This is a genomic window from Cupriavidus sp. USMAHM13, from assembly GCF_001854285.1.
Taxonomy (GTDB): Bacteria; Pseudomonadota; Gammaproteobacteria; order Burkholderiales; family Burkholderiaceae; genus Cupriavidus; species Cupriavidus malaysiensis.
Genome location: NZ_CP017751.1, coordinates 1,467,681 through 1,525,351 on the forward strand (window position 1 = coordinate 1,467,681; position 57,671 = coordinate 1,525,351).

Below are 57,671 nucleotides of genomic sequence, written 5' to 3' on the forward strand. Positions count from 1 at the left end.
CCTGGCCGCGGTGGCCGCGCTGGGCGCCTCGCGCCTGATCATGATGCCGGTCAACCTGCTGTCCGCCGGGGTGCAGCGCCAGCTCACGCCGCTGGCTTCTTCCTGGCTGTACGAACACGGCGCGCGCCGGACCCTGCGCCGCCTGCTGGCGTTCTCCGCCGGCATCGGGGCGCTGACGGTTGTCTATGCCGGCCTGGCCTGGCTGATGCGCGACTGGATCTTCCTGAGCCTGATGCACAAGGACTTCCCCCAGCGCGACATGCTGCTGCTGCTGTGGAGCGTGCTGTTCCTGCTGATGGTGATGCGCGAGCCGCCCACGCTGGTGGTGGTGCTGCGCCAGCGCTTCCGGCTGCTGACCATGACCACGCTGGTCTGCGCGGTCCTGTCCCTGGCGTGCAGCTATCTCGGCATGCTGCGGCTGGGCCCGATGGGCGCGGTGATCGGCATCCTGGTGGGTGAGGTCGGTTGCTGCGTGGCGGTCGGCGTGCTGGCCTGGCGCGAGGTACGTGCCGATGCGCGCGCCAACGCAGGTGCCGACGTGCGCGAAGGAGGCGGACGATGAGTGCGGCAGCCGGTACGGCGGCGGGCGTGGCGGCCAAGGAGGCCGCGCGCGCGGACAAGGCGATGGGGTCGATCCAGTACCTGCGCGCGATCGCCGCGCTGATGGTGGTGCTGCTGCACCTGGGCGTGCAATGGCAGCGCCTGGGTTACCAGGGCGCCTGGCCGGGATGGCTTGCCGGCGGCGTGGACGTGTTCTTCGTGATCAGCGGCTTCATCATGTGGACCACGACGGCGGCCCGGCCGACCACTCCCACCGATTTCTACGTGCGCCGCATCGTCAGGATCGTGCCGCTCTACTGGCTGCTGACAATCTTGACCGTGACCATCATGCTGGTTGCCCCGCAGGCGGTCCAGAGTTCGCGCTACGACGGCTGGCATACGGTGGCCTCGTTCCTGTTCCTGCCTTCGGTGAATGCCGGCACCGGCCAGATCGAACCCGTGGTGATTCCGGGCTGGACCTTGAACTACGAGATGTTCTTCTACCTGCTGTTCGGCCTGACCCTGCGCTGGCGCGAGGGCTGGCGCCTGGCGGCCAGCGCGCTGGCACTGGGCGCGCCGGTGCTGTGGCAGGCCTGGACCGGGAAGGCCGGCGGCATCTGGCTGTTCTACACCTCGGATATCGTGCTGGAGTTCGTGCTCGGCATGGCGCTCGGCTGTGCCTACGCGCACGGCCGCCTGAATCCCGGACGTGCCGCCGGCTGGTGCCTGCTCGCGGGCGGCAGTGTGGCGCTGGCGGTGTGCGGTGGTCTCGGCATGTCGCGCCTGCTCACCATGGGGCTGCCGGCCGCCGCCATCCTGGCCGGCGCGCTGGCGCTGGAGCGCGCGCGCGCCGTGCCGCAGTGGCCGTGGCTGCAGCGGCTCGGCGATGCGTCCTACTCGCTCTACCTGCTGCATCCCATGGTGCTGTCGGCCACGGTGCAGCTCTGGCGCCGCGGCGGCTGGGTGAACGGGCTCGGCGCGCAGCTGGCCTATTCGGCCCTGGCGCTGGCGGCGGTGATCGTGGCCGCGCTGATCTGCTACCGGGGGCTCGAGCAGCCGCTCACGCGGATCTTGAGCCGGCGCCTGCGGCCCGTCACGCGAACCCGCCCAGCCGGTCCTTGAGCAGGCGCAGCAGGCGCTTGTGGCGGCGTGTGCGCAGGCGTTCGGAAGACCAGTCGACCAGGCTGTCGTGCACGTCGTAGTGGCCACGCTGCTCGGCGGGCACGTGGCCGCTCTCGACCGCCTCGACCAGGCGGGGCAGTCCGCCATAGAAGTTGGGGCCGCGATACGGCGGGTGCAGTGACCAGAGTCCCGGTGCCGCTCCCAGCATGTCGACGCGGTACAGGCCGCGCTCGCGCAGGATCCTGCCGAGCAGGCGTTCCGCCTCGATGACGTCCGGCGGGTTGCCCAGCAGGATGGACTTGAGGCGGCTCCGCGCGTTCGGCCGGTACAGCGGCAGCGTGCCCACGCGCTCGCGCAGGCGCGCCATGTCCATCATGAAGATCCGGGTGCTGACGAACTGGAAGCGATAGGCCGCGTTGCCCGCGACCTGTTCGCGCCGGGGCGGGGTGTCGCCATGGCCGAAGATGGCGAAGTCGGGGCGGGGCGGGCCGGGAAACGGGCCGGTGAGCAGCACGTCGGGATCCGCTTCCATGCAGCGGATCGCATCGTCCATCCAGGTCCGGCTGCCGCCGCCGAACAGCATGTCGCCGTCGAAGTGGGCGACATAGCGCGCCTCGGCATGGTGCAGGCCGTAGAAGTAGGCATAGAACGGGCCGCCGTCCCAGGCCTTGGCGGGCATGTCGTCCTGGCCGAAGAAGGCGCGCGCCACCTCGCGCCGCGCCTCGGGGCTGTAGTCGACCTCGATCACGTCCACCTGCCGGCCCGCCCCGCGCAGGCTCAGCGCGAGTTCGCGCAGGGCGCGCAGGTTCTCGTCATAGCGATTGCCGCGGTAGCGGCCCGAGCGGCTGCGGTAGGTGTCGATCGTGACCACGACACGCTCGACCATCGGCGCCCAGACGCGGATCTGGTGCGCGAGCAGGTGCGCGGCATGCGGATAGTCCAGCGGGTAGGTGCTGATCTGGGCGGCGGTCCGGTAGCGGTAGGTCATGCTGGGTTCCCCGGGGTCTCTTTGGCGTTCGGGTGCGTGGGCGCTGCGGCGGCGTGGTTCAGGTGCTGGCTTCCCTGTCCAGGGCGGCCTGCAGCGGTGTCCAGCGCAGCGCGAAGGTGCGCTGCGCGCGCGTGGAGTCGAGCCGGGGGCTGTCCTGCCACAGGCGCGCCAGCGATGGCGGCACCGGGGGCGGCGTGCGCAGGCCGATCCTGCGGCCGGCGATTTCCGCGATCTTCAGCGCCGGCGCGAGCAGGCGCGTTTCCAGTGCCAGCCGGCGCGCGCCGATGCGCTGCACCGGCGTGGCGCGCAGCGCCCGCGCATAGGCGATGAAGTACTCGTTCCAGCTCGGCGCCTGCGCCATCGCCAGGTTGTAGGCCTGCCCGGCCGCCGCCGGCAGGCGCAGCGCGGCCAGCGTGGCCTGGACCACGTCATCGACGTGCACCAGGTTGCTGCAGCCGTCGCCGGCGGCGCCGAGGTCGCCGATGCGATGGGCGCGCAGCAGTTGCGCGATGCGTGTCGACCATTGCGGGCTGCCGCCGCCGTAGATACAGCCGGGGCGCAGCGTGACGCAGCCGGCGTAGTCGCCGAGCCGTTGCTCGGCGGCCACCTTGGCCTGGCCATACGGGCTGGTATCGCTGCCGAACGGGCAGGATTCGTCGATGGTGCCCGCGGCGGAACCGTAGACGGCCATCGAGCTGAAATGGACCAGCGGCAGGGCGGGCTGGCCGCGCCGGTCCAGCGCGCTGCGCAAGGCTTGCGCGCTGGCGGCGATGGTGGCCGGCTGCCCGGCGACGGCATTGATGACCGCGTCGACCTGTTGCAGGGCCGTGCCCAGGGCGGCGGCGTCGGTCGCATCGAGTGCCAGCGCGCCCAGCAGGCCGGCCCGGCCTGCGCCGCGCGAGGCGGCAAGCGGTTGCGCCCAGTCGCTCGCGGCCAGCGCGCCGACCAGCCGCCGGCCGAGGAAACCCGTTGCGCCGAGTACCAGTACACGGATCGTCATGCCACGTCTTCCTCTTGTGCTCGCCGGGTGGTGATGCCGCTGGCCGCCTCTGGCGTCTGCGCGTAGGTCTTGCGCAGGTGATCGGCCAGGCGCAGCGCCAGTGCGACGATGGTCAGGGTGGGATTGGCCTGCCCGGAGGTGGGGAACACCGCGGCGCCGGCAATGTAGAGGTTGTCGGTTTCATGCACGCGGCAGTCGGGGTCGACCACGCTGGTGCGGGCATCGACGCCCATGCGGGCGGTGCCGATGTGATGGCCGCCGTAGGCGCCATAGCGGGTCATCTCCGCCTCGACCTGCTGCGGGTCGTAGTCGAAGGTGCCGGCGCCGCTGGCGCGCAGTTCCTGCGCGAGCGCCGCGAGCGAGCGGCTGACGGTGTCGGTGTCCTGCTGGCTGTAGCGCCAGTCGATATGCAGGCGCGGCATGCCGAGGGCATCGGTGTCCGTGCCGAGCCTCACCCGGCTGTCCGGGTTGGGCTCCTGCTCGGCATGGAAATCCAGGCTGAAGCGCAGGTTGTCCGGGCGGATGATGATCGATGGGAACTTGCGCGCCGCCAGGTTGCGGCGCCGGATCCAGTGCGCGAGAAAGCGCGCGGTGGCGGGCGCGCCGACGATGACGTTGCGCAGGTGGCCGAGTGCCGCGCCGGCCGAAATCGGCTCGTCGGCGTCCAGCCGCTTGGCGTATTCGCGCGGGATGAACGGCCGGGCGAGGTAGAGCAGGGACAGCGCGCCATTGCCGTGGCCGGGGTCCGGGATGCGCGGGTGATGCAGGCGCGCGATGAAATTGCCGGCGTGCAGCGCGCGCTGCGCCTGCGGCAGCAGGGCCAGCCGGCGGCGGCAGTAGATGCCCTCGTCGGAGACCTCGTAGCCATGCCAGACCGAGCGCGCGGCCGACAGGTCGACCGTGCCGATGGTGCCGGCCAGGTGGGACATGTAGTAGCGGCCGACCACGTCGTGCGCATTGCCCAGTCCGCGGCCGCTGCGCCCGGGATTGGCCAGCAGCAGGCGCGGCACTTCCAGCCCGCCGGTGGCGAGCACGAAGGCGCGCGCATCGACGGTGAAATGATTGCCTGCCAGGGTGCGCACCTGGGCCGGGCCGACCCGTTGCCCGCTGCCGTCGAGGGGCAGCGCGCGCAGGTTCGCGTGCTGGATCACGCGCAGCGCGGCGGTGGCGAGGCGGTGCCGGTAGCGCTGGCCGAAATCGGTCGGGCAGCTGAAGCGTTCCAGCGCGTCGGTGGAGAACAGTCCGCTGTCGAACCCTTCGATCATCGGGCGCATGCCGGGCACGGCCGCGGCGCTGTAGGCGAAATCGCCGGCCTCGCACAGCTGGTTGGCGCGCGGGTAATAGGGCAGCAGATCGCTCAGGGCGATGGGCCAGCCGCTGTGCGCGATGTAGTCGCGCGCTTCGAAGTCGATGGCGTCGAGCGGCATGCAGCGTCCGCCCCACAGCGTGGTCGAGCCGCCGAAGCGGCGCACGCGGTAGTGGTCGGCCGGCGGATGCAGGCGCGCATCGGCCACGCTGCCGGCGTAGAGCTGCTGGGTGGCGGCATCGTCGCTGTCGCCGCCGCTTTCGAGCAGCACGATATCGAGGCCGCTGTCGCGCAGGGCCAGCGCGAGGGTGATGCCGGCGGCACCGGCCCCGACGATGCAGACGTCTGCCTTGAGCAGCGAGCCGGCGGGAATGTGGTTGGCGTCTTCGATCATGTGGCGGGCTGTGCGCGCGTGGCTCGGCGGTTCACGGCTTGCTGCGTCGGAATCAGAAGATCCGTTCGCCGACGCGCACGACGTCGCCGGGACGCACGGGATCGGTGAGGTTGGCTTGCTCGCTGCCAAGCTTGCCGGTGGCTTCGTCCATGTGTTCCAGCTGGATGCGGCGGTCGGAGCTGCGCGGCGTGAGGCCGCCGGCGATGGCGATGGCCCGCATCACGTTCAGGCGGTCTTCGACCGGATAGGCTCCCGGCTTGCCGACTTCGCCGTAGACGTAGAACTTCTGCACCTTCGGCACGAACACGATGTCGTTCGCCTTCAGGTCGGTGTCCTGGATGTCCCGGCTGGGGTGCTGGCTGTTGTCGAGGTAGAGCGGGATGCGCTCCTGCTTGTCGTCGACGCGGCGGATCAGCACGGCGGTGTTGCCCGCATCGGCGGTCGAGCCGCCCGCCAGTGCCAGCAGTTCGAGCAGGCTCAGGTGATTGGTGAGCGCGTAGCGGCCCGGGCGCGCGACGCTGCCGAGGATGGACACCACGCGGCTGCGTACCGCGAGCACTTCGACGGCGACCTGCGCGTGTTCCAGGTAGCCGCGGGTGCGCAAGGCGTCGGCGATCTGTTGCCCGATCGCCGCAGGTGTCTTGCCGGCCGCCTGCATGGTGCCGACGAAGGGCACGACGATCTTGCCGTCGGCATCGACCGTCACATTGGCGTTGGCGCCGCCCGGGCCCATGATGGAAATGGCCAGCGTGTCGCCCGGCCCGACGCTGGCGATGCTGCCGGACGAGTCAGGCAGCGGTCCCGGGGTGGTGATCGCCTGGTTGATATCGGTCGCCGGGAGGCCTTGCGCGCCTGCAGTGCCGGCGATCAGTGCCGCCACCGACGCCGCCGCAACAAGCAGCGAAATTTTGAGTTGCCATCCAAATGCCGACACGGTATGTTCCATCCTTTGTGAGTTGCCGCGTATGCGTAAGCCAACGTAAGTGAGTTAACGAAGCTGAGCAAGCAAAGTTAACGAAAAAACGATAGTCGGCGAAAGTACGAGAATCGGCAAAGGTACTAAAGTACAAAGGTACTTTACGACAGCCAGGTCGACGAGGGCCAAGTCCGAGAGCTAAGTCGACGAGGTGTTTCAGTCATGCGGTTTCTCGGCCATGCGGGCGCCATCTTATCAGGGCGCCGCCGCCGGCCGGGGATCCGCGGATGGAAGCGTCGCCGGACTCCAATCTTTTGCCACGGAGGCTATGTGATGGGTTCTCAGTCGCCCGGGAATCGTACCGTGTCGCAGGTAGATTCACTGCTCGAGCAGGTCAAGGTCCGCCTGTTCGGCCTCGCGGTCGATGCGGCATCGTTCGACCAGGCGGTGGAGCAGCTCGTGACGGCTGCCATGCAGCGCGGCGGCGCCGCGCGCGTGGTGGTGACGCCCAATGTCGATCACCTGGTCCGGCTGGACGGCGCGCCCGAATTCCGCGAGCGCTACAGCCAGGCCGATTTCATCTTCGCCGACGGCATGCCGGTGGTGTGGGCGAGCCGCCTGCTGGGACGCCCGCTGCCCGAGCGCGTGACGGGCGCCGATCTGTTCGACGCCTTGTGCCGCGAGGCGCAGCAGCGCCACCTGAAGATCCTGCTGCTCGGCGGCCAGCCGGGGTCCGAGCCCCAGCTGCTGGAGAGTTTTTCCCATACCTATGCGGGGCTCGACATCGAGATCGTCAGCCCCTCGATGCAGTTCGATCCCACCGGTCCGGAGGGCGAGTCCTTTGCCCGGCTCGCGCGCGAACGGGCGCCCGACATCGTGTTCCTGTGCGTGGGCATGCCGAAGCAGGAGCAGTGGGCCCTGCACTACGCCAGCCAGCTGCCGGGCGGCATCGTGCTTTGCGTCGGCGCGGCGATGGAGTTCGCCATCGGCATGCAGCGGCGCGCACCGCAGTGGATGCAGTCCGCCGGGCTGGAGTGGCTGTGGCGGCTGGTCAACAATCCGCGGCGGCTGTGGCGCCGCTATCTGGTCGACGATCCCAAGTTCCTGCGCCTGTGCTGGCGAGAGTGGCGTGCGCGGATGCGCCATGGGGAGGCATGAGGGGCACTGGATCGCGACGCTGGGTGCAGGCTGCACTGGTGGCGCTGATGTCTTCCCCCTTGTCGGGCTGGGGCGTACCGCCGGAGTACGCGATCCAGCTCGGCAGTTCGGTCCAGTATCAGGGCAACCCGGGTGGCCTGCCCGAGTCGATGGCCGGCGATATCCATGGCGCCGCGGTGGTGGCCAATACGCTGGGACTGGGCCTGAGCTGGCCGCTCGCCTCGCCGGAAACGCGCCTGGACCTGGCCGCCAGTGCTTCCGACGTGCGCTACAGCAGCAGCCGGCAGCTCGACCACCAGCCTGCCTTCGTCAACTCCACCTTCTACTGGCGGGCGGGCCGGCTGCTGGCCGGCAACCTTCACTACGGCTACTTCAGCCAGCTCAACGGCGCGCTGAACCAGGTCTGGCCCGCGCGCGACATGCAGGTGAACCAGGACGCCAGCGCGGAGCTCGGGCTGCGCGTGACCGACGAGTTGACCTTGCCGGCCCTGCGGGTGTTCCACGCCACCGCGCGCTACGACGTGCCCTACAGCCGCCAGTTGTACAACAGCAACCAGAACGGCTGGCAGGTCTCCACGCGCTATGCGGCGGATCCGGACCGTGCCGACAGCTCGGCGGTGGAACTCGGGTATCGCCGCACCAATGCGGCCTATCCCTGGCGCTCCGATGAGCAGGTCGCGATCATCGACAATGCCTACAGCGATACCGAATGGTTCTCCGGGGCGCAGTGGTACGTGAGTCCCAAGACCTGGATCGGCGCCCGCGCCAGCCTGTTGCAGCGGACCTACGCGAACCTGTCGGCGCGCGATACCCGGCTCGTGACCTTCAATGTGCGCGCCTTATACGATTTCTCGCCCAAGCTGCAATTCGATATCCGCCTCTGGCGCCGGCCGTATGCGAACAATACGCAGCCGCAGGTGATTTACTCGACGCAGACGGGGGGCTTGATCGGGCTGGCCTGGAAGGCGACCAGCAAGACGACGCTGTCCCTGTTCTATCAGCACGCCTTGCAGAAGGACTACACCAGTTCGGCGGCGATTTCCGGATCCGACCAGCTTCGCCTGCCGGCCTACGGCGCGCGGCTTCAGTGGTCGCCCACGGACAATATGCGCTGGATGCTCGATTTCGTCAGCACGCTGCAGCGGGGCAGCTATGCCTACGACGATTACAACCGGCGCTATGTGCGGCTCGGTTTCGAATACACCTTCGGCAGCCGTGGCAACCAGGCGGTGCGCAGCCTGCTGAAGCCCAGCCTCTGCGGTGAAGCCTATCCTGCGCTGACGCTCTGCTGACGGGGCTGACGGGCGGCATGACCGGCGGTGCCATGCCGAAGGGCTTCGGCATGGCCGCCCGATCGCTTGCGCGGCCGGCCGCTCAATACGTCGCCCGCACCTGCGCGAGCACGGCCGGGACCGTGCGCAGCAGGATCTTCAGGTCGAGCAGCAGCGACCAGTTCATGATGTAGTAGCGGTCGAACTCGATGCGGCGCTCCATCTTGTCGAGCGTATCGGTTTCGCCGCGCAGCCCGTGGATCTGCGCCCAGCCGGTCATGCCCGGCTTGACGCTGTGGCGCAGCATGTAGCCGGGAATCCGGGCGCGGTACAGCTCATTGTGCTGGGCCGCGTGCGGGCGCGGGCCCACCACGCTCATGGAGCCGCTCAGCACGTTGAAGAGCTGCGGCAATTCATCGAGCGACGAGCGGCGCAGGATGCGGCCGACCCGCGTCACGCGGTCGTCGTGCATCGTTGCCTGGCGCAGCACGCCGTCGGTGGCTGCGCTGCCCTCGACCTTCATCGAGCGGAACTTGAGGATGGTGATGGGGGTGCCGCGTTCGCCGTAGCGGGTCTGGCGGAACAGGATCGGGCCCGGCGAGTCCAGCCGGATGATGCACGCGATGGCCAGCAGCAGCGGCCACAGCACGAGCAGCGCCGCGGCGGCGACCACCACGTCCATGGCGCGCTTGAGCAGCCGCGACAGGCCCAGGATCTTGCTCGAGTGGACCGTCAGCAGCGGGATGCCGGCGATTTCCGTCAGCCTGGGCATGACCGGCCCGAGGAACTGCGGCATCGGCATCAGGTAGATGGAGGCGGTGGAGTCGTAGAGGTGGTCGACGATGCGCGCGATGCCGGTGCGGTCGTCATGGATGTGCTGGGTCAGGATGGCCGCCTCGAAGCGGCCCGCCATCAGATGCTGGACGGCATCGTCGTAGTTGCCCAGGTAGGGCAGGGAATCGATCGACTCCCCACTCGAGGGGGGTGTTCCGGCATAGAAGCCCGTCACGTGCATGCCGAGGATCGGCGAACGCTGCAGCCGCAGGTTCAGTTCGCGGGCGTCGGGGGCGATGTTGCCCAGGAAGACGGCCCGGCGCCGGCTGCCCGGCAGGTTGTTGACGTAGCCGGCAACCTTGCGCAGGAGCATCAGGCTGGCGATCTGCAGCGCCAGGGCGACGAAGCCCCAGGTGAGCAGCAGGCTGTGCGAATGGGCGAGCCAGTTGCCGACGCCGTGGGCCATCAGGACCAGGCCGAAGGACAGCGTCAGCGGCACGCGGAACCAGCGCAGGATGCCGTGGCCCAGCATCCAAGATGCACTGCGCGCACTGATCAGCAGCGGGAAACTGGCATAGGACGCGAAGGCGCTGAGGGCGATCAGCGCGATCATGATCAGGGCGTACGGTTCGAGATTGGCGTCGACGCCTTGAGAGAGGAGCAGTACCGCGAAGGAGGCGGCATTGACCAGGGCGCTGACCATGCCGGCCAGGACCAGGAACGATCGGAGATGGTGACTGGGCAGCCACGGTTGCAAAAACATGGCGATTTCTTGGTCTGATCAGCCGATGCTCGGATCCCCTGGGGGCTGCTGCGGGGGAGTCATAAACTTTCTATAGCACATGGCGCCGATATGGCAAATACGGAATGCCATGGCACATATGACACAGTTGTTGCGGTTGGTGCAGTTGGTGCAGTTGGTGTACTTGGTGCTATATGCAGTTGGCGCAGTTGGTGTGCCAGGCAGCCCGTATGATGGTGGATAGCAAAATGGACTGTCAACGACTATCGTGGCGTATTCCGGTGCGCATTCACCAAGCGTCTGTTCCGCGCATATTGCGGGGGTTTACCGCCCGCTATTCCGCCGCGGGCGGACGGTGCTCCTGGGTTAAAATCTGCCCCCGTCGGCTGGGCGATATCAGAGAGGGTGTTGCGTGGTGAATTCAAGACCGTCTGATGCGGGTCTTTTGTCGGTCAATGCGAACCAGTTGGGTGCGATTCTTTTCGCACGCCGTCGCGTCATCGTCGGCGTGGCCCTGGCCACCCTGCTGGCGACCGCATTGCTGCTGGCCGTGCGGCCGCGCCTGTGGACCGCCTCGTCGGATGTCTACGTCGATTTCAAGGCGAACAACCCGCTCGACGGCACCATGTACTCGTCGCTGTCGGCGACGTCGGATGACAACTACATCCAGACGCAGATCGACATGATCCAGAGCCCTGCCGTGATCGAGCGCATGCTCAAGACACAAGGGCTGCTGGTGTCCGATGGCGCCAATGGCACCAACGATGCCAAGGCGCGCGACCTGCTGGTGCAGAGCGTGGCCAGGAACCTGACCGTGACGGGGGGCCATGGCAGCCGGATCCTGCAGGTGTCGTTTGCCGGCGACTCGCCGACCCGGGCCCGCGACGGCGCCAATGCGATCGTCAATGCCTACCTTGCGCTCAGCCAGGAGGTTTCGCAGTCGTCGGCACGCTCGGTCAGCCAGCAATACAACGCCCAGCTCGAGCAGTTGCGGCGTGAAGTCAACACGATCCAGTCCGACCTGACCAAGTACCGGGAGCAGACCGGCAACATCGACCAGCAGCCCGACAATATGGAGTCGACGCGGCGCCTGCACGACATGCTGAGCGAGCAGCAGACGCTGCAGGCGCAGATCCGCGATGCGCGCGCGCGCAACGAGGCCACCGGCAAGCTGCTGGCGGCCGGGACCCGTCCGGAGGACTTGCCGCAACTGGCCACGCTGGCCTCGCTCAACGAACTACGCGAGGGCCTGACCCAGGTCAACCGGCAGATCGGCACGGTCGATGGCGCGCTGGGGCGGAACCATCCGACCGTGCGCGGGCTGCTGGCGGAGCGGCAGCGCCTGCAGTCGCGTGTGGCGGTTGCGGCGCAGGCCGCGCTGTCGGCGCAGCGCGACGATCTCGCCCGTCTCCAGGCCCAGGCGGCCGCACTCGACAGCGATATCGAGGCGCAGCGCAAGCACGTGCTGCAGCAGTTGGGCGAGCGCGACCGCATTGCCGCCTACCAGCGGCAGCTCGATGGCGCCGAGCGGGTGTACAACGACGTCCTGCAGAAGTACGGCAGTGTGCTGATGGCCAGCAGCGTGACGCTGCCGCGCATGGTCGTGCTGCACGTGGCGGGCACGCCGGTCAAGCCGTCGAGCCCGAAGGTGACCCGCAGCCTGTTGGCCGGGATGCTGGTCGGCGTGCTCGGCGGGATCGGCCTGGCCCTGCTGCTGGAGCTGGGCAAGCGCCGGGTGCGCTGCGCGCAAGACCTGTCGCGCAACCCGGCCCTGAACATGATCGGCCATTTCGGTCGCCCCGTGGCCACGAAGACATGAACGATACTTCCGCGAAGCTGGCTCCCGAGGAGCAGGAGCGCGACGAGCAGGTGCGCGGCGAGCAAGACATGGCCGCCGCCGCGCCCATGGCGATGGAGCGCATGGGGGATCGCTTCGTGCGGGCCGGCCTGTTGACGCAGGCCCAGGTCCAGCGCGTGGTCGAGTTCCAGGCGGCGCGGAACCTGCGCTTCGGCCAGGCCGCCGTGCAGCTCGGCTTCGTCTCCGACCAGATGGTGTCGGCCGTCCTCGCCGAGCAATACCAGTATGAAGTCTCCACGCTGACCCGCCCGATCGAGCTGCCCCTGGCGATCGCCGCCGATCCGTTCGGCCAGGAGGCCGAGGCCATCCGGCAGCTGCGCGCGCGGATCTCGATGGGGATGGAGGGGCAGCGGCATTTCTCGCTTGCGCTGGTCAGCCCCAGCGCAGAGGCGGGCTGTGCCTACTTGGCATCGAGCCTGGTGGTGGCGTTCGCGCAGATCGGCCGCAATGCCCTGCTCGTGAATGCCGACCTGCATGCCAGCGGGCAGCGCGAGATGATGGGGCCGGCGCAGCCGACGGGGCTGTCGAGCATGCTGGCCGGGCGCCAGCCGCCCGGTGCCTATCGCACCATTCCCGGCATTGCCGCGCTCGGCATCCTGGACGCCGGGCCGCAGCCGCCGAATCCCGCCGAGCTGCTGCGCGACGCCGCGTTGCGGCGCATCCTGGACAGCTACGTCGATGCCTTCGAGATCTTCATCGTGAAGACGCCGGCGGCGAACACCTCGGGCGATGCGCTGTCGATCGCCCGGCAGGTCGATGCCTGCCTGCTGGTGGCGCGCAAGGATGTCACGCTGATGTCGGAGCTGGAGGAGACGGCGCGCCTGCTGGAGAGCGCCAACGTCAAGGTGCTGGGCACGGTCTACAACGAGTACGCGCCGCCCGAGCCGCGCGCCGACGGGCTGGCCGGGCGGCTGCGTGGCTTGCTGCGCAGCTGGCTGCCCTGGCCGCCGGCGGGCCGCGGACGCTGAGCGGCATGGCGAGCGAGCCGACGCGATTCGCCTCGCCGGCCCGGCCGGATGGCGCGGCGGGTACGGCGGGTGCTGCCGGTGACGGCGCTGCCCAGTCGCAAGAGGCGGCGCGCTGGGAGGTGCGCCAGCGCTGGCTGATGCGGCTGCTGATCGGCTTCAGCTTCGTGTGCGCGCTGGTCCCGGATACGCTGTCGATGAGCGAGATCGGGCCGGCGGCGGATCACACCATCACCGGCGGCTCGGCGCTCCGGCAGGTCGAGTTCGGCTCCATCTATGCGGTCTGTGCCTGGCTGGCCTGGCGCCGTCCGCAGGACACGCTGGCGCGGCTGCGCGGCATCAATCCGTTCCTGGTGGCGTTGCTGCTGTACTGCGCGGCGACCGCGCTCTGGTCGCCGTTCCCCGTCCTCACGCTCAAGCGCGCGGTGATGTTCGCCGGCATGATGCTGACCGGTTTCGCCTTGTCGCCGCCGTTCAGCGAACCGCGCCAGCTGTTCCGCGTGGCGCTGGGCACGCTGACCATCCTGCTGGCGGTTTCGGCCTTGGTCGCGGTGCTGTGGCCGGCGGTCGGCGTCGACTACCTGCTCGGCGGCGCCTGGCGCGGCATCATGTGGCAGAAGAACATGCTCGGCAGCGTTGCCGCGGTGGCCGCGCTGCTGTGGCTGCGCGAGCGCCTGGCGCCGGACGCGAACGTGCGCGCGACGACCGCCGGCCTGCTGTTCAGCCTGTTCATGCTGGCCATGGCCAAGAGCGCGACCGCGCAGCTGATCACCGGCATTTCCTTCCTGATCTACCTGACGACGCGCCGCAAGCTGACGGACGGCCGCACCGGCTCGATGCTGCTGCTCGGCGGCGGGCTGTTCGTCATGTACGCCTTGCTGCTCTTCTTCGTCGTGGCCGGACGCATGCCCGGGGTCGAGGATGTGCGCGGCCTGGTGACGGGGCTGTTCAACAAGAGCAGCGACCTGACCGGGCGCGACCAGATCTGGGCCATGGTCTGGCTGTCGATCAGCAAGCACCAGTTGCTGGGCGGCGGCTACGGTGCGTTCTGGACGGGGGAGGGCGGGCCGGCCCAGTACGTCGAGCAGGCACTCGGCTGGATGCCGCCGCATGCGCACAATGGCTACCTGGACGTCCTCAACGAGCTGGGCCTGGTCGGCCTGGGCCTGTTCCTGGGCGCCTTGCTCTGGCATGCCGTCAGCCTGGTCCGCCTGTATTTCATCGACAGCGAGGACGCCGCCATGCATATGGCGCTGTTCGTATCGATCCTGATCAGCAATTTCTCCGAGACGCAGTTGCTCGCCAATACCGCGTTCCAGAACATCATCTTCCTCTACTCCGCGATGGTGGTCAGTGCCAGGCTCGCGACGAGCCGGAAGGCCTTGCCGCAAGCGCGGCGCCGCCCCGGGCTCGCGGCGGGATGACGCGCCCCCGGCGCGGCCTGCTGCCGCGGCTCCTGCTGCCGCTCGCCCTGGCGGCCTCGCTGATGCTGCCGGCTTCCGGCCAGATCGCCGAACGCGCCTGGCGCGGCATGGTGCCGCGCGAGGCCAGCTACTTCCGCTTCGAGATCGACGAGGATGCGCTGCGCGGCGCGCCGGATCAATCCGCGCTGAACACGCCGCTCGATGCCGCTTCCCGCCTGTTCGTGCGCGACGGGCACTTCTACCAGGTGGGCGCCGACCTGGCGCCTGGCACGGCCGACGACCGGCGTGTCCGGCTGTTCGGCGTCAACCTGACCTTCGGCGGCAATTTCCCCGATGCGGCGGGCGCGGTGGCGCTGGCCAGGCGCTTGCGCAAGCTCGGCGTCAATGCGGTGCGCCTGCATCATCTCGATTCGCTGCCGTCCGACGAGCGCGAGGCGCCGCTCAGCATCCTGTCGAGCGGCCCCTATCCGAGTTTCAATCCGGTGGCCGTCGCGCGCCTGCGCCACCTGATCGATGCGCTGGCGAGCGAAGGCATCTATATCGACCTGAACCTGCACGTCGGCTACCGCTTCCGGCCGGCCGTCGACGACCTGCCGGCACTGGACGACGGCATGACCATGCCGCCGCTGGACGCGCCGATCCACGTCTACGACGAGCGCCTGATCGCGCGGCAGATCGGCTACGCGCGCGGACTGATCGACGGCCTCGGCCTGCGGCGCAACCCGGCGCTCGCGCTGGTCGAGATCGACAATGAATCGTCGCTGCTCAACGCCTGGCACAACGGCCACTGGAGCGAGGCCATCCCGTCGGCCTACGCGCCCGAGCTCAGGCGGCGCTGGCGCGGCTGGCTCCAGCAGCGCTATGCGACGCTGGCGGCGGCATGCGACGCCTGGGGCGGCTGCGACGACGGTCCCGACAGCGCGGCCCGCCTGCCCGAGCCGGGCCGGGCCCGCGGCCAGGGCGCGCAGCGGCGCCTGAGCGATTTCCTGGAGTTCCTGGCCGCCACCGACAAGGCCTACTTCGACCGCCTGCGCGCCGCCGTGCATGAGGCCGGCGATCCGCTGGTGCCCGTCACGGGTACGCAGATGACCTTTGGCGGCGCGATGAATTTCGACGCGCAGGCGTCGATGGATTTTATCGACGAGCATATCTACGTCGCGCATCCGAACTATCCCGGCGGGCGGGGCGACGCGGGGCGCTGGCGCATCCCGGTGCTGTCGGCCAGCGCGGACGAGATGAACCGGCTGCTGGCGCTGGGCCAGCGGCGCGACGGCCGGCGTCCCTTCGTCGTCAGCGAGTACAACGAACCGTTCCCCAATCCGCGCGGCAGCGAGATCATCCCGATCATGAGCCTGCTCGCGGCGCAGCAGGACTGGGACGGCATCTTCTTCTTCGAGTACAGCGACAGCGCCACGCCGCCGCGCGCGCCGGCCCGTTTCAACCTGGCCGGCGACTGGGGCAAGTATGTGCTGGCCGGGCCCAGCGCCCGCCTGTTCCGCACTTTCGGCCTGGCGCCGCTGCCGGATCGGATCGACCTGCCGCTGGCGCCGGCCGACCGCCTCCGGATCGGCCTGAGCGAGCGGGCCGATGCGCTCGAGCACGATCTGCACGAGCGGCTCGGCGCCACCCCCGAGCTGGCCTGGCGCGGCCGGGTCGCCGCGGACCTGGCGCCGGCGGCGGCTTCGGTGCGCCTGCCCGCGCCGGGCCAGGGCCCCTATGTGACGCCCGACGGCGCGGTCCGCTTCGATCCCGTGGCCGGTCGTCTGCTGGTCGACACGCCGCGCCTGTGGGGCTTGTTCGGCACCACCGCCTCCGCCCGTCTCGGCACGGAGGCGGCCTGGATGCAGTTCGACGCGGGCGGCCAGGGCAGCGCCAGCGTGTGGCTGGCCTCCCTGGATGGCGCCGACCTGGGCCGGTCGCGGCATATGCTGCTATCGATGGGAACGCTTACCTTGGGGGCCTCACCTGGCGCCGCTGCCGGTACTGCTGCTAGTGCCGCCGCTGGTGCCGCCGCTGGTGCCGATCCTGGCCGGCCGGCCAGGATCGTGCCCTATGACGGCGACCTCCGCTGGCTGACCTTGGCGTCCGGCGTGGCCGGCGCGGCCGGCGGTGACGCGCCGCCGCGCGCGACCGAGCCGCCCACCTGGATGGCGCGCCTGCCCGTCACGCTGGGTTTGGGCGCGCGTTCGGGCGTGCTCAGGATCTACCCGCTCGATGGCACCGGGCAGCGGCGCAGCGGGCCGCGCCTGCCCGAGGTCAGCAGCGGGCCGTCGGGCTGGACCATCGCCTTGCAGCGCGACGCGGCGACGTCCAGCCCCTGGTACGAGATCGAGATCACGCCGAACTAGCCGGACTGGCCGCGCTGGCCGGACCGCCCGGGCTGGCGGAAGCGGACCGGCGTGCCGGCTTACTCTGCCGCGCGGCCGTAGGTGTCCTCGAAGCGCACGATGTCGTCTTCGCCGAGATAGGCGCCGGACTGCACTTCGATCATCTCGAGGGGGATCTTGCCGGGGTTGGCCAGGCGGTGCACCGTGCCGAGCGGAATGTACGTCGACTGGTTCTCCGTCAGCATGCATTCCTTGTCGCCGATGGTCACCAGCGCGGTGCCCTTCACGATGATCCAGTGCTCGGCGCGGTGGTGGTGCATCTGCAGGCTGAGCTGCTGGCCGGGATTGACGACGATGCGCTTGACCTGGAAGCGCTCGCCCTGGTCGACGCCTTCGTACGAGCCCCAGGGGCGGACCACGCGCCGGTGCGTGAGCGATTCGCGCCGGCCCGACTTGTTCAGCCATTCGACGACCTTCTTCACGTCCTGCACCTTGTCGCGATGCGCGACCAGCACCGCGTCGCCGGTTTCCACGATCACCACGTTCTCGACGCCGAGCGCCGCGACCATGCGGTGTTCGGCGCGGATGTAGGCATTCGTCACCGCTTCGGCGTAGACGTCGCCGATCAGCGCGTTGCCGTGCGCGTCCTTGGCGGCGATGTCGGCGAGCGCGCTCCACGAGCCGATATCGTTCCAGCCCAGGTCGGCCGCCTCCACCACCGCCGCGCGGCCGGTCTTCTCCATCACGGCATAGTCGATCGAGATGTCGGGGCAGGCGCGGAAGGCTTGCGCATCGAGGCGGAGGAAATCGTGGTCCTGCTTCGCCTGCTCGAATGCGAGCGCCGCCTGGCGCGCGATCTCCGGCGCATGGCGGCGCAGTTCCTCCAGGTAGGCCGAGGCCTTCAGCAGGAACATGCCGCTGTTCCAGTAATAGCCGCCTGCGGCGAGGAAGCCCTGCGCGGTCGGCGCATCCGGCTTCTCGACGAAGGCGTCGACCGCGTAGGCCTTGGGCCGGCCGGCCAGCGGGCTGCCGCGCCGGATATAGCCGTAGCCCGTATGCGGCTGCGTCGGCGCGATGCCGAAGGTGACGAGGTAGTCGTCGGCAGCCACCGGCAAGGCATGCTGCACGGCAGCCGCAAAGGCCGCGTCATGCGCGATCGCGTGATCGGACGGCAGCACGAGCAGCAGCGCATCGGGCGCTGCGCGCATGGCGAGCAGCGCCGCGACGGCGATGGCGGGCGCGGTATTGCGGCCGACCGGCTCAAGCACGATCGAGGCGGGTGTCACGCCGACCTGGCGCAGCTGCTCCGCGATCAGGAAGCGCTGCTCGTTGTTGGTGACCACGATGGGCGCAGCGGCGCCTGGCAGATGCTGCAGGCGCAGCGCCGTCTGCTGTGCCAGCGAGTCGTCGCCGGTGAGCCGCAGGTATTGCTTGGGATGGCCGCTGCGGGACATCGGCCATAGCCGCGTACCGCTGCCGCCACACAGGATGACGGGTTGTATGTGCATTGTTTTCCTCGGGACGCCCAGTGGATCCATCCGGCAAGCCGGTCGGCGCGGCCGGCGCGGCCAGCGGGTATCTCGGGACGGCTTCATGCATGGCGCCACCGCATCCTGGCCGGCATGCGGCGGGTCGCTGCGGCGGCTCCGGCGGCCCTGGCGACTGCCGGCGGAGTTCCGCAGCCGGTGTCGAACCGTTGGCAGATACCCGCTCGCGCGCCATCCTCGATGCCTTGCACGCGCTGGGGGAGATCATCTCACAACACGCCAGCGGCGAGTGGGCTGGCGCGCCTGGTCAGGCCGGGTGCCGGCGCCGATGGCGCGTTCGCCTCTTGGCCCCGTTCCCGGCCTCGCGCTTACCCCTGCTGCAGCCCGTACTTGCGGATCTTGTCGAACAGCGTGGTCTTGGCCACGCCGAGCGCCTCGCTGGCGCGGCTGAGGCTGCCGTCGTGGCGGCGCAGCGCGTCGGCGATCAGGGCACGCTCGAATTGCTCCACGGCCTGCGCCAGCGGCAATGCCGCCGGCGGCGGCGCGTCCTGGCCGGGCTGGCAGCCCAGGCCGAGCACGTGGCGCTCGGCCAGGTTGCGCAGTTCGCGCACATTGCCGGGCCAGGGATAGGCCACCAGCGCGGCCTGTTCCGCCGGCGTGGCCGGCACGGCCTCGCGCTCGAAGCGCAGCGCGGCCTGGGCGACGAAGTGCTCGAACAGCAGCGGGATGTCTTCGCGCCGTTCGCGCAGCGGCGGCAGTTCCAGCGTGACCACGTTGAGCCGGTAGTAGAGGTCGGCGCGGAACTGGCCGGCATCGGCCAGCGCGCGCAGGTCGGCCTTGGTGGCGGCCACCACGCGGGTGTTGACCGAGACCGGCTGGTTCGAGCCCAGCCGCTCCACCACGCGTTCCTGCAGCACGCGCAGCAGCTTGATCTGCAGCGGCATCGGCATGCTCTCGATCTCGTCGAGGAAGAGCGTGCCGCCCTCGGCGTGCTCGATCTTGCCGATGCGGCGCCGCGCCGCGCCGGTGAAGGAGCCGGCCTCGTGGCCGAAGATCTCGCTCTCGAACAGTTGCTCGGGCAGGCCGCCGCAGTTGATGGCGACGAAATGCTTGCTGTGGCGCGCGCTGGCCTCGTGCAGGCAGCGCGCCACCAGCTCCTTGCCGGTGCCGGTCTCGCCGTGGATCAGCACGTTGGCGGCCGTGTCGGCCACGTCGGCGATCAGGCGGCGCAGCCGCTCGATGGCGGGCGAGACGCCGATCAGCCGGGCTTCCAGCTTCTCGCGGCCGGACAGGCGCGCGCGCAGTTCTGCCACCTCGCGCGTCAGCCGGCGCTGCTCCAGGGCGCGCCGCGCCACGTCGACCAGGTGCTCGGGCGAGAACGGCTTCTCGAGGAAATCGTAGGCGCCGCGCTTCATGGCCTGGACCGCCAGCGTGACGTCGCCGTGGCCGGTGATCATCACCACCGGCAGGGCGGGGTCGCGCGCCTTGAGCGCGTCCAGCAGGGACATGCCGTCGCTGCCCGGCAGGCGGATGTCGGACACGACGATGCCGGGGTAGCCGGCCTGGACCTCGCGCAGCGCGGCCTCGGCGCTGCCCACGCCGCGCGTGGCGATGCCTTCGAGCTTGAGCGCCTGCTCGCAGCCGAGGCGGACGTCGGGGTCGTCCTCGACGATCAGGACGGTAAGGGGAGAGGGATCGGCCGCCATGCTCGGGCTACTCGGGGTACTCAGGGTACTCGGGCTACTCGGGTTCAACTCGGACACTCGGATTCAACTGGGATCGACTGCAAACCGGAAACCGGGATTCTGCCTGGATTCAGGCGGAATTCGCTTCGGCCTCCGGCTCGGCCAACGGCAGCGTCAGCGTGAAGCAGGCCCCGCCGTCGGGGTGGTTGCTGGCGCGCAGGCTGCCGCCGTACTCGTTCAGGATGCCGGCCGACAGCGTCAGGCCGAGCCCAAGCCCCTGGCCGGCAGGCTTGGTGGTGAAGAAGGGCTCGAACAGCCGCGCGAAGGCGTCCTCGGACAGGCCCGGGCCGCTGTCGCGCACGGTCAGGTGAGCCTTGCCGCCGCTCACCGTGGCGCGCAGCTCGAGCCGGGGCGTGCCCTGGGCGCCGGGGCTTTCGCTGGCGTCGAGCGCGTTGCCGATCAGGTTGACCAGCACCTGTTCGAGCCGGTTCGGCTCGCAGACCACCGCCAGGCCGGGCTCGATGTCGCGCACGATGTCGGGCTGCAGCGCCTGCACGCGCGTATCGAGCAGGAACAGCGCGTTGTCCACGGCTTCGTCCAGCCGCGCGCCGCGCCTGCCGTTGCCGGGCTTGCGCGCGAAGGACTTGAGCGCGCCGGTGATGCGGCCCATGCGCTCGACCAGGCCGATGATGGTGCTCAGGTTGGTGCGCGCGGTCTCGTAGTCGCCGCGCTCGAGGAATTTCTGTGTGTTGCCGGACAGCGTGCGCAGCGCGGCCAGCGGCTGGTTGAGCTCGTGCGCGATGCCGGTGGACATCTGGCCCACGGTAGCCAGCTTGCCGGCCTGCAGCAGGCCGTCCTGGGTCTGGCGCAGCACCGCCTCGGTGCGGGTGCGCTCCGCCACCTCGGCCTGCAGCTGGGCATTGGCCTGCGACAGGTCGGCGGTGCGCTCGGCCACCTTGCGTTCCAGCTCGCTGTTGGCGGCCTCCAGCGCGGCACGCGCGGCCAGGCGCTCGCCGATGATGCGGCGGCGCACGTTCCAGGCCGCGCCGAGCAGCAGCACGAAGGCCGCCACCACGCCGCTGAGGGCGGCCGTGTTGAGCGCCGCCACGCGCGCCTGCATGGTGTTGGAGAGCAGTTCGAGGTGCCAGTCGGTGCCGGGCAGCGCCGTGCTCTGGGCCAGCATCGGCGGGCCGCCGCGCAGGCTGACCAGGGTGTCGCCGTTGCGCAGCTTGCGCACCGGCTGGAACGCCAGCGGCGCCAGCGGGGCGCGGTTGTACTGCAGGCTGTGGATCAGGCGCTGGCGCTGCTCGTCCGACATCGGCTTGAGCGCCAGCAGCCGCCACGAGGGCTCGGAGGCGAGGATGACCACGCCGTTCTCGTCGGCCAGCAGCATCTGCATGTCGGGGATGCCGGTGCCTTGCCAGTGCTGCTCGACCGCTTCCAGGCCGATCTTGACCACGGCCACGCCGATCGGGCTGTCGCGCGGGCCGATCGGCGCCGACAGGTAGTAGCCCGATTCGCTGCGCGTGGTGCCGACACCGTAGAAGCGGCCGAGCTGGCCCTCCATGGCGGCGTGGAAGTAGGGGCGGAAACTGAGGTCTTCGCCCAGGTAGCTGTCCGGGCGCTGCCAGTTGCTGGCGGCGAGCACATTGCCGTGCGCATCCAGCACATAGACCACGCGCGTGCCGGCGCGCGCATTGAGCGCGACCAGGTAGGCGTTGGCCGCCGCCACCCGTGCCGCGTCGCGCGGGTGGGCCAGCAGCGCCTCGATGCGCTCGTCGAGCGACAGCAGGCCGGGCACGTGGTCGTAGCGCGCCAGCTCGCTGGCCAGGGCCTGCGTGTACAGGCGCATCTGCACCTGGCCGCGCTCGGCCTGGCGCGTCAGCGCGGTGTCGTAGCTGAGGCGGTAGCCCAGCCAGCTGGCCACGCCGATCAGCGCCGCCAGCACCACCATCGCCAGCGCGGGCGCGAACAGGCGCGGGCGGCGGACGGGTTCCGTCGAGGCGCTGGCGCCTGCGGAGAGGCCGGAGGAGGAGGGCTGGCCGGTCATGGGCTGGCGGGGGAGGGTGGGTGGAATCGGGGCTGGATTCGGGATGGGTGGAATCGGCGCAGCGGCGCTGGCGGGTCGAGGCGCGCGAAGCGCAGGTTCCGGCACGGGCGTCGGCGACGCGGTGCCCCGTTTTACCACATCCCGCACCGCGGAATGAATAAGGGCCCGCCCGCCTGGTCGGCGGCCGGGCCCTGGCACGGCTGCGGGAAGCTTACTTGCCCGACAGGACCTGAACGGGTGTCAGGTCGGCGTCGGCCGAGGGTTCATCCTCTGCCGACAGCACCGGCGCGCCGATGGCGCCTTCGCTCTTGGCGACGACGCTGGTTGCAATCGCATTGCCCAGGACATTGGTCACGGTACGGCCCATGTCCAGCACGTGGTCGATGCCCAGTACCAGCAGGATGCCGGCCTCGGGCAGGCCGAACATCGGCAGCACGGCGGCCACCACCACCAGCGAGGCGCGCGGCACGCCGGCGATGCCCTTGCTGGTGACCAGCAGCACCAGCAGCATGGTGATCTGCTGGGTCAGCGACAGATGGATGCCGTACACCTGGGCCACGAACAGCGCGGCGAAGGAGGTGTACATGATCGAGCCGTCCAGGTTGAACGAGTAGCCCAGCGGCAGCACGAAGCCGGTGATGCGCTCCTTGACGCCGAAGCGGGTCAGCGCGTCGATGACCTTCGGGTAGGCCGACTCGCTGCTGGCGGTGGCGAAGCCGATCATCAGCGGCGCGCGCATCAGCTTGAGCAGGCGGAACACGTCGCGGCCCAGGAAGAAGTAGCCGCCGGTGATCAGCGCCACCCACAGCAGTGCCAGCGCCAGGTACAGGCTGCCCAGCAGCTTGGCGTACACGCCCAGCACGCCCAGGCCCTCGGCCGTGATGACGGCCGAGATGGCGCCGAACACGCCCACCGGGGCGAAGGCCATCACGTAGTTGGTGACCTTCAGCATCACCTGGCCCAGGCCTTCGATGGCGGCCAGCACCGGCTTGCCGGCGCCGTCCTTGACCGTGCCCAGCGCGAAGCCGAAGAACAGCGAGAACACCACGATCTGCAGGATCTCGTTGGTGGCCATCGCTTCCACGAAGCTCTTGGGGAACATGTGGGCGATGAAGTCGCGCAGGTTCAGCGACGCCGTCTTCACGCTGGAGGTGGCGTCCGCCGCCGGGATCGCCAGGTTCATGCCGTGGCCCGGGGTCAGCAGGTTGGCCATCACCAGGCCCAGCAGCAGCGAAGTGATCGAGGCGCCGATGAACCACGCCATCGCCTTCATGCCGATGCGGCCGACGGCGCGCCCGTCACCCATGCCGGCGATGCCCGCCACCAGCGTGGCGAACACCAGCGGCCCGATGATCATCTTGATCATGCGCAGGAACACGTCGGTCAGGATGGACAGGTGGTCCGCGATGGACTTGGCGGTGGCGGCGTCCGGCGCCATGTTGTGCGCGGCGGTGCCGGCCAGCACGCCTAGCAGCATTGCAATGAAAATCAGGGTGGGCAGTCGATTCAGTTTCATCGTGGATCGGAACGATGCGCCCGGCGCGGGACGACGGGCGGCTGTATTGCAAGGGGGGCCGGCTGGCTGGCGCGGGACCGGTGTCCGGTCTGGCGACGCGCTGGCTCGTTCGGCCAGGAGCGTCAGCGCTGCGGCAGCCGCCGTGCGTCGACGGGCGCACGGCGCGTGGGGCGCGATGCGGGATGGGTCACTTGTCCTCCTCTTTTCCTCTGTTGTTGGGTGCGGCCGGGGCCTGGGGGGGGCCTCGGCGTCCGCCATGCTTGGTGGCGCCTTCTATCGCACGAGCCGTGCCAGCGCTGCATGCGCGCGCATGCATGCCTAAGATGTTGATTTCGCTGCGGAAAAAAATGTGATGCGGGCGCTTTGTTCGGTTTTCCGTGTGTTGGCGCCGGATGGCCGTTCGGATTACCGAATGCGTGGCCGGGCGATGGGTGGCGGTGGCGGCATGTGCGTCGCGGCGGCGCCGGGCGAGGTGCCGGATGCTGGACGGGGGCTGGAGCAGCATGGACCGGGATGGTCCGGGATGGTCCGGGATGGTCCGGGCCGGGCGGGGATGGGCGGAGACTAAGCCTGCCTCTCCGTCTTCTGGCGCATACCAATCGCCGTGGCCCGGCTTCTAGAATGAAGCCATCCGGCCGGTCGGATACGGACCCGACACGGGTCGGAGGGGCTGGCGCCCGGCCGCGGGGCGCAGGGATGGGGGCCGGACATGAGTTCGAAGCACGCCTTTGTCACGCTGGACGCGCTGCGCGGGATTGCCGCCCTGGGCGTGGCGGTGACGCACATGCCGCGGGTCTTCGATGGCGTGACGGTGCCGAATGCCCACCTCGCCGTCGATTTCTTCTTTCAGCTGAGCGGCTTCGTCATTGCCTTCGCCTACTTGAAGAAGATCGAGGAGGGGATGAGCCTGGGCACCTTCGTGCGGGCCCGCGTCAACCGCCTCTACCCCATCTTCCTGGTCGGCATCCTGCTGGGCGTCGCGGTGGCCGTGGCGGCCCTGGCCTTCGGCGGCGCCGGCATGTCCGTGTCGTGGTCGGGGCGCGCCTTCGGCTGTGCCGTGCTGCCGAACCTGCTGATGCTGCCGGCCTTCGGCTGCGGCGTGGACAACCTGATCTTCCCCTTCAACCCGCCGATGTGGTCGGTGTTCCACGAGTTCCTGGTCAACATCGCCTTCTTCCTGCTGATTCCGCTGTTGCGCTTCCGCCTGCTGGTGCTGTGCCTGCCGCCGTTCCTCTATCTTCTGCTGGCGCCCTTCGTGCTGGGCAGCGGCGGCTTCGACTTCGGCTTCGGCTGGGGCGACTTCCTGCCGGGCTTCCTGCGCACGGCCGCGTCTTTCCTGGTCGGCGTGAACATCTTCCTGGCCGCCGACCGCCGCATGTCCAGCTCCAACCTGGTCGGCGTGCTGCTGGCGGTGGTGACGGGGGCGGCGCTCTACGCTTCCCATACCGGCCTGATCTACGAGTCGGTGATGGTGGTGGTGGTGTTTCCGCTGGTGGTGTGGTTCGGCGCGCGCTACAACCCGTCGCATGCCGGCCTGGCCTGGCTGTTCGTCAAGCTGGGCAGCATCAGCTATGTGCTGTATGCCATCCACAAGCCGACCTACCAGCTGCTCTACGGCGCGCTGCTCAAGTTCGCGCCGTCGCTGATCGGGCGCGCCGGCATGGCGCTGGGCGTGGCCATGCTGGCGGGCATCGTGCTCCTGTCCTGGTGGCTGGCGCGCTATTACGAGCCGGCGGCGCGCGCCCTGCTGGGCAAGGTGGGCGCCGCGCGGCGGGCCGCGCCGGCTTCCGCGGAGTGATGCCGGCGGGGTGATGCCGCGCAGTGATGCCCCGCCGGGACCTCAGCTGTCCTGCGAGGCGCGCGCGGTGCGGCTGTCGAGGAACAGGTCGAGCGGCATGGGCCGTCCGATCACATAGCCCTGCGCGAAGTCGACGCCGATGGTGCGCAGCACGTGCAGCGTCTGCTCGTCCTCCACCGATTCGGCTACCGTGCTGACGCCGAGGCGGTGGCCGATATCGTTGATGGAACTGACGATCTCGCGGTCCACCGCGTTGCTGGCCAGGTGGCGGATGAAGCTGCCGTCGATCTTCAGGCAGTCGACCGGGAACTGCTTCAGGTAGGCGAAGGAGGACAGGCCGGTACCGAAGTCGTCCAGCGCCACCGTGCAGCCGGCGCGCCGCATCTCGGACACCAGCCGGTTGGCCGCCGCCATGTTGTTGATCAGCGCGGTCTCGGTGATCTCCAGCTGGATGCGGCTGGCGGGCAGCACCGAGTCGTGCAGTTCGGCGTGCAGGAAGGGCAGCAGGAACGGCTCGCCCAGCGAGTTGGCCGACAGGTTGATGCCGACCGTCAGCCCGGGCACGGCGAGCAGGCGCGCGCCATAGCTGCGCAGCACGTGACGGATCACCCAGCGGTCGACGTGGCCCATCAGGTCGTAGCGCTCGGCCGCCGGGATGAAGGCGCCCGGCATCACCAGCTGGCCGCCTTCGTCGATCATGCGCACCAGGATCTCGATGTGGTGGGCGTCGGCGCAGGCCACCTGCAGCGGCCGGATCTCCTGCGCGAACAGGCGGAAACGGTTCGCCTCCAGCGCCGAGTGGATGCCGGCCGCCACCTGCAGTTCCTGGTGGTGGCGCTGGGCGTCGCTCTCGTCGCTGCGGTAGACCGAGACGCGGTTGCGGCCGGCCGCCTTGGCGGCATAGCAGGCCACGTCGGCGCGGCTCATCAGCTCGCCCACGGGCGGCGCCTCGGCGTCGATGGCGGTGATGCCGATGCTGGCGCCCAGGTCGTAGACCCGCCCCTCCCACGGGAAGCGCTGGCCGCGGATGGCGTCGATCACCTTCTGGCACACGGCCTCGGCATGCTCGACGGTGCAGTTGTGCAGCAGCAGCCCGAATTCGTCGCCGCCGAGCCGGGCCAGCACGTCGTCGGTGCGCACGTGGTGGCGGATCACGTGGCTGAGCTCGCGCAGCAGCACGTCGCCGGCGGCGTGGCCGGCGGTGTCGTTGACGATCTTGAAGCGGTCCAGGTCGATGAAGCACAGCGCATGGCGCTGCAGCTGCTGGCGCGCCGCGTCGCAGGCTTCGCGCAGGCGCTTCTCGAACCAGTTGCGGTTGGGCAGCCCGGTCAGCGCGTCGTGCGTGGCCGAGTGCGCCAGTTCGCGCTGCAGCGCGCGTGCCTGCGTGATGTCCTGGAACACCAGCACCGCGCCCAGCACCTCGCCGGCGGCGGTCAGCACCGGCGCGGCCGAGTCCTGCACGTCGTGGCGGTCGCCGTTCAGGCCCAGCAGCACGGCGCCGTCCTGCAGGTAGACCGGGCGCAGCGTCTGCAGGCAGGTGGCCACGGGATTGGGGATGACGTCGCCGCTGTTCTCGTCGACCACGCGGAAGATCTGCTCCAGCGGCTGCCCCATGGCGGCGGGCAGGGTCCAGCCGGTGAGCTGCTCGGCGATGGGGTTCATGAAGGTGACGCCCATCTGCGCGTCCGTGCAGATCACCGCGTCGCCGATCGAGCGCAGCGTGATGTGCAGGCGTTCCTTTTCCTCGAACAGCGCTTCGGTGAGATGGCGCTGCTCGGTGATGTCCCAGTTGGTGCCGACCATGGCGCTGGCGCGGCCGTCCTGCTGGCGCGACACCATGGCCATGGCGCGGATGTGGCGCACCTCGCCGCCGGGCAGGCGGATCCGGTATTCGGTGTCGAAGGGGCGCGTGCCCTTGATGGCATGGCGCATCTCGTCGCTGGCGCGCTGCAGGTCGTCCGGATGCAGCATGGCGATCCATTGCTCCAGCGCCAGCACGCCGCTGCCGTCGGCCTCGCGCGCGGGCAGGCCGTGCAGCGCGTGCATGCGCGCGTCCCAGGTGATGGTGGAGGTGACGAAGTCCCACTCCCAGATGCCCACCCCGCCGGCCTCGACGGCGAGCTGGGTGCGGCGCGACAGGCGTTCGAGCGCCTCCTGCGCGGTCTTGCGCTCGTGGATGCTCTCCACCTGGGCGATGAAATGCAGCGGCTCGCCGCTGGCCTCGTCGTGCATCAGGGAGACCGCCAGCAGCGCCCACACATACTCGCCGTTCTTGCGCAGGTAGCGCTTTTCCATGCGGTAGGACTCGATCTCGCCGGTCAGCAGCTGCTCCAGCTGGCGCAGGTCGGAGGCGAGGTCGTCCGGGTGGGTGATGGTCTGGAAGGGCAGCTCGGCCATCTCGTCCGCGGAGTAGCCGAACAGCTCGCAGATGGCGCGGTTGACGGTATGCCAGCGGCCGTCCAGGCTCACCAGCGCCATGCCGATCGCCGAGTGCTCCATGGCCTGGCGGAAGCGCTGCTCGCTGCCGCGCAGTTCATTGCGATCGTGGCGGTTCTGCTCCACCACGAAGGCGATGCAGATCGGGAAGATCACGATCAGCGCCGCCGAGATCTGCCCGGATTGCAGCAGCGCGGTCGGCGCGGCGTGCCAGCCGGCATGGGCGGAGTACAGGTCCAGCAGCACGGTGACGGTGACCGAGAGCAGCGCCAGCAGCGCCGTGACGAGCGGGTTGGAGCCGAGCGCCGTCAGCAGCAGCGGCATCGATAGCACGATGAAGTGCTCGTGGCCGAGCCAGACGGTGGCGCAGCTGGTGGCCAGGCACAGCAGGGACAGGCCCGCCAGGCGCCAGCGCCGGCGCGGCGCCAGCGTGGTCAGGATGCGCTCGCGGGTCAGCGTGGCCATCAGCGGCAGCAGCAGCACCGCGCCCAGCGCGTCGGATGTCCACCAGGTCCACCACGCCGAGGTGTAGAGGCCCTGGTAGACGGTGCTGATCACGGCCGCGCCGAGCGTGGCGCCCACCGCCGGCCCGATCGTGCTGCCCGTGCCCATCACGATGGCGAAGCCGGCCAGCGGGCCGGTGCTGGCCTGGCGCGTGCTGGCCAGCAGCTGGCGCGCCAGCCAGGCCGACAGGCCGATCTCGGCGGTGTTGGCGCCGGCCAGCAGCAGGGCGGCGCCGAAGCTGTCGCCCATCAGCCAGTTGGCGAGCAGGATGCCCGCCAGCACGGACGCCAGCAGGCCGCGTGTTTCGGCGCGGGGCCGGCGCAGCAGGAGCCCGAGCGCGAAGGCGCTGGCCAGCCAGATCGTGGCTGGCTCGCCGGGGTTCCGCGAGACCGCGATGCTGCCCGCACCGAAGGCTAGCGTGCCGATGGCGGTCAACAGCATCGCCAGGCGTGGATGCTGGGCAGTGGAGGGCTGGCGGTAAGCCGGGTCGGGCTGCATTCGAGTCTTGCCTGGTCTGGTAGAGCGGGAGCTGGGAAACCTTCTGGCTTGCCGGCGGGCCGGGGTCGCGCCGCCGGCGCCCCGAGGCTGGCGGCGCGCGCAATTCCCCTGAGGCTAGCCGGCAAGTGTAGCCATATGGGGGAGGCGGGATAGCCCAGATTTGGTGGGGTTGGCCGGCCGCTTTCAGGGCTGGCGCTCGCGGCGGTTTTGCGCTATGGGCGGTGCCGGCGCCGCCACCCGGGAGGTCCCCGCGCGCACCAATGTAGTGCCGGCAAGGCGGCCGCGGCCCGGCCTGCGGGGCCGCGCGGGGGCAGGAGAACGCTGGCGCACGTCACGAGGGAATTTGCACTATCCTCGGAAGGCTTTGCCAGGCACGGGCCGGCCATGCGCGCGGCAGTGCCCGGCAGCCATCGACCGGGCTGGATTCGATAACAAGACCGGCCGCCATGCCAGCGGCCGGCACCCTGCACATCACCAAGGAGTGTCCCCATGACCATCCTAGAGATCAACGGCAAGCCGCAGGAGCTGAACGTGGACCCCGCCACGCCGCTGCTGTGGGCGCTGCGCGAGAACCTGCACCTGACCGGCACCAAGTTCGGCTGCGGCATCGCGTCCTGCGGCGCTTGCACCGTGCATATCAACGGCCAGGCCACGCGCAGCTGCGTGACGCCGGTGTCGGCGGTGGCCGGCGCGCGCATCACCACCATCGAGGAAGTCGGCGGCGACAAGGTCGGGCGCGCGGTGCTCGACGCCTGGGTCAAGCACGATGTGGCCCAGTGCGGCTACTGCCAGAACGGGCAGGTGATGAGCGCGGTGAGCCTGCTGCGCAGCAAGCGGCATCCGACCGATGCCGACATCGACCAGGCCATGGCGGGCAATGTGTGCCGCTGCGGTACCTATCAACGCATCCGTGCCGCCATCAAGGACGCGGCCCGGACGCTGGGCTGAGGGGAGGGAGACATGCGCATCCGCGAACTCGAAGCGCTGGCGGGCGGCAACCGTCCCGCCGGCGAGGCCGGCACCGCCACCCTGAACCGCCGCGGCTTCCTCAAGCTGACCGGCCTTGCCGGCGGCGGCCTCGCCCTGGGCGTGGCGCCGGCCCTGGCCACGGCGCAGGCAGGCGGTGCCCCCAAGGCCCCGCCGGCACCGCCGCAGGCTTTCCTTACCATCGCGCCGGACAACACCGTCACCGTGGCCGTCAACCGGCTGGAATTCGGCCAGGGCGTGCATACCGCGCTGCCGATGGCGCTGGCCGAGGAACTCGATGCCGACTGGCGCAACGTGCGCGCCGTGCTGGCGCCGGCCGGCGACCCGTACAAGGACCCGATGTTCGGCATGCAGATGACGGGTGGCTCGACCGCGCTGAACCATTCCTTCCAGCAGTACCGCGAACTGGGCGCGCGCGCCCGCGCCATGCTGGTGGCCGCGGCGGCCAAGCAGTGGCAGGTGGATCCGTCCGCCTGCAAGGTCGAGCTGGGCGTGGTCAGCGCCGGCAGCCACCGCGCCACCTTCGGCGAACTGGCGCAGGCGGCGATGGCGCTGCCGGTGCCGCAGCAGGTGACGCTCAAGGATCCCGCGCGCTTCCGCCTGGTGGGCAAGCCGGTGCCGCGCCTGGACGCGCGCGGCAAGCTGAGCGGCGCGACGCTGTTCGGCATCGACACCCATCTCGACAACCTGCGCGTGGCGATGGTGGCGCGGCCGCCGCGCTTCGGCGGCAAGGTCAAGACCTTCAACGCCGACAAGGCGCGCGCCATGCCGGGGGTGCGCGATGTGCTGCTGGTGCCGGTGGACCGCGGCGGCACCGGCGTGGCGGTGGTGGCCGACGGCTACTGGCAGGCGCGCCAGGCGCGCGACGCGCTGCAGATCGACTGGGAGGACAGCGGCTCCAAGGTCTCCAGCAAGGCCCTGTTCGATGAGTACGGCAAGCTCGCCGACCAGCCCGGCACGGTGGCGCGCGAAGCGGACCTGGGCGCGATGGGCAGCGCGGCCCGCACCATCGAGGCCGAGTACCGCTTCCCCTACCTGGCGCACGCCCCGATGGAGCCGCTCAACTGCACGCTGCAGGCCGAGGTGGCCGGCAAGAAGGCCACCGCGCTCAAGGTCTGGGTCGGCTCGCAGTTCCAGACCGTGGACCAGGCCGCGGTGGCGCGCGTGTTCGGGCTGGCGCCCGCCGGGGTCACGCTCAACACCATGATGGCCGGCGGCGGCTTCGGCCGCCGCGCGGTGCCGACCTCCGACTACCTGGTCGAGGCCGCGCAGGTGATGCGCGCATGGATCGCCAACGGACATGCCGAGCCCATCAAGGTGATGTGGAGCCGCGAGGACGACATCCATGGCGGCTACTACCGGCCGCTGCATGTGCACAAGGCGCGCATCGGCCTGGACGCCCAGGGCAAGGTGCTGGGCTGGCGCCACGTGATCGTCGGGCAGTCGATCCTCAAGGGCACGCCCTTCGAGGCCTTCATGGTCAAGGGGGGCGTCGACTCGACCATGACCGAAGGGCTGGTCGAGAACGAGTACGGCCTGCCGCTGCAGCTCTCCGTGCACCATCCGCAGGTGGATGTGCCGGTGCTGTGGTGGCGCTCGGTGGGCAATACGCATACCGCCTACGTCAAGGAAACGCTGGTGGACGAACTGGCCGAGGCGGCCGGCCAGGACCCGGTGGCCTACCGCCTCGCGCACTACGACGAGGCCAAGCACGCGCGCCAGCGCGCGGCGCTGCAGCTCGCCGTGCAGAAGTCCGGCTACGGCAAGCGCAAGCTGCCCAAGGGCCAGGCCTGGGGCGTGGCGGTACACGAGTCGTTCGGCTCGGTGGTGGCCTATGTGGCCGAGGTTTCGCTGGACAAGGGCGAACCGCGCGTGCACCGCGTCACGGCCGGCGTGCATGCCAACCGCGTGGTCAACCCGATGAGCGCCGAGGCCCAGATCCAGGGCGCCTGCGTGTTCGGCCTGGCGATGACCAAGCCCGGCTTCGCCATCGAGATCGAGAACGGCGTGGTGAAGAACAGCAATTTCCCCGACTACCCGCCGCCGCGCATCACCGACGCACCGGTGGTCGACGTGTTCTTCGTGCCCTCGCAGGACAACCCCTCCGGCCTGGGCGAGCCCGGCGTGCCGGCCATCGCGCCGGCCATGGCCAACGCGCTGTACCGGCTCACCGGCAAGCGGCAGCGGCAACTGCCGTTCGTGCTGGCTTGAAGGGGGGCAGGCGCCAGCTGGCCGTGGCGGTCTGGAGTAGGCCATCGGCTTCGGTTCGCTCCCCTCTCCCGCTTGCGGGAGAGGGGCTGGGGGTGAGGGCAGGCGCTGGCTGACCGCAGCGGCTTGGATCACACCGTCGGCTTCGTCTCTGCGCTCGCGTGCCGGACCACACCGACGGCTTCGTCATGCGTGGCACCTTGCTAAACCACCCCTCACCCCCACCCTCTCCCCGTGCGGGGAGAGGGAGCCAAGACCTCGTGCTTGGCGATTGGTGTTGGCGCATCCTGCCGGCTTCGTCCAGCGCGATAGGGTTTGCGCCGGACACCCAACTAAAGTAGGGTGGTCGCGCGGGAAACCCGCGCCAAGATTGACTATGTGCCGGCTGGGGCCGGCATACAGGCCGCCCGCATCCGGCATCGCTTGCTGTGGAGACACCTCGCGAGCAAGGCTGCGGCGGCCGGCCAGGCGTGCCCGCATGACGGCGGGTTCGAAGCGGAGGTACGACACCCGGGCGCGGGGGGAGGCGAAGTGGGACGACTGCGATGGATGGCCTGCTGATACAGCGCGCGTCGCGCGTGCAGCTTCTGCTCGCCGGCGCCGCCGCGTTGCTGATCCTGCTCGCGCTGGTGGCGGCGTCGCCGCGCGCGAGCTTGCCGTTGCCGGCGGTCGTGCCGTTCATGCCGATGTGCGCGCTGACCGTGTTCACCACCGCGGGCATCGCGGCCTACCTGCTGGGAGCGCAGTTCCATGCCACCCGGCAGCCGATGCTCGGCGCGCTCAGCGGTGCCTACGCCTTCACCGCGCTGGCGGTCGCCCTGCAACTGCTGATGTTCCCCGGCGTGTTCACCCCGGCCGGCCTGTTCGGCGCCAATCCGCATAGCGCGGCCTGGATGTGGGTGTACTGGCATGGCGGCTTCCCGTTCTTCGTCATCGTGGCGGTGCTGGCGCGCGACCGGCTGCAGGCGAGACTGTTCGCCGCGCGGCAGGCCGGATGGTGGAAGCTGGTCCTGGTCGGCGGTCCGGTGCTGGCCGCCGCGCTGCTCGGGCTGCTGGCCGTGCATACCCGAGAGGCGCCGGACTTCGGGCTGCCGGACCATGTGGTGGGCGTGATCGCCTACCGCACCGCCACCGTGGTCTGGCTGCTCAACGCGCTGGCGGTCACGATCGTTATCCTGGGCGGGCGCCTGCGCGCCGTGCTGGATCTGTGGCTGGCGATCGCCGTGCTGGCGTGCTTTACCGATACCACCCTGAACCTGCTGAGCCCGGCCCGCTTCACGCTCGGCTGGTACCTGGCGCGCCTGTTCAGCATGCTCGCGCCGGGCGTGCTGGTCTGCGCGCTGGTCTGGGAGGTCACCGCGCTCTATGGCCGCCTGTTCGCGGCCCACGCTTCCTTGCTCCAGGCTTCGATGCATGATGCCCTGACCGGCGTGTACAACCGCAGCTACTTCGATGTCGAGTATCGCCGCGAGCTGGAGCGGTCCGCGCATGGCGGGCAGCAGCTCTCCCTGCTGATGATCGATGTGGACGACTTCAAGCGCTACAACGATACCTACGGGCACTGGAAAGGCGACCAGTGCCTGGCCGCGGTGGCGCATGCGCTGGCCTCGGTCGTGCGGCGCGGGCCGGACTTCGTTGCCCGCTACGGCGGCGAGGAGTTCGCGCTGGTGCTGCCCGCCACCGACGAGCAGGCGGCGCTCGCGGTCGCCGAGCGCGCGCGGCAGGCGGTGGCGCGGCTGCGCCTGGAGGTGCCCGCCGGGATCGGCCACGTGACCGTCAGCGTGGGATGCGCCACCCGCGCGGTGGGCGCCTCGGATCCTCCCGAGCAGCTCATCCAGGCCGCCGATGCGGCGCTGTATGAGGCCAAGAGCGCCGGGCGCAACTGTGTCCGCTTTGCGGAGGCGCCGGCCTGAGTGCCGGCGCGAGGCGGCCGCGTCAGCGCGGGGTGTCGCCGGACGCCGCCATGTCGGCCTCGTAAGCCTGCAGCCACGCCTCGCGCAGTCCGCGCAGCTCCGGCGCGCCGGCATCGCTGACGGCCCACAGGCGCATGTCGCCGGCGCGCCAGCTTTCCAGCACGTAGCCGTCGCGCAGCACCGGCATGGCGCCGGCCTGCCGGGCGGCGTCCGCCGGCAGCACGAAGACGTCGATCGGGTGCAGGTTGCGCCGGTAGACCAGTACCGCGACGGTGCGTCCGGCCACGTGGTCGAGGCGGCCGCCCACCAGCGGGAAGCCGTGCGTGGCGAGGTCGTAGACCGGTGGCGCATAGTCGAGGCGGCCGTTGAACCAGGGCTTGACCGTATGGCGGTCGGACGAGGCCACGTCGTAGCTGCGGCCGGACAGCAGGGCGCGCACATGGCTGTCGACCAGGGCGTTGGCGAGGCTGTCGGCCTGGGGGCCCAACTGTGCATAGCGCACCAGCCCGAGCGACAGCGTGGCGACGGTCAGTGCGGCCATCGCGGCATTGGCCGCCGGCGGCCAGTCGAACCAGCGCAGCCAGTGCAGCCAGCGGGGCCGGGCGCGCGCCGGCTGCCGCGCGGGCGCCGGTGCCGGCCGGGCATGCTCGGCCGGCACGCCGTTACCCCGTTCCGGGATGCCATGGGTGGCGTCATGGGTGGCGTCATGGGTGGCGTCATGGGTGGCGTTTTCGGTGGCGCCGCGCGTGGCGGCATGCGCGGTGGTATGCACCGCGGCCGTGGCGGCCGGCACGGCTTGCGGTATCGCCACGCTGCCCGGCAGGGCCGCCAGCAGCCGCGCGCGCAGCGCGGCATCGGCGCGATAGTAGGGCGCGCCCTCGCGCACCGCGGCGCGCAGCGCGCGCAGGGCCTGCAGCTCGGCGCGGCAGCCGGGGCAGCCGTCCAGGTGCTGTTCCAGCCGGAGCGACTCGGCCGCGCCCAGTTCGTCGTCGGCCCCGGCCTGCAGCAGGGCGCGCGCGTCACGGCATTCCATGGCCAGTCTCCTTGCCGGCGAGGCCGGCGTCGATCTTCCGCGCCGCCTCCGCCTGGCGCGTCGCGGGCCGTGTCCCGGTGCGCAGTGCGGTGACGGTGTCCGCCAGCAGGCGGCGCGCGCGCGCCAGGCGCGACATCACCGTGCCGATCGGCACGTCGGCGATGCGGGCGATGTCGCGGTAGGGCAGGTCCTCCAGTTCACGCAGCACGATGACTTCGCGGAAGGGCACCGGCAGGCGTGCCAGCGCCTCGCGCACCAGCCGCACGTCCTCGGCGCGCAGCAGCCACTGTTCCGGTCCGGCCAGCGCGGGTTCCTGCCAGCCGGGCAGGGCTTCGCCGCCGTCGCGGTTCTCGTCGTAGCCGTCGCCCGCCTGGGCCGGGTCGCGCCGCTCCCAGGTGCTGGCGCAGGTGTTGCGCACGATGGCGAGCAGCCACGGGCGCGCCTGCTCGCCGTGGAAAGCGTCGAAGTAGCGGTAGGCGCGCAGCATGGCCTCTTGCAGCACATCCTCGGCCTCCGTGCCGCCGCCGCACAGCCAGCGCGCCAGGTTGTAGGCGGCGTCCAGGTGCGGCAGCACGATGGCCTCGAAGCGACGGCGCTGTTCGGCAGCGTCCACATGCCTCCTTTGGGGTTTGCCGCGCCGGTCCGGGCCGCGTGCCGGTGGCACGCGGGGCCGGGTCCGCCGGCGGGTTTCCAAGGTATACCGCGCCGCGTGCCACTTTATTCCCGGCGGCACGCTGCCTGCCTGCGTGCCGTTCGGCACGGCGCGGCGGCGGCATGCCGCCGGAGCACGTTGCGGGAATAAGCCGGCGCGCGCGCCGGTACAACAGGTGTAGCACCTTTTTCTTGCGAAGGAGTCACCATGAACCATCAGTGGAACCGGCGCGACTTCCTGCGCCTGGCAGGCGCCGCCGGCGGCGCCGTGTTTGCGTCGGCCCTGCCCGGCTGGGCGGCGGCGCGCGACGAGGATTTCTACTTCGTGCAGTTGTCGGATGCGCACTGGGGCTTCCAGGGGCCGGCCAATCCCGATGCGCGCGGCACCTTGCCCAAGGCCGTGGCGGCGGTGCAGGCGCTGCCGGCCAAGCCCGACTTCATCATCTTCACCGGCGACCTGACCCACAGCGTCGACGATCCCGACGAGCGGCGCCGCCGCATGCGCGAGTTCCAGGGCGTGGTCGCACCGCTGGCGGCGTCGCACACGCTGCACCTGATGCCGGGCGAGCACGACGCCGGGCTGGATGGCGGCGCGGCCTTCCGCGAACTGTTCGGCCCCACGCACTACGTCTTCGATCACAAGGGCGTGCACTTCATCGTGCTGGACAATGTGTCGGACCCGGCCGGCCGGGTCGGGCAGGAGCAGCTCGACTGGCTGTCGCAGGACCTGGCCCGCCAGCCGCGCGATGCGCGCATCGTGCTGTTCACGCACCGGCCGCTGTTCGACCTCTATCCGCAATGGGACTGGGCCACGCGCGACGGTGCCCAGGTGGTCGAGCGCCTGATGCCGCACGCGAACGTGACGGTCTTCTACGGCCATATCCACCAGGAGCACCACCACATGACCGGGCATATCGCCCACCATGCGGCGCGCTCGCTGATGTTCCCGCTGCCGGTGGCGGGCTCGCAGCCGCAGCGCCAGCCGGTGCCGTGGGATCCGGCGCAGCCCTACCGCGGGCTGGGCTGGCGCAGCGTCAGCCTGGGGCCGGACGCGGCCGACGTGGCGCTGGTGGAAAAGCCGATCCTGGCGGCGGCGCCGGAGCGGGCGTGAGGAATGAACGCGAGGAATGGACGAGAGGAATGGACCAGAGGGGGAATCATCATGCCTGATGCTGCGAAGATCGCGTCGCCGCAGCGACGCCGCTGGGTGGGCCGTGCGCTGGCCGGGGCGCTGGCGCTGGCCGGTACGCCGCTGCTGGTGCGGGGCGCGGCGGCAGCGCCGCGCGTGATCGCGGTGAATGCCCGCCGCTTCGTCTTCACGCCCGATCGCATCGCCCTGCGCGCGGGCGAGCCGGTGGTGTTCGAACTGACCGTGCAGGACACCTTCATGGGCTTCTCCGTGCCCGAGCTGGGCATCCGCGCCGACCTGGTGCCGGGCCGTACCGTGCGCCTGCCGGCGATGGTGCCCAAGGCGGGCAGCTACACCTTCCTGTGCGATGTGTTCTGCGGCAGCGGCCACGAGGACATGCACGGGCTCATCGAGGTGACGGCCTGAGGTTGGGGCGGAAGAAAGGGCGGAAGAAAGGGCGGGAGAGGACGGGAGAGGACGGGGAGGAGAGGCCGGCAGGCGCGGGCAGGGGCGGCGCAAGCCGCCGCCGCCCGCGCGCACCGCCTCAGTCGGCCTTGCCGGCCAGGGCGTGCGGGTCGCCTGCCCCGCCGGAGCGCCGTGCCTTGCGCCGCATGTACCAGTAGTGCAGGCGGTCCAGGTAGAGGTAGACCACCGGCGTGGTGTACAGCGTCAGCAGTTGCGACAGCAGCAGGCCGCCCACCATGGCGTAGCCCAGCGGGCGGCGCAGTTCCGAGCCGGCGCCGTGGCCGAGCATCAGCGGCAGGCCGGCCAGCAGCGCGCACATGGTGGTCATCATGATGGGGCGGAAGCGCAGCAGGCAGGCCTGGTAGATGGCTTCCTGCGGCGTCATGCCCTTCTCGCGCTCGGCCACCAGCGCGAAGTCCACCATCATGATGCCGTTCTTCTTGACGATGCCGATCAGCAGGATGATGCCGATCAGCGCGATCACCGAGAGATCGTAGCCGCCCGCCATCAGGATCAGCAGCGCGCCCACGCCCGCCGACGGCAGCGTGGAGAGGATGGTGAGCGGGTGGATGTAGCTCTCGTAGAGCAGGCCCAGCACGATGTACACCGCGATCAGCGCCGCCGTGATCAGGTAGGGCTGCGAGGCCAGCGAGGCACCGAAGGCCTGCGCCGTGCCCTGGAAGGCACCGGTCAGGGTCTGCGGGCGGCCCATGCCGGCCAGCGCGTCGTTGATCGCCTTGACCGCCTCGCCCAGCGATACGTTGGGGGCCAGGTTGAAGGAGATCGTCACGGCCGGGAACTGGCTCTGGTGGCTGATCGACAGGTAGGCGGTGTGGTCGGTGTCGATCTTGACGAAGGTCGACAGCGGGATCTGCTGGCCCGTGAGCGGCGAGGTGACGTAGAGCTTGTCGAACAGGCTCGGGTCTTCCTGCAGCGCGGGCGTGGCTTCCAGCACCACGTGGTAGCTGTTGATCTGCGTGAAGTACTGCGCGACCTGGCGCTGGCCGATGGCGTCATACAGCGTGGCGTCGATCAGCGCCGGCGTGATGCCGAAGCTGGAGGCGCGTGCGCGGTCGATGGTCAGGCGCGCGGCGGCGGCGCCGTTCTGCTGGTCGGAGGCCACGTCGGTGAGCTGCGACAGCTTGCGGAAGCGCTCCAGGATGCGCGGCGCCCAGTCGTTGAGCTCGTCCAGGTTGGCGTCGATCAGCGTGTACTGGTACTGCGTGCGCGACAGCCGGCCACCCACGTTGATGTCCTGGCCGGCCTGCAGGAACAGGTTGGCGCCTTCCACGCGGGACAGCTTGGGACGCAGCCGCGCGATGATCTCGTCGGCGGTGGCGGTGCGGCCTTCTTCCTTGGGCTTCAGGCTGATGAAGACGCGGCCGGTGTTGACGGTCTCCTGGCCGCCCAGCATGCCGACCGCCGCCACGTCGGGATCGGCGCGCACGATGTCGGCGAGCTGGATCATGCGCGCGTTCATCGACTTGAACGACGCATCCTGGGCGGACTCGGCGAAGCCGAACAGGAAGCCCGTGTCCTGCTGCGGGAAGAAGCCCTTGGGAATGATCACGAACAGCGTGGCCGACAGCGCCACGGTGCCGATGAAGGTGCACAGCGTCAGGAACTGGTGGCGCATCACCACGTCCAGGCCGCGCCGGTAGGCTGCCAGCATGGCGTCGAAGCCGCGCTCGAACAGCTGGTAGAGGCGGCCGTGCCGCTCGGACGGTGTGTGGCGCAGGTAGCGCGAGCACAGCATCGGCGTCAGCGTCAGCGACACCACCACCGACACCAGGATGGTCATGGTCACTGTCACGGCGAACTCGCGGAACAGCCGGCCGACGATGCCGCCCATCAGCAGCAGCGGGATGAACACCGCCACCAGCGAGACCGAGATCGACACCACGGTGAAGCCGATCTCGGCGGCGCCCTTGATGGCGGCTTCCATCGGCGCCATGCCTTCCTCGACATGCCGGTAGATGTTCTCCAGCACCACGATGGCGTCGTCGACGACGAAGCCCACGGCGATGGTGATCGCCATCAGCGACAGGTTGTCGCGGCTGTAGCCGAGCAGGTACATGCCGGCCGCCGTGCCCATCAGCGCCAGCGGCACGGTCACGCTGGGGATCAGCGTGGCGGGCAGGTTGCGCAGGAAGACGAAGATGATCATCACCACCAGCGCGATGGTCAGCACCAGCGTGAACTGTACGTCGGCCACCGAAGCGCGGATGTTCTGCGTGCGGTCCGCGATGGTGTTGACCCGCACCGACGGCGGGATCGAGGCCTGCAGGCGGGGCAGGGCGGCCTTGACGCGCTCGACCGTCTCGATCACGTTGGCGCCCGGCTGCTTGGTGATGGCCAGGATGATGGCGCGCCCGTTGTGGATCGTGTTGCCTTCCGGCACGCCGGCGCCGGCAAAGGCCCAGGCGGCCAGCTTCATGTTCTCGGGGGCATCGACCGCCACGCCCACGTCGCGCACGCGCACCGGGGCGCCGTTGCGGTAGGCCAGCACCATGTCGTTCCACTGCGAGGCCTTGGTGAGCTGGTCGTTGGTGTAGACGTTGAAGGCCTTGTGCGTGCCGTCGGTGCTGCCGGTCGGCTGGTTCACCGTCGTGCTGGCGATCACGCCGCGGATGTCCTCCAGGCTCATGCCCATCGAGGACAGCTTCTGCGGATCGACCTGGATGCGCACCGCCGGCTTCTGCTGGCCGCCGATATTGACCAGGCCGACGCCGGAGATCTGCGAGATCTGCTGCGCCAGGATGTTGTCGGCGTAGTCGTTGACCTCGGTCAGCGGCAGCGAGTCCGACTGCACCGCCAGCACCAGGATCGGCGCATCGGCCGGGTTGACCTTGCGGAAGGTCGGCGGCGAGGGCAGGTTGCTCGGCAGCTGGCCGCTGGCGGCGTTGATGGCCGCCTGGATGTCCACCGCGGCGGCGTCGATATTGCGGTTCAGGTCGAACTGCAGCGTGATCTGCGTGGTGCCCTGCGAGTTCGACGAGGTCATCTGCGTGAGCCCCGCGATCAGCGAGAACTGCCGTTCCAGCGGCTGTGCCACGTTGGAGGCCATGGTTTCCGGACTGGCCCCCGGCAGGTTGGCCGAGACCTGCACGGTGGGGAAATCCACCTGGGGCAGCGGCGCCACCGGCAGCAGCGGCCAGGCCGCCACGCCGATCAGCGCCAGCGCGATGGCGAGCAGCGTGGTGCCGATCGGGCGCTTGATGAAGGCGGTGGAAAGGCTCATGACTTCCTGCCTCCGGCGGGCGCGGCCGAAGCGTCGGCCGCGGTCCTGGACGGGGCTTGCCCCTCGGCCACGCGCGAGCCGGGCTTGAGCTTGTACTGGCCGTCGACCACGACGCGGTCGGCCGCGTTCAGGCCCTTGTCGACGATGGCCTTGCCGTCCTGGATGGTGGCCAGCGCGATGTCCTGCTGGCGTACGGTCTGGTCGGCCTGGACCACGAACACGTAGGGGCCGTTCTGGCTGCGCTGCACGGCGGCGGCGGGAATGGTGAGGGCCTGTTTGCGCGTATCGACCACCAGCGCGGCGTTGACGTACTGGCCGGGCCACAGCAGGTGGGACGGATTGGCGAAGCGCGCCTTGAGCTGGATCGTGCCCGAGGTGGTGTCGATGGTGTTGTTGAGCAGGATCAGGCCGCCGCTGCCGAGCGCCTCGCCGGAGGCGCGCTCGCTGGCGGTCACGGCCAGCGGCTTGTCGCCGCTGGCGCGCATGGCGCGGTTGATGCGCTGGAAGGATTCTTCCGGCAGCGTGAAGACCACGTCGATCGGGTCGATCTGGCGGATCACCACCAGGCCGTTGGTGTCGGTCGCGTGCACGATGTTGCCAGGGTCGACCAGGCGGGCGCCGACGCGGCCGGAGATCGGCGCGGTGATGGTGGTGAAGGCGAGCTGCACGCTGGCGTAGTTGACCTGGGCCTCGTCGTTCTTGACCGCGGCGGCGAGCTGGTTGACCGTGGCGCGCTGGGTGTCCAGCGTCTGCTGGGTGGTGGCGTTTTCCTTGATCAGGCCCTCGTAGCGCTGCAGGTCCAGGCGCGCGTTGGCGAGCTGCGCCTCGTCGCGCGCCTTTTGTGCCTGGACCTGCTGCAGCTGTGCCTGGAAGGTGCGCGGGTCGATCTGCGCGAGCATCTGGCCGGCCTTCACGTCCTGGCCTTCGGTGAAGCCCACGCGGTCGAGCTGGCCGTCCACGCGCGAGCGCACGGTGACGGTGGCCACGGGCTGCACCGTGCCGACGCCGGTCAGGCGGATCGGTACATCTTCCTCGCGCACCAGCGCGGTGGTGACCTTGACGGCGGGGACGGCCGCGGCGGGCTGGGGGGCGCGCATGCGGCCCAGCGAGCCGGCGGCGAACCAGATCAGGGCGAGCAGGATCAGCGCGGCGAGGATGAGCAGCGGGAGTTTGCGGCGGTTGGGGCTTGACGCCATGACAAATGCCTCGGTCTTGTTGCGCCTGTGGCGCCTATCTGGGATCAGGGATGAGCGGACGGCGGGGTGGCCGTGCCGGCGAGGGTTTCCTTGGCGGACGCGGTGGACGCGGTGGACGCAGCGGATGCGGCAGGCGCAGCGGACAGCGCATCCGCATGCCAGCCGCCGCCGACCGCCTTGATCAGGCCGACGCTGGCCGCGAGCTGGCGCCCGCGCAGCTGGATCGCCGTGCGCTGGTTGGACAGTGCCAGCGTCTGCGCGGTGATCACCGACAGGTAGGTGGCGGTGCCGCCACGGTACTGGGCCAGTGTGACCCGCTCGGCATCCTGCGCCGCCTTGACCGCCTGCTCCTGCTGCACCACTTCGCGGTCGAGCACGGCAAGCGAGGCCAGGTTGTCCTCCACGTCCTGCAGGGCCGCCAGCACCGTCTGCTTGTAGTTGGCCACGGCAGCATCGTAGGCGGCCAGCGCCTGGTCGCTGCGCGCGCTGCGCAGGCCGCCGTCGAACAGGGTCTGGGCCAGGGCGGCACCGAGCGACCACACCCGCGCCGGCGGCGTGAACCAGTTGGCGAGGCTGGCGCTGTTGGAGCCGAGTGCCGCATTGAGCAGCAGCTGCGGGAAGTAGGCCGCGCGCGCGACGCCGATATTGGCGTTGGCCGCCGCCGCCTGTCGCTCGGCGCTGGCGATGTCGGGGCGGCGTTCCAGCAGCGTCGACGGCAGGCCGGGCGGGATCACCAGCGCCGTCATCGTGAATGGCTCGCTGGGAATGCTGAAACCCGACGGCGGGCGACCCACCAGCACTGCCAGGGCATGCTCGAGCTGCTTGCGCTGCAGCACCAGGTCGGTGGCCTGCGCCTGCGCCGCGGTCAGCGTGACGGTGGCCAGCGAGACGTCGGCCTGGGTCACGATGCCGGCGCGGAACTGGCTCTGGCTCAGCTTGAGCGACTCCTGGTAGCCGGCGACGGTGCGCGCATACAACTCGATCTGCACATCGGTGATGCGCAGCTGGATATAGTCCTGCGCCACTTCGGCCTGGATCAGCAGGCGGGTCGCGGCGAGCTGCGCGGCGCTGGCCTGGGCGCTGTCGCTGGCGGCCTCGGCCTGGCGGCGCACCAGGCCCCACAGGTCAGGCTCCCAGCTGGCGTCCAGCGCCGCCGTGTAGTAGGGGCCGATCGAGCTGACGCCGAGCGTGGTGGTGCGCTGCCGGCCGGTGCCGACATTGGCTGACACGGTGGGGAAGAAGGCCGAGCGGGCCTGCTGCACCAGGGACCTGGCCTGGCGGTACTGCGCCTGGGCCTGCTGCAGGGTCTGGTTGGACGCATTGGCCTGGTCGACCAGTTGGTCGAGCCGGCGGTCGCCGAACAGCTTCCACCAGTCGAGGCCGGCTTCGACGGTGCGCGGTTCGGCCACCTTCCACTGGGCGGGGTCCATCACCGCTTCGCTGAACGCGGCCGGTACCTCGGTGGCCGGGCGCTGATAATCGGGGCCGACCGCGCAGCCGCCCAGGCCGGCGAACACGAGTGCCAGGCTCACGCCACGCCAGCGGGCGTGGCGCGGCAGTGCGTCAGGGGGACGCGCGCAGGACATCGGGCAACACTCCTAATGGCAGGCTGGTTGGCTGCCGGACGGGGGGCCGCCGGGGGCGGCCCCTGCAGGGGGACAAGACTGCCGTGGACGGGGGAGGGCCGCGGCGGCGTTCCGGTGGCTGGCGGGCGCACGACTCCGCGCGCATGCCCGCCGCACGCCTCGCAGCTAAGAATACTGCGCGGCAGAGAGTCACGATATGTGCACAGCATTACCGAATATTTCAATGGATTACGCCACGGCGGGGCCATCCCGCCGCAAGTGGCAACTGGCGCACGCATCCGGGCGGCGGCCCGCTGTCACTGAAATCTCCCGTAATCACCGGCCAGGGCTGGCGGCCGGTTTCGGCACGCTGGCAGCGCCCGGACCGCGCCATGCCCATCCTTGTTCCCACTATATATATATGTCGCGCGTGGCGACGGCGCGCGATCCTGCCGGGCCGGTTGCGGGCGTGGGAGCCTGGGGCCGCTTGTGGTCGTTTGTCGCCGCTTGTCGTCTTTTGCACGAAACGGCACGCACCCCCGATCCGTCATGTTGCAATTGCCAGCCGGCCCGCGTAGAAAGGAACCACAAGAAGACCGGCCCCACGCCGTTCGACAAAGCCGACAAGGTATCGACCATGGAGACCCCACAGCCCAACGCATTGCTGCCCTATGCCCTGCTGGCAGTGCCCGCGCGCCTGGCCATCTGCCGCGCCTTGCTGGAAGCGGGGGAGCATGGGCTGCCCGCCGCCGAACTGGCGGCCATCGCGGGGCTGACGCTGCCGCGTGCCACGCACTGCTTCCGCGAGTTGCTGCAAGCCGACGTGGTGGCCGTCACCGTGCACGGGCGGCAGGTCAGCTACGTCCTCAAGGCCCGCCACGCGGTGCGCGAGGCGCTGGATTATCTGGGCAGTTCCGGGCTGCTGAGCTGAACCGTTGCGAGGGTGTCGCCCGACACTCCCGCCTCCCGCCTCCCGCCTCCTGCCTCCTGCCTCCTGCCTCCTGCCTCCTGCCTCCCGTTTTCCCCCGCCGTACCCACCGCCAGCCAGGCAGCCGGCCGGCGGCGAGTTGCCGTCGTAGCCGGCGGGAGCCGTTCTCCCTTCTTCCGGGGTAGTCCATCTTGGCGATAGCGCCGGCGCCCGGCGAACGCCGGATTTCGCCGTGCCATCGCGATTTTTCCTGCAAATATGCTCGATAAGCGGCATTTCGGCTTTTTCTGCGGCGTTTGCGTCGTCCTTGCGGCATCTTTCCCATCTTTTGTCCCCCCATTGGTGGGATGACGTTCGCCGGGAAAATCGGGCATTAATGTCGTCGGTATCATTTTTGAAATTTCTTACATTTCTGCCGATAACCTCTGCGGAAATGACCGCCGCGCGGTGATCGCGGCACCGGCCTCGATGCCGGGCCTGGCATCCGCCAAGACACAACAAGCACCCCGAAAACCGTTCAGGAGCGAGTAATGCAAACGAGTCTCAAGAAACCCCTGGTACTGGCAACCATGGCTGCCGCAGCCGTGCTGGTCGTCGCCTGCGGCGGCGGCGACGATTCGCCGTCCACGCCCACGGCCAGCGTCAGCGGCAAGGCGGTGGACTTCTACCTGTCCGGCGCCACCGTGACCTTCACCGGTTGCAACAACCAGACCACCAAGACCGACGGCAACGGCAACTTCGCCTTCCCGTCCGGCTGCACCAGCAGCCCGCTGACCGTGACCGGCGGCACCGATATCGGTACCAAGCTGGCATTCAACGGCGTGCTGCAGGCGCCGGCCGTGGCCTACAAGGCAGGCCAGGTCCCGGTGATCTCGCCGCTGACCACGCTGGCCGTGGCGCTGGGCGTCAGCCCCAGCACGCTGGCTGCCAAGCTGGGCGTGACCACCGATCCGACCCTGGTCGACCCGATGACCGACGCCGCCGCGCTCAAGGCCGCGGTGGTGGTGCAGCAACTGATCGACCAGATCACCAAGACCCTGTCCGGCGTGGTGACCAACGCCGGCGGCACGATCAGCGCCAGCGCTGCCGCCGCCGCCGCAGCCAAGGCCGTGGCGAGCGCGATCAACAACACTTCGGGCACGGTCAACCTGGGTGACCCGACCCTGGTTTCCAACGCCATCAAGGGCGCTGTGGTGAATGCCCAGTCCAGCCTGCCGGCCAACCTGCAGAGCAGCATCAACACGGTCGCCGCCAACGTGGCCGCTATCGCTACGCCGCTGGTCAGCACCACCGTGTCGAGCGTGTCGAACGCCCTGAGCAATGTCACCCTGGGCGGCTCGCCGTCGGCCACGCTGACCGCGCTGCAGACCTCCGGCGCGCTGAACAGCGTGACCAGCAGCGCCAGTTCGACCCTGGCCACCACGCTGGCGTCGGCGGTCAGCTCGACCGCGCTGACCAACAGCTCGCTGACTTCGCTGCTGTCGGCCCTCGGCAATGCCGTGGCAACGGGTTCGCCCGCGGATGTGTCGAGCGCCGCCTCCGCGCTGGGTGCCAACGTGTCCGGCTCGGTGGTCACCCAGATCAGCAACGCCATCACCCTGAGCAACTACGTCCAGGTCGGCAATGTCTCGATCAACGGTGGCACGCCGGTTGCCTACACTTCGTCGCTGACCGGCACCGGCACGCTGGCCGATGTCAAGGCGGTGCTGACGACCGTCGGCTCGCCGTTCGGCACCAACGGCTCGAACGTCCGCGCCGGCCTGCACTACAGCTACAACGGCAACAACGTCGACCTGGTCATCGACAAGGTCACGTTGACCTTCGATGGCACCGGCGCGCTGACCGGCGCCACCGTGCCGGCCAATACCAGCTACAGCTTCAACATCTCGGGCGGCATCAACGTCAGCGTCAAGGCCACCAACAATTCTGCCGATAACCTGTACGGCACGATCGGTAGCGCGGGTGCGCTGGACCTGCCGGTGACGACCTTCCTGAGCAAGCTGCAGGCCGCCGGCTCGCTGAGCTCTGCGCAGATCGCCTCGCTGACGCCGAAGTCGGGTGGCACCGCCAACGTGACTTTCGCGCTGGTCGGTTCCAACGGCAACGCGGTGGTGGTCGGTACCGGTACCGGTACTGCGGCCAAGAGCACCGGCTCGGCTGCGGTCACCGCCAGCGGTGCTGCGGTCGCTGGCAACGGCCTGACCTTCTCGCTGTCGCTGAACTAAGCCGGGAGCCCTGCTCCGGTTGGTCGTATCGCCCCCCCGCGGGGCGATGGCGCCACCGGGCGCCCGCATGCCACGGTAGACCGGGGGCGTGCAGCGGGCGCCCGGTTTTTCTCGTTTACGGGCTGGCCTGCGCCAGCCCGTTCGCACAACTGCAGTTAGGGGGCAGCGATGTCCCTGGAGTCCGAGATGTTCCTGTCCGTTTCGCGCCGGCATGCCGCCGGTGCCATCGCGCTGATTGCCCTGGCCGGCGCCGGCAGCGCCCGCGCCGCGTCCGAGGACGAGTTCCTGCTCGCCGAGCCGACCACCGGCGAGTCCGACCGCTTCCGCGTCGAGGCCAGCTACGACGCCGTCAACAGCACGCTCGACGTGTTCAACCTGCGCACCCGCCAGGGTCCGCTGCCGGACGGCGCGGGCGACTACCAGGGCGGGCGCGTGATGGTCGGCTACAAGTTTTCCCCGTACTGGTCGGGCGCGGCCACCTACTGGCGCCGCAACATCACCTACGGCCAGGACACCAACGGCATCGACAGCTGGCAGGTGGCACTGCACTTCGACCCGCTCGCCGAGCCGGGCGCGCGCGATCGGTTGCTGTTCCGCTTCTCGCTATGGGGCGATACGGCCGGCGCGCTCAGCAAGAACTCGCCGACCACGGTGAAGGGCACCACCTTCAACCAGCTGACCGTCAACAACCCGAACGACATCCAGGCCCAGGCCGACATGATGTTCTCGGGCCAGCTCAACGACTACAACACCCTGACCGGCTTCATCGGCGCCGGCATCAGCCGCGTCACGGTGGGCTCCATCAATGCGCAGCTGCGCCGCGGCAACTGCAACTTCAACGTCAGCATCAACTCCGACAACATGGCCAACGGCGCGCTGGCCGCGCCCTGTTCGGTCGGCGGGGTCACGCTGCAGCAGGCTTCCTTCAGCACCGACGCGTCCCAGTTCGGCATCAATGTCGGCCAGGACCTCAACTACACCGCCGGCTTCTTCTCGCTGGGCGGCTCGTGGCGCTGGCGCTACAAGGACTTCGGCGCCCACCTCGGCTACCAGTTCCAGTACCTGCTGCGCAGCGACATCGACAGCCGCATGTCCAGCTACGGCGCCTCGCCGATCAAGTCCAACCATTCGCTGGGCCTGGAGCTGTCCTACAAGGTGGTGAAGAACGTCGAGCTGTTCGTGCGCGGCCAGGCCTTCCTCTACAACTTCGTCGGCACCATTCCGATGCTGTACAACGCCGCCACCGCGGGGCGCCTGGACCGCTACTACGGCTACGCCTCCTTCGGCGTGCGCTTCTCGGGCTTCTGAGCGCGCCCGCGGGTTTGCCGCCGCCGCCGCGCGCAGCGGCGGCGCGCCTGGCTCCGCCAGCGGGCACCGCCCGCCCACGCCCGCGCTGAAGGCCGGCTCAATGCGCGGCCACCGCGCCGCCGGCCGCTCCCTTGACCGGCCCGGTCAGCCAGATCAGCGGCACGATCGCCAGGAAGATGACGCCCGGGATCCAGATCGAGAACGGATCGTCGACTTCAGTTGCATCGCGATCGAGCTGCATCGCTGTTGCTGGAAGCCGATGCCAAGGTCCTTGAATCGGCACTGGAAGCCAAGCGCCTTCGCGCACTGCTCCCGCCAACCATCATCCCTGTTTGCAGGGGCAGGTCACCTGATGCGAGCCATCAAGGGCGTGCCACGCAAAGTGAATTGTGCGGAAAGGCACGGTGTACGGTGGAAGGCTCCAAATAGGATCATGACAGACCGGCGATGGCGCGAAGCCGGCCTCTGTCCGCGTTCGCGTTGCCAGGGGCAGCCCTCCGCGACACGCCGTTGCCACTTGAGATGCTGCGGCAGAGCAGCGCAGATGGGGTCAGATCATGGGCACACCGGAAGCAATCCCTTGCGTGCTGTGTACCGCGCTCGCGCGGCGCTGGCGGGATCCGAGTGACCGCCTGAAGGGCGGTCGCATCTACCGGTGTGCCGTCTGCGGCGGACGTTACGCCGTCACTGGCGATGCCTTGGCTGCGCTCGAAGGGAGTGCATGGGATAGTGCCCAGCTACTGGAGACGGTTCGGCAGTGCATTGCAGTCGGCAAGCTCCCCCGAATCGAGAAGGTCAGCGGTAGACCGCACGTGGTAGCGGTGGGCAGCCAAATCTCGTGAACGCTTTGGCGCCGCACTGACAGATCACCATGCCGGAAGCTCGCAGACCTTGGAGATGCGGCCCGCGTTGCCCGCAACCATTGAGCCCGCCCGCGGCCAGGATAGACCAGAATAGGCCAGGATAGGCCAGGATAGGCCAGGATAGGCCAGGATAGGCCAGGGAATCACCCCGCGCCATCCATCGGGATTCCGCACTCCCCGCAGCTGCCGTTTGTTCTCGGCGAGCAGCCGTGAGAATTCCATCTGCTCGGGTGTGACCATCCTGGCGCCAGCACTGTTCAGCTTGACGGCCTGCCCGGCCTTCACCCAGTGACACGGCGTCTGCTCTGATTCGCCCCGGCTCGCGTGCCGCCGCGCTTATGCCTGGCCCGTCCTTGACGCGTTGGAAAGCAACCGCTTTGAACTCCTCCCCGTGTGGCTGCCTTGGTGCCTTGGGCGTCGTTTTCCTTCCTTTGAGTGGCGTGTGCACACGACCGTTTGGAAGGCGAAGGTTCAGGGAAAGCGCAGATGTTTCGCCTCGCTTCGGACGCTATCGCACAGACCCTGCCTTGGCGGAAGCTGAAAAATGCCAACAATAAAGCGTCACTAAACGATTATCGGCGCAAGCGCCGATGGATAGTGGCGGCAACGATGTGGCGAAAGAAAACAGCGGTCTCGAACGAACCTGTGCAGGGTGTCTCGTGGGCGACAACATCAAATCGGTCTTGACCGCTCTCATCGCAGCCGCGGGCGTCATCTTCATCTACGCAAAGAGCACGGGCACCGAGGTGACTGCTGTGCTCTCACAACTGATTCATGCTTTGGTTTCGCAGGTGCTATAGGCCAGCCGCAGAGTCGGATGAAAGGAGCGGCACGAACTGCCGGAGAACACCCTTCGTCCATTGGCCCCATGCAGTTCCAGCCCAGCAGAAGGATGGTCTCGATGCACTGATGTCCGGCATAGAAAAACGCTAGTCGAGCGGATTCACCAGCCTTGCCCGGTCAGCATGGCTGGCGTGCAGTCACCGCTTTCCCGCGCCATCGGAATGAGAACTCTCACCACTGAGGTGAAAATGAAGAACCATAAAGAAACGGGTATCGCGGCGGTTGAATTCGCCTTGGTCCTGCCGGTCTTGCTTACCCTGGTTTTCGGCGCGATCGAGTTCAGCATCGCCCTGTATGACAAGTCCGTCATTACGAACGCAAGCCGCGAAGGTGCGCGTGCCGGCATCGTCCTGAAGAATCCCAAGGCCAGCGTGAGCGACATTCAGAATGTCGTGCTGAACTACTGCCAGGCCAATCTCATCACCTTTGGCTCGGCCACCACCCCGACTGTCACCGTGCCCTCTGGCAGCGGCGGGAATTTCGGTGCGCCTCTCACGGTTTCGGTCACCTACAAGTACACGGGGCTGGCACTCGGCAACATCGTCGCTGCGCTGACAGGACCGATCACCCTGTCAGCCACCACCGTGATGAACAACGAATAGCCGACCATCCACAGCATAGGCGAGGGTATCCATGCCAGTCCGACAAGCCAACAGGCTGGCCTCGCGGGGCCGGCCGTTTCTCCCGACGCAACGCGGCTCGATTGCCGTCATGACAGCCGTGCTGCTGACGGTCCTGCTCGGCTGCACCGCCTTGGCGGTCGATGTCGCGTACCTGTACATCGTACGCAATGAACTGCAGAACGCCGCCGATGCAGCGGCCCTGGCAGGCGCGCCCTGCCTCAACCCGCGCACCGAATGCCTGAACACCAAGAACAGCGCACCGGATTGGGCCACAGCCCAGCAGACGGCCACCAACGCAATCTCGCTCAACAGCTCCACCGGGGTGCAACTGACCAGCGGGACGGTCGAGTATGGCTACTGGAACCTCACCGGCACCCCTGCCGGCCTGCAGTCACTCCCGATGACTCCGGGAAGCAATGACCGCCCGGCGGTGAAGGTAACGCTCTCCAGATCGACCGGCCAGAATGGCGGCCCGGTACCGACGTTCTTCGCGCGGATCTTCGGAACCACGTCCATGCCCGTCAGCGCAACCGCCGTCGCGGTGTTCTCCATCCCAGGCTATGCCGGTCACGGCAGCCTCTTCCCTGTGGCGATCACGAAATGCCTCTATGACAACTACTGGAACTCGACCACCCATTCGCCGATGACCGCCACGTCGACCACCAGTCCCCCGGGCTTCGACAGCAGCATCACCCAAGTCGTCGGCCAGCCTTACTATTTCAAGGTCACCTCGTCCTACCATGCGGGACCCTGCGAGGCAGGCCAATGGACGTCGCTGGACATCGACAGCAACAATGTGCCGACGATCCGCGGACTGATCAGCAGCGGGAATGGCGCGGGCATCGGGGTCGGAGACAGCATCTGGATCGAGCCGGGTACGAAGACCTCGCTCTACAGCAGTGTCAATGCATGCAGCGCCGCAGGGGACAAGTCTTGCGAGTACGTGACCGTCCCCGTCGTGCAGGACATCTCGACCCATGCCTATAACCCCGTCGTCGCATTTGCCTGCCTGCATATCTTGTCGGCTGCCGGAGGCAGCGACAAATCCATTCTGGTCCAGATGAGCAATGACACCAGCCACTGCGAGACATCCAATTCAGGAGGCATCGGCCCGAACTATGGCTCGTACACCCCGCCGCGGCTCGTCTACTAGGCAGTGCCTCACCTGCTTGAGTGGCATCCCGGCTCTACGGAGCACTCACCGGCGATTAGCGGGCTGCAGCGGATCGATTCGGGCGCTCACCGTGCCGCAGGGCCCGCCACTCGCTGCCTGCCGGCCTCCCGTCCAGGCTGGTCGCAGGTCGCCCACGGCGACGATCCGGTTCACCGTTTTTGCCCCGCTACCCGGCCGGGGCTTTTTCTTGGCGCTTCGAAGAGTTCCTGGAGATCCGGCCTTCGAACAGGCGTCGCAACCCGATCAATGGCAGCCAATTCAAGGAGGCCCATCCCAAGCGTCCTCGGGAATCCTAACGGATCGATATGTGCTCGGTTCGAATAGGGAATCCGCCGCGGGCATGGCGAGGCATCGCGGTGCCTCGATGGCCAGGATCGTTGCCGCGCTATCGCTGGTGCCGGTCATTGCGCCTTTCCATGTCGCCGGGGCGGAAGTGGAAGCCTTACAGGCGGACTTTGTCGCGCCCCTTCAGGCCCAGCATGTCGCGTGCCTCCGCCGGCGTCGCGATTTCGAAGCCGAGGCGCACCAGCACGTCGCGTATCAGTTCCACCTGCTCCGCGTTCGACGTGGCCGGTCGGCCAGGTCCGAGCGACAGCGAGTCTTCCAGGCCCACGCGCACGTTGCCGCCCATCAGCGCGGCCTGCGTGATCAGCGGAAGCTGGTGCTTGCCGGCGCCGAGCACCGACCACCGGTAGGTGTCGCCGAACAGCTTGTCGGCGATGCGCTTCATGTGCACCAGGTTTTCCGGATCCGGACCGATGCCGCCCAGGATTCCGAGCACGAACTGCAAGAAGATCGGACCCTTGACCAATCCGCGATCGACGAAGTGCTTCAGGTTGTACAGGTGGCCGACGTCGTAGCACTCGAACTCGAAGCGCGTGCCGTGCCGCTGGCCCAGCCGCTCCAACACTTCCTCGATATCCGCGAACGTGTTGCGGAAGATCGAGCGGCGCGAGCCTTCGATGAAGTCGCGCTCCCACGCGTGCTTGAATGCCTTCATCTTGTCGAGGATCGGGAAGATGGCGAAGTTCATCGATCCCATGTTGCACGAGGCCATTTCCGCCGATACGTCGAGCGCGCCGGCGAGGCGCTCGTCCAGCGTCATGTTGACCGCGCCGCCGGTGGTGATGTTGATGACGGCGTCAGTCGCCTGGTGAATGCGCGGCAGGAACTGGCGGTAGGTGGCCGCGTCGAAGGCGGGCCGGCCGTCCTCGGCATGACGCGCGTGCAGATGCAGGATGGCGGCGCCCGCCTTCGCGGCGGCGATGGCCTCGCGCGCGATGTCGTCGGGTGTGGCGGGCAGGTAGGGCGACATGCTCGGCGTGTGGATCGAGCCGGTTACCGCGCAGGTGATGATGACTTTGCGTGCCATGGTGCTGGTGCTCCTGGTAGGGGTCAGGCCGGTTCGGCGACGACGATGTTCTCGATGTGGCCGATACCGTCGATTTCCACGCGCATCACGTCGCCGAGCTTGAGGAAGCGCGGCGGCTTCTGCGCACCGCCGACGCCGGACGGGGTGCCCGTGGCGATCACGTCGCCGGGCTCGAGCGTCATCACGGTGGACAAGCAGGCGATCTGCTGCCAGATGTCGTAGATCATTTCGCCGGTGTTGACCTCCTGCCGGCATTCGCCGTTGACGAGCATGCGCATCTGCAGGTCGTGCGGGTTCTTCACTTCGTCGGCGGTGACGAGCCACGGGCCGAACGGCCCGTGTGTGTTGAAGGACTTGCCGAGCATCATGGTCGGCGAGCGCATTTGCCAGTCGCGCACCGAGACGTCGTTGCAGACCGTGTAGCCGGCGACCACCGACGCGGCCTCTTCCGCCGGCACATGCCGGCAGCGCCGGCCGATCACCACGGCGAGTTCGGCTTCATAGTCGAGCTTGTCCGACACCTTCGGCATGTGGACCGGATCGAACGGCCCCGTCACGCACGAGACTTGCTTGTTGAACCAGACCTGGCTGTCGGGCACCTGGATTCCGGCCGCGATTGCCTCTGCCACGTGGCGGCGGTAGTTCATGCCGATGGCGAGGAACTTCGATGGGTTCGGCACCGGTGCGTCCAGGCGCACGTCGGCGAGCGGCCAGGTCACAGCGTCTTCGAGGCGCACGTCGCGGGCGCGCTGCATCAGTGCGGGGCCTCCCTGCAGCAGTTCGAGCATGGTGGACGGCAGCGCGCGATCGCTGGCGGGCAGGTCGATGACCTGCCCGCCTTCGACCTTGCCGATCGAGCGATGGCCGCGGCATTGGAAAGTGACGAGCTTCATGTTGTGCTCCTTGTGTTCCTTGTGTTCCTGGTGTGACGGATGATTGGATGGAGGGTGGCGAGTCGTCAGGCGTCGCCTTCCGGGCTCCCGGCGAAGATGGCGGGCAGGTCGGGGCCCCAGAGATACATGCCGTCCTCGGGCGCGTGGTCGGCGGCAACCCAGTCGACCGACGCGGGGATGTAATCCATCGTGGCGCTGTATTCGGAGAAGCTGCCCCACGGGTCCTGCACGTAGTAGAAATAGTTGGAGCCGAGGACGTGACGTCCGACACCCCAGCCGTTGCGGTACCCGGCGGCGGCCATCTGCATATAGCCGAGCCCCACTTCCTCGATGGTCGGCACGTCCCAGCTCAGGTGGTGCAGGGCCGGCGCGGGGCTCGCCGCGAAGGCGAGCAAGTGGTGATCGCCGCCGTGCGGCGCATGGATGAATGCCACGCCGTCGCCCGAGCGATCGGACAGGCGCAGGCCCAGCACGCGCTCGCAGAAGTCGATCTGCGCGGGCACGCTCGTGGTGGCGAGTGCGATGTGCGACAGCCGCGAGGGCTCGACGCGCGGCGTGTTGCGCCGGTACGGCGCGCAGCGCGTGCCGTCCACCGGCAGCGGAGGGTTCGCATGGGCAGCCGCGTCCAAGGTGGTTTTCACGCCGGCGCGGATCTGCAAGGGCAGGCCGTCCGGATTGCGGATCCAGAAGCCGGAAGCATCGGCGTCCGCGGGCGGATCGATCAGCGCGACGCCGGCCTCCAGTGTGCGCGCGCGCAGCGCCTCCAGGTCGTCCTCGAAGGCATGCAGCGTGAGCCATTCGAACTTCTTGCGCGCGCCCTGGCGCAGCCGGCCCCACACGTGCGGCGAGCCGAAGGTGCGGATCAGCAGGCCGGTGTCGCCGTCGGGCTGCACGTCGAGGCCGAATGCCGAGTAGAAGCGATTCGCGGCGTCGAGCGACGGCACGGTCATGCGGAACTCGCCGATCGAATGGATGCCGAGGCGGTCGCGCCTGCGTTGTTGCGTCATGGTGTCTCCTGTCGTGGGATGGAATTCAGGCGCATTGCAGTGCGTGGCGCCAGGTATCGACGAGCGCGTCGAGTTCGTCCGCGCTGCGTGCCGCGCCGAAGCTGTAGAAATCGGGGCGCGCGAGCACGGCTTCCACGCCATGCCGGTCGAAGTAATCGGCGTACACGCCTTGCAGGTCGGCGAAGCCGCCGGGACCGAAATGGGCGATGATCGCCTGCTGTTTGTCGAGCCCGGCGCGGTTGGCCGGACTGAGCTTGTCGAGGACCTCGCCGTTGCTGGCGATCAGGGCGAAGCCGTTGCCGAACACGTCGTCGAAGAGGCCGCGGCGGCCGCCGGACTCGACCATGCCCTGGGGTGCCAGCCAGCCGCTGCCGGGCGCGTGCGGGTCATAGAGGCCCGCGCCCAGGCGCGGCTGCGGCGCCTCGGGCGGCCGGAAACCGGGCGTGGCCTGCGCGGCCAGCATCTCGCGGTCGCGCGCGGCGGCCGCTTCGGGATCGGTGATGCAGATGACCTTGCCCAGCGCGATCGAGAAGTCGATCAATTCGCGCACGTGGTGCAGCCGCTCGGGGCCGTAGCTGTCGAGCAGGGTGTCGCCGGCCTTGCCGTCGAGGATCGCATTCAGTCGCCACGCGAGCGCCCCCGCGTCGCGCAGGCCGCTGCACATGCCCTGGCCGGCGAACGGCGGCATCAGGTGCGCCGCATCTCCGGCCAGCAATGCGCGGCCCTTGCGCCATGACTTCGCCCAGCGACCGCGGAAGGTGTAGACGGCGTGGCGTTCGAGGAGCGCGTTGTCGGGCGTGATGTCCCAGCGGGCAAGCAGGTCCCACGCCACCGTATCCTGGTTCATCTGCTCCGGGGTCTCGCCGGGCAGCAGCATGAATTCCCAGCGGCGGCGGCCCGGGCCGCCCGAGACGATCGTCGTGGGCCGCGCGGGATCGCACAATTGCCAGCTTCTCGGCATCCACTCGCGCTGCTGCAGGGGCTTCACGTCGACCACCAGCCAATCGAACGCGAAGCCGAGGTCCTCGAACTCGATGCCGAGAGCGTTGCGCACCATCGAGTTCGCGCCGTCCGCACCCACCAGGTAGCGCGCGCGGATCCTGCCGGTTTCGCCGCTGCCGACCCACCGGCCATCCACCAGCCCGCCGGCCTCGATATCGAGCTCCACCCTCTCGGCTTCTTCGCGCAGCGCGGTGGCCGACCAGCCCTGGCGTACCGTGACGTTCGGCAGCCGCTTGACGTGGCGGTCGAGCACGGCTTCGAGCTCCGGCTGCGCGAAGGTGCTGGCGACAGGCCAGCCGCTCGGACCCTGGCCCTCCCAGCGGAAGTCCATCAGCACCTCATGGTTGGCGTTGCACCACTGGTAGCGGTCGGAGGCCTCGGCAATGCGCTTGATATCATCGATGACACCCGAAGCCTGGAAGAGGCGGGCAATCTCGTGGTCGTAGTGGACTGCGCGCGGCAGCGGATAGAGATCGGGCCAACGCTCGACGACGGCCACGCTGCGCCCCGCGCGCCCCAGCATCAGCGCGAGCAACTGGGCCGTGGGGCCATAGCCGACGATCGCCACATCCACGAACTGGTCTGCCTCCATGTCTTCTCCCGGATCAGGTAAGATCTTAAAATGACGAATCAGTACAATTCATACTTTATTGTCAACTTGACGAATTGCTTCACGCAATGGGGGAAACCCGAGGGGTCGCGATGAGGGCGTCGGGCGACAGCGCGGGGCTGGCCGCGAGCGAAGCGGCCAAAGAGGATCATCGTGTGCGGACCGGCGCGGCACGGCGCGAGTCGACGCGGCGCAAGCTGCTCAGCGCGGCAGTGGAAGTGTTCGCGGCCAAGGGGCCGGACGCAGCGTCGATCGACGACTTCCTCGCCGCGGCGGGCGTCGCGCGCGGCACCTTCTACAACTACTTCAAGACCACCAGCGAAGTGCTTTCCGCCGTCACGTCGGAATTGAGCGACGCGGTGATCGCCCGCATCGAGGACTGTGTGCGACAGATCGACGATCCGGTCGAGCGGGTCTGGGTGGGGTGCCTGATCTACATGGAAGTGGCCGTATGCCATCCGGCCTGGGGCAGGTTCATCGCGCGGGCAGGGGGGCGCAGCGAGGCGACGGGGCGCCTGACTGACATCTACCTGCCGCGCGATCTCGTCAGCGCGCGCGAACGAGGCATGGCGCATTTCACGCACGACCGCGCGGCCAGGGATCTCGTGGTAGGCGCGATCTACCAGAGCATCGAGACGGTGTTATCCGGCGCGGCGGAGCGCCAGCACTTGCGAGACCTGATGCGTCTCGTACTGGCCGCACTGGGCATTGCGCCATCGACTATCGAGCGGCTCAACGACATGCCGCTGCCGGAGATCGAGCTGCCTGACAGCCTGAAATCGTTGGAAGCAGCGAAACCGTAGCCCTTGACCTATATCCAGGGCTCGTGAACCTGATGCCGCCAGTTCCGCCCGCCAATGCCGCTAGCCCGCGTCTGCCCCGCAGTGTCGGCGTTGGCCGCCTCCGTGGCCGGGGTTGTGACCTGCGCCGGTCTGATGGGCAGGCCGGGCGACATCGAAGGGATATGGATGGAACCCGTGGTAGGGGCGGGTCAAGCTGCGTGTCAGTTCAAAGTCGGGTGAACAAAGTTCAAGGCTGAGCGAATCTCGACACCTGCCTACCCCCGCCTACCCCTATCCAAGGCCTCTCCGGGAAAACCCCCATTCAGGCCTTGTCTTGAAAACGTAAACCCCCGTCCCTATAATTAGCACTCGTCCGGTGGGAGTGCTAACAGCTTGATCCGGCGAGCCAATTCTGCTGGCCGTCCGTGCTGGCGGCCTCAATTTGTGAAATAAAACTCACTTGTACTAAGGAGTCCGTATGAATCTGCGTCCTTTGCACGACCGCGTGATCGTCAAGCGTCTGGACAACGAAACCAAGACCGCATCCGGCATCGTGATTCCCGACAATGCTGCCGAGAAGCCCGATCAAGGCGAAGTGCTGGCCGTTGGCCCCGGCAAGAAGGACGACAAGGGCAACTCCATTGCCCTCGACGTCAAGGTGGGCGATCGCGTGCTGTTCGGCAAGTATGCCGGCCAGGGCGTGAAGGTGGATGGCCAGGAACTGCTGGTCATGCGCGAAGAAGACATCATGGCGGTGGTCAACAAGTAATGCGGCTGCCGGGCGCCGTGCGCCCGGGCCCTGCTTGTGACGCGCCCGCCGCGGCGGGACGCCTGAGTCTCTCAGACTTATCCAACATTCCCGGTCTCCCGCATGGGGGATCCATCCAAGATTCG

The 57,671-nt window shown here is 69.0% G+C and carries 42 protein-coding genes and 1 pseudogene (1 of these 43 only partly in view); 22 read left to right on the forward strand and 21 right to left on the reverse strand.

Features of this window, described 5'->3' with window-relative positions; genetic code table 11:
• Positions 1 to 562, forward strand: the 3' end of a protein-coding gene (locus BKK81_RS06460; protein ID WP_071011465.1) for a lipopolysaccharide biosynthesis protein. It extends 734 nt beyond the left edge of the window; only the last 562 of its 1,296 coding nucleotides appear in the window; its start codon lies off the left edge, out of view; it ends in the stop codon at positions 560 to 562.
• On the forward strand, positions 559 to 1,662 hold the full coding sequence (locus BKK81_RS06465; RefSeq protein ID WP_071011466.1) for an acyltransferase family protein: 1,104 nt from the start codon (positions 559 to 561) through the stop codon (positions 1,660 to 1,662). The genes BKK81_RS06460 and BKK81_RS06465 overlap by 4 nt, the downstream gene beginning before the upstream one ends.
• On the opposite strand, the gene BKK81_RS06470 is transcribed toward BKK81_RS06465, so the two are convergent.
• The 4 genes from BKK81_RS06470 to BKK81_RS06485 are packed head-to-tail and all read right to left on the reverse strand — an operon-like array spanning position 1,634 to position 6,230.
• Positions 1,634 to 2,650, reverse strand: a complete 1,017-nt coding sequence (locus tag BKK81_RS06470; protein ID WP_071011468.1) for a capsular biosynthesis protein — start codon at positions 2,648 to 2,650, stop codon at positions 1,634 to 1,636. The genes BKK81_RS06465 and BKK81_RS06470 overlap by 29 nt on opposite strands.
• Before the next feature lie 58 nt (positions 2,651 to 2,708).
• Positions 2,709 to 3,650, reverse strand: a complete 942-nt coding sequence (locus BKK81_RS06475; protein WP_071011470.1) for an NAD-dependent epimerase/dehydratase family protein — start codon at positions 3,648 to 3,650, stop codon at positions 2,709 to 2,711.
• Positions 3,647 to 5,350: an FAD-dependent oxidoreductase gene (locus BKK81_RS06480; RefSeq protein ID WP_071011472.1), complete on the reverse strand. Its 1,704-nt coding sequence runs from the start codon at positions 5,348 to 5,350 to the stop codon at positions 3,647 to 3,649. The genes BKK81_RS06475 and BKK81_RS06480 overlap by 4 nt, the downstream gene beginning before the upstream one ends.
• Before the next feature lie 52 nt (positions 5,351 to 5,402).
• Positions 5,403 to 6,230, reverse strand: a complete 828-nt coding sequence (locus tag BKK81_RS06485; RefSeq protein WP_162287345.1) for an SLBB domain-containing protein — start codon at positions 6,228 to 6,230, stop codon at positions 5,403 to 5,405.
• Positions 6,231 to 6,629: 399 nt separating this feature from the next.
• On the opposite strand from BKK81_RS06485, the gene BKK81_RS06490 reads away from it, so the two are divergent.
• Both BKK81_RS06490 and BKK81_RS06495 read left to right on the forward strand, forming a co-directional pair.
• Entirely contained in the window at positions 6,630 to 7,424 is a 795-nt protein-coding gene (locus BKK81_RS06490) for a WecB/TagA/CpsF family glycosyltransferase (RefSeq protein WP_231907990.1), read from the forward strand.
• A gap of 23 nt (positions 7,425 to 7,447) precedes the next feature.
• Positions 7,448 to 8,716, forward strand: coding sequence for a hypothetical protein (locus BKK81_RS06495; protein ID WP_071011474.1), 1,269 nt, complete (start codon positions 7,448 to 7,450; stop codon positions 8,714 to 8,716).
• Positions 8,717 to 8,798: 82 nt separating this feature from the next.
• Here the strand turns inward: BKK81_RS06495 and BKK81_RS06500 are convergent, their stop codons facing one another.
• Positions 8,799 to 10,232 carry an undecaprenyl-phosphate glucose phosphotransferase gene (locus tag BKK81_RS06500; protein WP_083383981.1) on the reverse strand — a complete coding sequence of 478 codons (1,434 nt, stop codon included), beginning with the start codon at positions 10,230 to 10,232 and terminating at the stop codon, positions 8,799 to 8,801.
• Between the two features lie 445 nt (positions 10,233 to 10,677).
• On the opposite strand from BKK81_RS06500, the gene BKK81_RS06505 reads away from it, so the two are divergent.
• From BKK81_RS06505 to BKK81_RS06520, 4 genes are read left to right on the forward strand one after another with little or no spacing between them, the layout of a single operon-like run.
• A complete protein-coding gene (locus BKK81_RS06505; protein ID WP_197523950.1) occupies positions 10,678 to 12,030 on the forward strand; it encodes a GumC family protein in 1,353 nt (450 codons plus the stop codon).
• Positions 12,027 to 13,037, forward strand: coding sequence for a CpsD/CapB family tyrosine-protein kinase (locus BKK81_RS06510; protein WP_071011477.1), 1,011 nt, complete (start codon positions 12,027 to 12,029; stop codon positions 13,035 to 13,037). The genes BKK81_RS06505 and BKK81_RS06510 overlap by 4 nt, the downstream gene beginning before the upstream one ends.
• Before the next feature lie 5 nt (positions 13,038 to 13,042).
• Positions 13,043 to 14,458, forward strand: coding sequence for an O-antigen ligase family protein (locus BKK81_RS06515; protein WP_071011479.1), 1,416 nt, complete (start codon positions 13,043 to 13,045; stop codon positions 14,456 to 14,458).
• Positions 14,455 to 16,806: a beta-galactosidase gene (locus tag BKK81_RS06520; protein ID WP_071011481.1), complete on the forward strand. Its 2,352-nt coding sequence runs from the start codon at positions 14,455 to 14,457 to the stop codon at positions 16,804 to 16,806. The genes BKK81_RS06515 and BKK81_RS06520 overlap by 4 nt, the downstream gene beginning before the upstream one ends.
• 59 nt (positions 16,807 to 16,865) lie before the next feature.
• On the opposite strand, the gene BKK81_RS06525 is transcribed toward BKK81_RS06520, so the two are convergent.
• The 4 genes from BKK81_RS06525 to BKK81_RS06540 all read right to left on the reverse strand — a co-directional run bounded on the left by BKK81_RS06525 (position 16,866) and on the right by BKK81_RS06540 (position 23,523).
• Positions 16,866 to 18,293, reverse strand: coding sequence for a mannose-1-phosphate guanylyltransferase/mannose-6-phosphate isomerase (locus BKK81_RS06525; RefSeq protein ID WP_071011483.1), 1,428 nt, complete (start codon positions 18,291 to 18,293; stop codon positions 16,866 to 16,868).
• A gap of 347 nt (positions 18,294 to 18,640) precedes the next feature.
• Complete coding sequence (locus BKK81_RS06530) at positions 18,641 to 19,978, reverse strand: sigma-54-dependent transcriptional regulator (protein WP_071011484.1); 1,338 nt, start codon at positions 19,976 to 19,978, stop codon at positions 18,641 to 18,643.
• Positions 19,979 to 20,087: 109 nt separating this feature from the next.
• A complete protein-coding gene (locus tag BKK81_RS06535; RefSeq protein ID WP_071011486.1) occupies positions 20,088 to 22,007 on the reverse strand; it encodes a sensor histidine kinase in 1,920 nt (639 codons plus the stop codon).
• 211 nt (positions 22,008 to 22,218) lie between these two features.
• Entirely contained in the window at positions 22,219 to 23,523 is a 1,305-nt protein-coding gene (locus BKK81_RS06540) for a dicarboxylate/amino acid:cation symporter (protein ID WP_071011488.1), read from the reverse strand.
• Between the two features lie 709 nt (positions 23,524 to 24,232).
• Here BKK81_RS06540 and BKK81_RS06545 point away from each other — a divergent pair.
• The gene (locus tag BKK81_RS06545; protein WP_071011490.1) at positions 24,233 to 25,321 is read left to right on the forward strand and encodes an acyltransferase family protein; all 1,089 of its coding nucleotides are present in this window, start codon (positions 24,233 to 24,235) and stop codon (positions 25,319 to 25,321) included.
• Between the two features lie 42 nt (positions 25,322 to 25,363).
• Here the strand turns inward: BKK81_RS06545 and BKK81_RS06550 are convergent, their stop codons facing one another.
• Positions 25,364 to 28,759, reverse strand: coding sequence for a diguanylate cyclase (locus tag BKK81_RS06550; protein ID WP_083383984.1), 3,396 nt, complete (start codon positions 28,757 to 28,759; stop codon positions 25,364 to 25,366).
• Positions 28,760 to 29,248: 489 nt separating this feature from the next.
• Between BKK81_RS06550 and BKK81_RS06555 the strand changes: the two genes are divergently transcribed.
• From BKK81_RS06555 to BKK81_RS06565, 3 genes are all read left to right on the forward strand, one after another.
• Entirely contained in the window at positions 29,249 to 29,707 is a 459-nt protein-coding gene (locus BKK81_RS06555; protein WP_071011492.1) for a (2Fe-2S)-binding protein, read from the forward strand.
• Between the two features lie 12 nt (positions 29,708 to 29,719).
• On the forward strand, positions 29,720 to 31,957 hold the full coding sequence (locus BKK81_RS06560; RefSeq protein WP_071011494.1) for a xanthine dehydrogenase family protein molybdopterin-binding subunit: 2,238 nt from the start codon (positions 29,720 to 29,722) through the stop codon (positions 31,955 to 31,957).
• A gap of 542 nt (positions 31,958 to 32,499) precedes the next feature.
• Positions 32,500 to 33,867: a sensor domain-containing diguanylate cyclase gene (locus tag BKK81_RS06565; protein ID WP_071011496.1), complete on the forward strand. Its 1,368-nt coding sequence runs from the start codon at positions 32,500 to 32,502 to the stop codon at positions 33,865 to 33,867.
• 22 nt (positions 33,868 to 33,889) lie between these two features.
• On the opposite strand, the gene BKK81_RS06570 is transcribed toward BKK81_RS06565, so the two are convergent.
• Positions 33,890 to 34,900 (reverse strand): anti-sigma factor family protein, encoded by a 1,011-nt coding sequence (locus BKK81_RS06570; protein ID WP_071011497.1) that lies wholly within the window; start codon positions 34,898 to 34,900, stop codon positions 33,890 to 33,892.
• Entirely contained in the window at positions 34,887 to 35,513 is a 627-nt protein-coding gene (locus BKK81_RS06575) for an RNA polymerase sigma factor (protein WP_071011498.1), read from the reverse strand. The genes BKK81_RS06570 and BKK81_RS06575 overlap by 14 nt, the downstream gene beginning before the upstream one ends.
• 246 nt (positions 35,514 to 35,759) lie before the next feature.
• On the opposite strand from BKK81_RS06575, the gene BKK81_RS06580 reads away from it, so the two are divergent.
• Together BKK81_RS06580 and BKK81_RS06585 are read left to right on the forward strand one after the other, a co-directional pair.
• Positions 35,760 to 36,662: a metallophosphoesterase family protein gene (locus BKK81_RS06580; protein ID WP_071011500.1), complete on the forward strand. Its 903-nt coding sequence runs from the start codon at positions 35,760 to 35,762 to the stop codon at positions 36,660 to 36,662.
• Between the two features lie 51 nt (positions 36,663 to 36,713).
• On the forward strand, positions 36,714 to 37,106 hold the full coding sequence (locus BKK81_RS06585; RefSeq protein WP_071011502.1) for a cupredoxin domain-containing protein: 393 nt from the start codon (positions 36,714 to 36,716) through the stop codon (positions 37,104 to 37,106).
• Between the two features lie 118 nt (positions 37,107 to 37,224).
• Here the strand turns inward: BKK81_RS06585 and BKK81_RS06590 are convergent, their stop codons facing one another.
• The 3 genes from BKK81_RS06590 to BKK81_RS06600 are packed head-to-tail and all read right to left on the reverse strand — an operon-like array spanning position 37,225 to position 43,114.
• Positions 37,225 to 40,386: an efflux RND transporter permease subunit gene (locus BKK81_RS06590; RefSeq protein ID WP_071011504.1), complete on the reverse strand. Its 3,162-nt coding sequence runs from the start codon at positions 40,384 to 40,386 to the stop codon at positions 37,225 to 37,227.
• Entirely contained in the window at positions 40,383 to 41,582 is a 1,200-nt protein-coding gene (locus BKK81_RS06595) for an efflux RND transporter periplasmic adaptor subunit (protein WP_071011506.1), read from the reverse strand. The genes BKK81_RS06590 and BKK81_RS06595 overlap by 4 nt, the downstream gene beginning before the upstream one ends.
• 44 nt (positions 41,583 to 41,626) lie before the next feature.
• Positions 41,627 to 43,114: an efflux transporter outer membrane subunit gene (locus BKK81_RS06600; protein WP_083384206.1), complete on the reverse strand. Its 1,488-nt coding sequence runs from the start codon at positions 43,112 to 43,114 to the stop codon at positions 41,627 to 41,629.
• Positions 43,115 to 43,784: 670 nt separating this feature from the next.
• Between BKK81_RS06600 and BKK81_RS06605 the strand changes: the two genes are divergently transcribed.
• The 3 genes from BKK81_RS06605 to BKK81_RS06615 all read left to right on the forward strand — a co-directional run bounded on the left by BKK81_RS06605 (position 43,785) and on the right by BKK81_RS06615 (position 47,608).
• Entirely contained in the window at positions 43,785 to 44,078 is a 294-nt protein-coding gene (locus BKK81_RS06605; protein ID WP_071011509.1) for an ArsR/SmtB family transcription factor, read from the forward strand.
• 527 nt (positions 44,079 to 44,605) lie between these two features.
• Complete coding sequence (locus tag BKK81_RS06610; protein ID WP_071011511.1) at positions 44,606 to 46,300, forward strand: beta strand repeat-containing protein; 1,695 nt, start codon at positions 44,606 to 44,608, stop codon at positions 46,298 to 46,300.
• 186 nt (positions 46,301 to 46,486) lie between these two features.
• Positions 46,487 to 47,608 (forward strand): hypothetical protein, encoded by a 1,122-nt coding sequence (locus BKK81_RS06615; protein WP_071011512.1) that lies wholly within the window; start codon positions 46,487 to 46,489, stop codon positions 47,606 to 47,608.
• A 97-nt stretch (positions 47,609 to 47,705) separates the two neighbouring features.
• Here BKK81_RS06615 and BKK81_RS35240 read toward each other — a convergent pair whose 3' ends face one another.
• Complete coding sequence (locus tag BKK81_RS35240; RefSeq protein ID WP_156811159.1) at positions 47,706 to 47,849, reverse strand: hypothetical protein; 144 nt, start codon at positions 47,847 to 47,849, stop codon at positions 47,706 to 47,708.
• Between the two features lie 808 nt (positions 47,850 to 48,657).
• Positions 48,658 to 48,919: pseudogene (locus BKK81_RS36975) on the reverse strand (hypothetical protein); the annotation flags it as partial.
• A gap of 142 nt (positions 48,920 to 49,061) precedes the next feature.
• Between BKK81_RS36975 and BKK81_RS35245 the strand changes: the two are divergent.
• The 3 genes from BKK81_RS35245 (at position 49,062) to BKK81_RS06625 (ending at position 51,090) form a co-directional block, all read left to right on the forward strand.
• Positions 49,062 to 49,271 carry a hypothetical protein gene (locus tag BKK81_RS35245; RefSeq protein ID WP_156811161.1) on the forward strand — a complete coding sequence of 70 codons (210 nt, stop codon included), beginning with the start codon at positions 49,062 to 49,064 and terminating at the stop codon, positions 49,269 to 49,271.
• Between the two features lie 231 nt (positions 49,272 to 49,502).
• Entirely contained in the window at positions 49,503 to 49,916 is a 414-nt protein-coding gene (locus BKK81_RS06620; protein ID WP_071011514.1) for a TadE/TadG family type IV pilus assembly protein, read from the forward strand.
• Positions 49,917 to 50,025: 109 nt separating this feature from the next.
• A complete protein-coding gene (locus tag BKK81_RS06625) occupies positions 50,026 to 51,090 on the forward strand; it encodes a TadG family pilus assembly protein (protein ID WP_231907991.1) in 1,065 nt (354 codons plus the stop codon).
• Between the two features lie 463 nt (positions 51,091 to 51,553).
• Here the strand turns inward: BKK81_RS06625 and BKK81_RS06630 are convergent, their stop codons facing one another.
• From BKK81_RS06630 to mhpA, 4 genes are all read right to left on the reverse strand, one after another.
• Positions 51,554 to 52,483: a 3-keto-5-aminohexanoate cleavage protein gene (locus BKK81_RS06630; RefSeq protein ID WP_071011517.1), complete on the reverse strand. Its 930-nt coding sequence runs from the start codon at positions 52,481 to 52,483 to the stop codon at positions 51,554 to 51,556.
• A gap of 23 nt (positions 52,484 to 52,506) precedes the next feature.
• Positions 52,507 to 53,376: a fumarylacetoacetate hydrolase family protein gene (locus tag BKK81_RS06635; protein ID WP_071011518.1), complete on the reverse strand. Its 870-nt coding sequence runs from the start codon at positions 53,374 to 53,376 to the stop codon at positions 52,507 to 52,509.
• Between the two features lie 65 nt (positions 53,377 to 53,441).
• Positions 53,442 to 54,383: a VOC family protein gene (locus tag BKK81_RS06640; RefSeq protein WP_071011520.1), complete on the reverse strand. Its 942-nt coding sequence runs from the start codon at positions 54,381 to 54,383 to the stop codon at positions 53,442 to 53,444.
• Between the two features lie 25 nt (positions 54,384 to 54,408).
• Complete coding sequence (gene mhpA, locus BKK81_RS06645) at positions 54,409 to 55,977, reverse strand: bifunctional 3-(3-hydroxy-phenyl)propionate/3-hydroxycinnamic acid hydroxylase MhpA (protein ID WP_071011522.1); 1,569 nt, start codon at positions 55,975 to 55,977, stop codon at positions 54,409 to 54,411.
• A gap of 86 nt (positions 55,978 to 56,063) precedes the next feature.
• Here mhpA and BKK81_RS06650 point away from each other — a divergent pair, with 86 nt between their 5' ends.
• Positions 56,064 to 56,798, forward strand: a complete 735-nt coding sequence (locus BKK81_RS06650; RefSeq protein WP_083383986.1) for a TetR/AcrR family transcriptional regulator — start codon at positions 56,064 to 56,066, stop codon at positions 56,796 to 56,798.
• A gap of 457 nt (positions 56,799 to 57,255) precedes the next feature.
• Complete coding sequence (gene groES, locus BKK81_RS06655) at positions 57,256 to 57,546, forward strand: co-chaperone GroES (protein WP_071011525.1); 291 nt, start codon at positions 57,256 to 57,258, stop codon at positions 57,544 to 57,546.
• Positions 57,547 to 57,671 lie beyond the last annotated feature (125 nt).

Bases quoted from the DNA above. Each gene is read 5' to 3' on its own strand.
- BKK81_RS06470 (WP_071011468.1), bottom strand. From the start codon at position 2,650: ATGACCTACCGCTACCGGACCGCCGCCCAGATCAGCACCTACCCGCTG.
- BKK81_RS06560 (WP_071011494.1), top strand. From the start codon at position 29,720: ATGCGCATCCGCGAACTCGAAGCGCTGGCGGGCGGCAACCGTCCCGCC.
- BKK81_RS06605 (WP_071011509.1), top strand. From the start codon at position 43,785: ATGGAGACCCCACAGCCCAACGCATTGCTGCCCTATGCCCTGCTGGCA.
- BKK81_RS06540 (WP_071011488.1), bottom strand. From the start codon at position 23,523: ATGAAACTGAATCGACTGCCCACCCTGATTTTCATTGCAATGCTGCTA.
- groES (WP_071011525.1), top strand. From the start codon at position 57,256: ATGAATCTGCGTCCTTTGCACGACCGCGTGATCGTCAAGCGTCTGGAC.
- BKK81_RS06570 (WP_071011497.1), bottom strand. From the start codon at position 34,900: ATGGAATGCCGTGACGCGCGCGCCCTGCTGCAGGCCGGGGCCGACGAC.
- BKK81_RS06480 (WP_071011472.1), bottom strand. From the start codon at position 5,350: ATGATCGAAGACGCCAACCACATTCCCGCCGGCTCGCTGCTCAAGGCA.
- BKK81_RS06630 (WP_071011517.1), bottom strand. From the start codon at position 52,483: ATGGCACGCAAAGTCATCATCACCTGCGCGGTAACCGGCTCGATCCAC.
- BKK81_RS06520 (WP_071011481.1), top strand. From the start codon at position 14,455: ATGACGCGCCCCCGGCGCGGCCTGCTGCCGCGGCTCCTGCTGCCGCTC.
- BKK81_RS06500 (WP_083383981.1), bottom strand. From the start codon at position 10,232: ATGTTTTTGCAACCGTGGCTGCCCAGTCACCATCTCCGATCGTTCCTG.
- BKK81_RS06535 (WP_071011486.1), bottom strand. From the start codon at position 22,007: ATGACCGGCCAGCCCTCCTCCTCCGGCCTCTCCGCAGGCGCCAGCGCC.
- BKK81_RS06555 (WP_071011492.1), top strand. From the start codon at position 29,249: ATGACCATCCTAGAGATCAACGGCAAGCCGCAGGAGCTGAACGTGGAC.
- BKK81_RS06550 (WP_083383984.1), bottom strand. From the start codon at position 28,759: ATGCAGCCCGACCCGGCTTACCGCCAGCCCTCCACTGCCCAGCATCCA.
- BKK81_RS06475 (WP_071011470.1), bottom strand. From the start codon at position 3,650: ATGACGATCCGTGTACTGGTACTCGGCGCAACGGGTTTCCTCGGCCGG.
- BKK81_RS06625 (WP_231907991.1), top strand. From the start codon at position 50,026: ATGACAGCCGTGCTGCTGACGGTCCTGCTCGGCTGCACCGCCTTGGCG.
- BKK81_RS06465 (WP_071011466.1), top strand. From the start codon at position 559: ATGAGTGCGGCAGCCGGTACGGCGGCGGGCGTGGCGGCCAAGGAGGCC.
- BKK81_RS06530 (WP_071011484.1), bottom strand. From the start codon at position 19,978: ATGGCGGCCGATCCCTCTCCCCTTACCGTCCTGATCGTCGAGGACGAC.
- BKK81_RS06510 (WP_071011477.1), top strand. From the start codon at position 12,027: ATGAACGATACTTCCGCGAAGCTGGCTCCCGAGGAGCAGGAGCGCGAC.
- BKK81_RS06650 (WP_083383986.1), top strand. From the start codon at position 56,064: ATGGGGGAAACCCGAGGGGTCGCGATGAGGGCGTCGGGCGACAGCGCG.
- BKK81_RS06610 (WP_071011511.1), top strand. From the start codon at position 44,606: ATGCAAACGAGTCTCAAGAAACCCCTGGTACTGGCAACCATGGCTGCC.
- mhpA (WP_071011522.1), bottom strand. From the start codon at position 55,977: ATGGAGGCAGACCAGTTCGTGGATGTGGCGATCGTCGGCTATGGCCCC.
- BKK81_RS06525 (WP_071011483.1), bottom strand. From the start codon at position 18,293: ATGCACATACAACCCGTCATCCTGTGTGGCGGCAGCGGTACGCGGCTA.
- BKK81_RS06615 (WP_071011512.1), top strand. From the start codon at position 46,487: ATGTTCCTGTCCGTTTCGCGCCGGCATGCCGCCGGTGCCATCGCGCTG.
- BKK81_RS06585 (WP_071011502.1), top strand. From the start codon at position 36,714: ATGCCTGATGCTGCGAAGATCGCGTCGCCGCAGCGACGCCGCTGGGTG.
- BKK81_RS35245 (WP_156811161.1), top strand. From the start codon at position 49,062: ATGGATAGTGGCGGCAACGATGTGGCGAAAGAAAACAGCGGTCTCGAA.
- BKK81_RS06635 (WP_071011518.1), bottom strand. From the start codon at position 53,376: ATGAAGCTCGTCACTTTCCAATGCCGCGGCCATCGCTCGATCGGCAAG.
- BKK81_RS06545 (WP_071011490.1), top strand. From the start codon at position 24,233: ATGAGTTCGAAGCACGCCTTTGTCACGCTGGACGCGCTGCGCGGGATT.
- BKK81_RS35240 (WP_156811159.1), bottom strand. From the start codon at position 47,849: ATGCAGCTCGATCGCGATGCAACTGAAGTCGACGATCCGTTCTCGATC.
- BKK81_RS06515 (WP_071011479.1), top strand. From the start codon at position 13,043: ATGGCGAGCGAGCCGACGCGATTCGCCTCGCCGGCCCGGCCGGATGGC.
- BKK81_RS06590 (WP_071011504.1), bottom strand. From the start codon at position 40,386: ATGAGCCTTTCCACCGCCTTCATCAAGCGCCCGATCGGCACCACGCTG.
- BKK81_RS06595 (WP_071011506.1), bottom strand. From the start codon at position 41,582: ATGGCGTCAAGCCCCAACCGCCGCAAACTCCCGCTGCTCATCCTCGCC.
- BKK81_RS06580 (WP_071011500.1), top strand. From the start codon at position 35,760: ATGAACCATCAGTGGAACCGGCGCGACTTCCTGCGCCTGGCAGGCGCC.
- BKK81_RS06620 (WP_071011514.1), top strand. From the start codon at position 49,503: ATGAAGAACCATAAAGAAACGGGTATCGCGGCGGTTGAATTCGCCTTG.
- BKK81_RS06565 (WP_071011496.1), top strand. From the start codon at position 32,500: ATGGATGGCCTGCTGATACAGCGCGCGTCGCGCGTGCAGCTTCTGCTC.
- BKK81_RS06640 (WP_071011520.1), bottom strand. From the start codon at position 54,383: ATGACGCAACAACGCAGGCGCGACCGCCTCGGCATCCATTCGATCGGC.